Genomic DNA, 57,671 nt, shown 5'->3' on the forward strand with positions numbered 1-57,671 from the left:
CGAGGCCGTGCGGGTCGAGCGTGCCGTCGGGCGCGACTACCGGGTCGCCGCCGGTGACCAGCACCGGCCCGGTGGGCAGCACGGTCGCCTGATGACCCCGGCGTGCCCGGAGAAGGGACCCGGTCGGGGTCCACTCGTCCTTGGCCGGGTCGTAGAGCTCGCAGTACGTCAGGGCTTCTTCGCGGCCGTTGCCCGTCGGGACGGCGCCGCCGGCGACCAGGACCCGGCCGTCGCCGAGGACGACCGCCTGGTGCCCGGTGCGCGCGTCGCCCATCGGGGCCGCCGCGGTCCACGTCCCGGTGGCCGGGTGGAACAGCTCCGCGGACGCGAGCGCGCCGTCCTCCTGCCCGGGCCGGACCCCGCTGCCGCCGGTGACGAGGACCCGCCCGTCGGGCAGCGCGGTCGCCGCGTGGCCGTGGCGGACCGTGCCCATCGCGGCGGCGGGAGTCCAGACGTCGGCGGCGAAGATCTCGGCCGAAGCCAGCACGCCGGTGCCGGACCGCCCGCCGACGACGAGCACGCGGCCGTCGCCGAGCCGGGTCGTGGTGTGGCGACGGCGTGCGGCCGTCAGGGGCGGCCCGGCCGTCCACGCGTCGGCGGTGGGGTCGAACAAGGCCGTGGCGGCGAGCGGCGTCCCGCTCGGGCCGGTGCCGCCGGCCAGCAGGACCCGGCCGTCGGCGAGCGGCACCAGGTCGGTCTCGGCCGCGGGCACCGGCAGCGCCCCGGCGCCGGCCCACGTTCCGGACGCGGCCGGGGACGCCGCCGCCTCCGCCACCGGGATCACGTGCAGCAGCCCGTCCAGGCCGTGGTCGGCGGTGACGAACTCGGCGAGCGCGTCCTCGGCCGTGGTCCGGCTGCGGAAGGTCGTCACGCTCGTCCGGCCGAGCGGGAACGCCTGCCGGTTGCTCTTGCGGTAGGCGACGACGAACCGCTGTTCGGTGACGCGGACGGTGTCCTCGGTGACGAACGGCTGTTTCTGGGTGGCTTGCCGGGCCGACAGGGTGGCACGGCTGGTGCTGCTGCCTTTGGTGAGTTCGTCGAAGACCGGACCGCTGACGCTGTGGAACCGTTTCTGCGGCGCGGCCAACGCGGTCGCGCGCGGGGTGGCTGCGCTGTCGATGACGTGCAGTTCGTAGCGGGCGCTGCGGCGGACGACGCGCGCCGTGGCGAGGGCGGTGTCGGCGGTCAGTTCGAGTCCGGCGTCCTGGGTTTCGTAGGACGGCCGGGACAGGGCGTCGGCGTCGGAGAGGGTCTGGAACTGGCCCATCGCGAACCGGTCGCCGGTGTCCGAGACGCGCTTGAGGCCGGTTCCGTCGACGGGGTTGACGGTGAACCGCTTGCCGTCCCCGGCTTTCTGCCCGCCGATGCGGTCGATCCGGACGTTCAGCGGCAGTGCACGCTGCCGGACGAAGAGGGTGCCGAGCGGGTGCAGGACGATCTCGCCCGTGTCGGGCAGCTCCCGGAGGGTGACCAGCGCGCGGTTCCCGCCCGCGGGCAGCCGCGTCTCCCAGCCTTCGGTCTTGCCGATTTCGTTGGCCAGCAGGGGAAGTACGGCCACCGGGGGAAGGGTGGTGTCGCGGTCTTCGCCCCAGGTGATGTCGAAGTTGGCCGAAATCGAGAAGAAGAGGAATCCGATCGAGCCGCGGCCGTGTGCTCGCCAGGGTGCGGGCCCTTCGAGTTGGAAGTCGAGGTCGATGCCGAACGCGCCGACGCCGAAGGCCTTCAGCGACACGTGGGCGTTGATGTGGATGGCGAACCGGAACGGCGAGAGCTGGAAGAGCGCGTCGAAGCCGAGGTGGCCTTCGACGCGGAAGGCGCTGAATCCGAGCCGTAGTTCGGCTTGCGCTCCGAATTGGACGGTGTTGCTGGTGACGGCGAAGTAGCCGGCGACGCGGATGAGCTGGTTGCTGCGGTTGAGGATGTCGACGGAAAGCCGGTCGGGGACGGGGAAGGGGAGGGGTGGTGGCCGGTAGGCGGGGTGGAAGCCGCCGACGGTGAGGACGAGGTCGGGGTTGTCGCCCCAGGCGACGAGGACGCCCATGCCGCCGTCGATGGTCATGGTGAGAATGCGGGAGTCGAAGAGTTTCGCGAAGAACCACAGCCGGGACTTGTCGAGTTCGAGTGCGCCGACGAACTGGGCCTGCACGACGAGGAGCGGCTGGTCGGCGTTGGGGAGCGCGGCCTTGAGGACGCCGACGACGGCGATGTTGCCCGGGATTTCGATGATCACGCCGAGCGAGACGGTCACCAGGGTGGGTGTGCCCCAGCCGATCTTCGCCATCGGCCCGACGAGGAACGTGCCCTGTTCGGGCGGGAAGTACTTGGCCAGGTCCGACAGGATCCGCGGTGCGTTGGCGATGACGTCCTTCGGGAACGCGACGGACTCGATCGAGCCGGTGCGGACGCCTTCGACCAGCGCCTGCAGGTTCAGGCCGCGGTTGAGCCCGACGAGCCCGCCGACGGCCAGCAGCGTGAAACCCGCTCCCAGCTGCAGCCCGGTGCCGAACTCGGCGGTCAGCACGATCAGCAGCGAGAACCCCCGCGACCCGTCGGCCTGGCGGGTGGAGATCAGCCCGATCGCCTTGACCGCCACGAAGTCCGCCAGTTCCAGCTCCAGCGCGCCGGCGTACTCGCCGCGTTCGGCGTCGAAGGCGAGGAACCCGCCGCCGGAGACCACCCCCGCGTCCACGGCGAGCCCGACCCCGGCCGGCGGCGTCACGCGCAGCCCGACGTCGAACGGCCCGGCGTTGCCGTCGGCGAAGGTGACCGGTACCTCGACGCCGAACCCGTCGACGACGTAGGAAAACGGGCCGAACTTGCCGGAGAACGCGGCCTGCGCGCGGGTGGCCAGGGCCGTCGAGCCGGCTCTCACGGCCAGGGTCACCCGGTCGACGTGCGTGAACCCGAGGTCCACGTCCGGGGTGGCGGTGACTTCCAGCCCGGCCTGGGTGGCGAACCGCAGCCCTGAGCGGCTCGACCAGGCGAGCTCGGCGGGAATCGCCACCCGCAGTTCGGTGTCGCCCAGCAGGGCGGCCAGGAACCCGTCCGCCCCGGCCGCGGAGAGGACCAGCGCGAGGCCGTCGACGGCGGCGCGGAACCCCAGCTCGGGTTCGCCGGCCCGCACGTCGACAGCCGCTTCGAGGGTCGCCCCGGTCAGTTCGAGGCGGGTCTGCCCGGGCTGGCCGAACAACCGGACGGCGGTGTCCGGGGCGAACACGAGCGACACCCCGAAGCCGGCACTCGGCAGCGGCCGGCCGGGCGCACCCGGGTAGCGCACGCCGACGTCGCCCGGCCGTGCGAACACGGCGAGCTGCCGGCTCAAGTCCGTGCCGGCGCGCACGACGAGCGTCCAGTCGCGGCCGAGCGGCACGGCCGCGTCGGCGCCGTCCGGCACCCGCGGCAGCAGGATCATGCCCGGCGGCCCGGCACCGTCGGCCGGCAGCCCGGTCAGCTGCAGCCCGATCGGCGCCACCGTCCCGCCGGGCAGGGCGACCTCGCCGAGGAGCAAGGTCAGGCCCTGCGCGGCGATTTCGCCCAGTGGCTGCGACGCCTCCGCGTGCAGGGGAGCGACTTCGTCGTCGGACAGCTGGTCGAGCGTCACCGCCAGGCCGAGGCCCGCGACGAGCCCGGCGAGCAGTTCGGCGAGCTTGCCGAACGCCAGGTTCGGCGTGCCCCAGCCGTAAACCGCCGCGGGCACGAGCGACGGGTTCGTCAGGAGCGCGGGAATCCGGTCCCAGTCGAAGCGGACGCGCACGTGGTCGGCGCGGCCCGCCGCGGCCGGCTGGAACTCCGGCGCGATGATCCCGAGCGCCTCGAGCCCGGCGTACCAGCCGGGCGCCTCGGCCAGCAGCTGCCTGCCCAGCAGGTATTCGAAGAGCCGGCGGGCCAGCCCCGGGAGGAACACGCCGGGGTCGATCCCGGCCGGGGCCTCGGTCAACGCCGAGATCGCCCGGTAGACGTCCCCGGCTTTGCCCACGACGGCGAGGATTTCTTCGGCTCCTGCGCCGTCGGCGAGCAGTTCGAGCGCGTTGACGGCCTGGGTGACCGCGGTCGCGACGGCGGGGTAGGACGGCGGCAGGCCGGGTACCTGCCAGCCGATCTGCCGCATCAGCGTCGTGAAGGCCGCCGCGTCGGAGAAGGCGTCTTCGAGGGGCCGGACGGCTTCGACGAGGTGGTGGGCGATCAGGCCCAGGGTGCCGCGATCGCCGGTGGGCTCGGTCATCGCGCGCCCCGCTTCCCGTAGCGATCGCGGAAGTCCGCCTCCACCTCGCCGTGCAGGGTCGGGTCGGCGTTGTCGACGAAGGCGTAGCGGCAGACGATGCAGAAGTCCGACAGGTTCACGGTTTTCGTCCGCGGCTCCACGAAGAACTGGCGGTTCATGATGCAGTTGCCGGTCGGGCGGAAGATGCCGCAGTTGTGCTCGCTGCCGTTCTCGTACAGCCCGACGATCCGGAACGAGTCGCTCGGCGGCGTCGGCGCCCTGCGGTGCGGGAAGTTGGTCGCGAACGTCGGCCTCGGCAGCTGGACGTTGCCGCAGGGGCGGCCGCGATCGTCGGTCGGCCCGTCGGCTTCGCCCGCCAGCGGGTTGGCGTTCAACGGGTTCTGCGTGTCGGTGATGCGCTGCAGCACGTCCGGGTCGGCGAGGGTCAGCAGACCACCGAACTGGTTCGCCTTGAAGTCCGGGTCGGGCTTGCGGACGTAGGCCAGCAGGATGCTCCCGGCCGGGAACGCGGCGGGGTCGATGACCGCGCCGAACAGCGGCTCGACGAACACCCGGTCGGCTGCCTGGTCCACCGCGACGACCTTGCCGATCGAGGACGGCGCCCCGGCCGTGGCCAGCGGGCGGCGGCGGAACATCACGATGTCGTCGGTCCGCAGGCCGCTCGCCCTGGCGTTGACGAGGTCGACGGTGAGGCGGCCGCCGACCGCGGGCGTGAGCCCGTTCTTCAGCAGGCCGGCCCGGGCGATCCGCGGCCACTCGGCCCACTTGATCTTCCCGACGTCGATCGGCCCGTCCGGCGTCCCGTCGGCCGAGAGCGACGCCCGGTCCTGGACGTTCGGGCCGGCCCGCACCTGGCGGATCTTGAGCGGCGTCGGCGCGGAGGTCCGGCCGCCGTACTCGTCGGCGAGACCGCCGAAGGCGTGCCCCAGCTCGTGGGCGAGGGTCAGCCACACCGCGTAGAAGACGTCCGTGGGGATGTCGTCCGGCTTCAGGTCGAACCCGTTGCCCCGGTCGTTCGGCCGCACCTGGTGGAACGGGCGGTCGGCCAGGCTGACCCCGACGGTGATGCCGGTCGAGGTGTCGCTCACCTTGCGGCGGGCGGAAAGCCCGGCGCGCCGGGAAGACCGGCAGAGCACGATCACCCGGTCCCGGTCCTTGCCGGTCGACCAGAGCCCGGCGGGCAGGACCTCGTCGTTCTCGCCTCTGAGGGCGTCGAGGAACTTGTTGAAGTCGTTGTCGGAGATCCGGCGCGGGTTCGTCGAGACGTACTGCTCGAGCAGGTTCGCGTCGGCCGAAGGGCGCTCGCTGAAGGCCATGTGGAACGCGGTGTCGCGCTCGTTGAGGAGCAGCCGGTCGTTGAGCGCGACCCACGCGGCGAAGTTCGGCCGCAGCAGGTCCGCGGTGATCGAGTCGCCGTAGACGCCCTGCAGGAAGCCGATCTTGCTCTCGACGGTGGTGCCGGCCGGGTAGTCGGCGGGGTTCGGCAGGCCGATGGCGTTGACGACGTCGGCGAGCGACCAGCCGGCCGCCGGGCGGGACACGCTCGGCAGGGGCAGCGGCAGCGCCGTCGCCGGCAGTTGCCCGGGGGCCGGGCTCGGGTCGAGCTCGTCGAGCACCGTGACACCCGCGTCGGGCGAGGGCACCCAGCCCCGCCAGTAGTTGACCCGGCCGGTGAAGGCGGCGAACGGCCGGGCGTGGGCCCGGGTTTCCAGCCGGTCCTTGAGGATCCCGACGATCCGGTTGTACTGCGCCCGGTCGGTTTCGGTGTCCTGGAAGCCGTCGGGCAGGAAGAGGAAGTTCGGCACGGTGTCGACCTGCTTCACGCCGGGGCCGCCGAGGTGCGCGAGCTTCACGTGGGTGGACCAGGACGGGCCGCTGACGGCGGTACCGTCGGCGTGCAGCGCGCCGGTCGTGGCCGTCACCCTGGTGTCCGGGCCGGACTCGGCCGGCGCGGTGAGCACCCCGGTCCGGGCGTCGACGGTGATCGGGCCGCCGGTCGCCGTCCAGGCGAGCGCGGCGGTCGTCGTGTGCGCGAGGTGGACGTAGGTGAGCTCGTTCGCGGCCGGCGTCCGGAACGGCGACCAGTTGGTGATGTCGCCGATGACGCCGTCGCTGACCACCACGTTCCCGTCGAGGACCTGGTCGAACAGGGCGAGCACGGACAACCGCGCCTGGCCGGACCCCTGCCGCACGGTCAGGCGCGCCGGGGTGAGCCACAGGGAGGAGAGCTTCTCGTGCACGTGGATCCGGATCCGGGTGGTGATCGCCGGGTCCTGGTCCAGCGAGACCTTGAGGAGGAACGAATGCCCGCGCAGCGCGGCCGCCTTCACGGTGACCTCGCCGGCGGCCGTCAGCTCGAGACCGTGGTCGTCGCCGACCTTCAGCTGTGGCGTGAAGGTCACCGAGGCACTCGCCGGCAAGGGCTGGTCCGGCGTGAGCGTCTCCCCGGTGAGGTCGTCGACGCGCAGCAGCCGCACCAGTTCCGGCGACGCGAGGCCGGGCACGAGGTGCAGATCGGTGCCGGCGCTGTCCGCCCACTTCAACCGGACGATGCTCATGCGGTGTCCCCCCAGCGTTCGCTCCCGGGACCGAGGGTCGCAGCGACCGTCGACAGTTCGTCGACAATCCGTCGACACCTTGAGGACTGCGGGCGTGCGAGCCCGGTTTGCCGGGATCGGGCGGTTCGCCGGCCAGGCGGTTTCGACCACGGTCGAAACCGTTGTCGTCCGGGGGCGGGGCTCTCAGAATTCAGCGCGCCGGATGCTCGGCGATCGTTGTTTCCTGATCCGGCGGGTTACGTCGCCGGCGAGCCTTGGGGGGATCCGGGTGGCGAAAGCCGGGCGTGGTTTCAAGCTGAGATCGAAGGTCATCACCGTGCTCGTCGCGTCCGCGATGGCGCTCGGCGTTGCCGAAGGGCCGGCCGTCGCGGCGCCCGCGGCCGTGCCTTCCGCCGTGCCGGATGCCGCTCCGGACGAGGCGACCGCGCTGAAGTTCGCGCAGCAGGGGCACAAGACCGTCAAGGTCGACAACGACACCACCGAGGCCGCCGAGACCGTGGCCAACCGGGACGGCACCCTCACCCGGACCCAGCACACCAAGCCCGTGCGCGTCCACGGCCCCGGGGGCGCGTGGGTCCCGCCGGACCCGACGCTCGCCGCCAAGGGAACCGTCCTCGCTCCGAAGGCCGCCGCGACCGGGATCACCCTGTCGAACGGCGGCGACCAGCCGCTGCTGAAGCTCGCCGCGAACGGGGTCACGACCGGCCTGAGCTGGCCGGGGCCGCTGCCCGAGCCCGTCGTCACCGGCAGCACCGCGACCTACCCCGAAGTGCGGCCCGGGATCGACCTGAAGGTCGAGGTCGACGCGGAGGTCGCGCACGAGGTCCTCGTCGTCAAGACGCCGGAAGCGGCCCGGGACGCGGCCACCTTCAAGCTCGGTGTGCCCGTCACCGGCGGAAAGCTGAGCATGGACGCCGACGGCACCCTGCACGTGCGGGACGCCAAGGGCGCCGACGTCTACACCGCCCCGCCCGCGACCATGTGGGACTCCTCGGGCTACACGCCCGGCGACCGGGACTTCGTCATGGGTGCCGACCCGGGCGGCCGGACGGCGAAGGTCGGGGAGCGGCTCGACGGCACCACGCTCACGCTGACTCCCGACGCCGCGTTGCTCCACGACAACAAGGCCAGCTTCCCGCTCTACGTCGACCCGCAGTGGACCCCGCCGAACTGCGTCTGCACCCGGGACCACTACCTCGTGCAGTACGCGTGCGGGCCGGGCAAGACGCCGGGCGACACCAAGTGGGACAGCGACGACTTCCTGCGCACCGGGTTCATCGTCGACAGCACGTCTTCGTGCTCGGGGCACCAGGTGACGACCCGGTCGTACGTGCAGCTGAGCATGGCCGGGCTGGCCGGGAAGCAGATCTACGGCGCCGAGGTGGACCTCGGCGTGGTCAGCGCGATCAACTGCGCCACCAAGGACGTCCTGCTCATGTCCGGCGCCATCAACGGGCCGACGTCGTTCGGCAACGGGCCGCCGTCGATCTCCAACATCGCCGAGATCAACCAGTGCGGCGCCGTCGGCTACAACGTCACCGGCGTGATCGACGACCTGGCGCACAACGGCTTCCACCCGACGTTCACCTTCGGCCTGCTCTCACCCAACGAGAACGACCAGAACACCTGGAAGCGCTTCTCGCGCGACGTCGGTTTCAGCGTCACCTACAACTCCGTGCCGAACACGCCGCAGAACCTCCAGCTGTGGAACGGCACCCACGCCTACCCGTGCGTGCAGGGGCCGGACCGGCCCGCCGTCGGCCCGACCAGCACCGGCTACACCCTGCGTGCCAACGTGTCCGACCCCGACGGCGGCCAGCTGTACGCGGGGTTCCGGATCTACGACAGCCCGGGCACGCCGCCGGTCGTCTGGGACGGCAACGAGACCGGCGTCGACAACGTCCTCAGCGACGGCGATCCCAGCCACCTCAACGCCGTGGTCACCGCGCCGCCGACCGAGCTGAACCAGGACGGTCACGTCTACTCCTACGACGTCCACGTCTTCGACGGCAAGGAAACGACGTGGGTGCCGCCGTGCGAGGTCGAGCTCGAACTGACCCCGCCGAACGCGCCGGGCGTGACGTCGCAGGTCTACCCGGCGGGCACGTTCGGCGGCGGTCCCGGCCGCGCCGGCGACTTCACGTTCACCGCGGCCCCGGCCACCTCGAAGGTGGACCACTACGTGTGGCGGATGGACAACACGGCGCTCCCGTCGTGCGACGGCAAGGAGCCGGGCACCGTGAAACCGGCCGCGCCGGACGGTCCGGCGACCACCGCGATCGCACCGGCCACCAAGGGCCCGCACGTGGTGAGCACGTGGACCTGCAACCGGGCGGGCACCCCGTCCGCCCGGACCGACTACCAGTTCGACGTCAAGGACGCCTCGCCGCCGGCCGCCGCCTGGCAGCTCGAAGGGGACGGTGCTTCGCAGAACCCGAGCCTGCGCTACGTGGGCCAGGGCGCCGGAAACTACACCGCGGGCAAGCTCGGCCAGGCCGTCACCCTGACCGGCCAGGCCGGCGACCTCTTCGCCACCGAAGGTCACGTCTTCGACACCGGCGCGTCCTACACCGTGTCCGGGTGGGCCGATCTGTCCACTTCGGATGGCACGAGCGTCATCGCGTCCCAGGACGGCAGCCAGAACAGCGCGTTCGGCCTGCTCGCCGAGGGCGGCCACTGGAAGTTCGCGCTGACCGGCGGGGACGGCGCCGACCCGGCCATCGCCGCGGCGGTGTCCACCAGCGCGGCGGTCAGCGGCACGTGGACGTACCTGACCGGCGTCTACGACGGCACCGCGAAGACCGCGACGCTGTACGTCAACGGCAAGGCGGAGGCGACCGTCCCGGCGACCGGCTGGAGCAGCACCGGCCAGTTCGTCCTCGGCGGCGCGAAGAACGCGGGCCAGCGGATCTCCCTGTTCCGCGGCGCGATCGACGAGGTGGCGGTCTACGACCACCACGCGCTCACCGCGGCCGAAGTGTCCACTTTGTACGCGAACCAGGGGGTCCCGTCCGGCGCGACCCGCGAGTACAAGCTGGACGGCGACCCCACCGACGCGACCGGCAACGACAGCAAGCTGGTGCTCCCGCCGACGGGCGTCTCCTTCGGCCCCGGCTACAGCGACTCGGCCGGCCAGTCCGCCACCGACTCGTCCACCGGCCACGGCGAAGGCCAGGGCCTGGTGCTCACCGGTTCCGGCATGGCCGAGACGGCGAACCCGGTCGTCGACACCACGCAGAGCTTCACCGTGTCGGCGTGGGCGAAGCTGTCGGACAAGAACGCGTTCTACGCGGTCGCCGGTCAGTCCGGGAGCAACGAAACCGCGTTCCAGCTCCGCTACGACAAGAACGTCGACCGCTGGATCATGGGCCTGTCCGCCGCCGACCACGGCGACGACGGCTACACCTGGGCCATCGGGAAGACGGTGCCGGCGGCCGGGATCTGGACGCACCTCACCGGCGTCTACGACCGGGCGTCGGGACAGATCTCCTTGTACGTCAACGGTGTCCTGGACGGCCAGGTGGCGGTCACGGCGGACCGGACGTGGAACGCGCCGGGCGGGTTCAGCGTCGGCGGGGTCCGCGCGCTCGGCGGGAACGCGTACTTCTTCAAGGGCAGCATCGACCAGGTCCAGGTGTGGTCGCGGGCGCTGCCGGCGGCCGAGGTGACCGGGCTGGCCAACACCGCGGTGCTCCGGGCGGACTACCAGCTCGCCGGGGACACCAAGGACGGTGTCACCGGCGCCACGGCGACCCCGTCCGGCGGCGTGAGCCTGGCCACCGGTGTGGCCCGGTTCGACAACTCCTCGACCGGCCAGATCGAAGGGCCGCGGCCGCAGGACTTCCGCGGTGACCGCAGTTTCAGCGTCGAAGCCTGGGTCAAGCACGCGTGGACGGCCGCCGACGTCGCGGCGGCCAAGGCGAACGATCCGAAGAACACCACCGGCGCCGACCCGTACGCCCGGGCGGCCGTCGGCCTGAACGGTCCCCAGTTCTCGCCGTTCCTGCTCGGCTACCGGGGCGAGCAGGACGGCCAAGGCGGCTGGCACGGGCAGTGGAGCTGGCTGCTCACCAACTCCTCGAGCAACTCCACGCAGCAGGCCGGCTGGACCGCGCTGACCCCGGGCACGGCCGACGACAACACCTGGACCCATCTCACCGGCACCTACGACGCGACCACCGGGAAGACCTGTCTGCACGCCGCCACCGACACCCGGGTGCTCCAGGACGCGTGCCTGGACGGGGCCGTCGGCTGGAACGGTGCCGACGCCCTGGCCGACCTGTTCGTCGGCCGCGGCGTCTGGACCGGCGTCCGCAGCGACCCGTGGTACGGCGACCTGCGCGGCGTGCGCGTCTACAGCGGCGTGCTGGACACGCAGCAGATCAACGTCGACGCCATCCTCGACCACCCCTGAGCACCCCCATCGAATCCCGGGCAGGCCACTGATGAACGCTGGTGTCGGATCCGGCCGGATCCGCAGAGCCCTCTCGCTGTCGGTCGTCGCGACGTTGTTCTTCTCCGGAACGACCGCGACCGCCGCACCGCCGAAGAACACCTGGAAGCTGACCGGCGAGCAGAAGGTCGCGAGCGCCCCGGTGCGCCCGGCGCCGCCCGCCGCGGCCCCGGCTCCGGTCAAGCACGAGCCGACGCCGCTGCCGACGCCCGTGTGGCCCGCCGCGTCCGAGTCGGACGTGACGATGTCCGCCGCGCCGGCGCAGGCGAACCGGCCGGACGGGCCGGCGGTGCAGGCCGCGGCGGGCGGCGGCCCGGTCCACATCGGATTCGCGCACGCCGCGTCGGCCAGGGCGGCGACGGCCAGCGTGGTGCCCCAGGCCGACGTCCGGGTCGCGGACCGGACCGTGCCGGACGCACTCGGCCTGCACGGCGTGGTGTTCTCGGTGACCGGCGGCCCGGCCGGGACCCTCCACATCGGACTCGACTACGGCGGCTTCGGCAGCGCGTTCGGCGGCGGCTGGGCCGACCGGCTGCACCTGGTCGAGCTGCCGGCATGTGCGCTGACGACGCCGGCCAAGGCCGAGTGCCGCAAGCAGGCGCCCGTCGCGGCGCCGGCCAACGACGTGAAGGCCCGGCAAGTCACGGGGGACACGGCGTTCACCGCGAACAGCACGCACGTGTTCGCCGCGACCGGCTCGGGCTCGGGCTCCGGCGGCGACACGACGGCGCAGCCGCTGTCGCCCGCGGGGTCGTGGCAGGGTGGCGACGGTTCGGGCGGCTTCGCGTACAGCTACCCGATCACGGTGCCCAAGGCACCCGGTGGCGCCGCGCCGAACCTCTCGCTGGCGTACTCGTCCGCGGGCCTGGACGGCATGACGTCGGGGACGAACAACCAGGGCTCGCAGGTCGGTGACGGCTGGGACTTCACCCCCGGCGGGTACGTCGAGCGGCACTACTGGACCTGCTCCGAGGACCCGGCGACCGCGACCAGCAACGCCAAGGAGAAGACCGGCGACCAGTGCTGGGGCCCGGACAACGCCACGCTCGTGCTGGGCGGTCATTCGACCGAGCTGATCCAGGTCGACGCCACGCACTGGAAGCCGGCGAACGACGACGGGTCCACCGTCGAACGGCTCGTCGCCGACCCGAAGAACCCGTACACCAGTGAATACTGGAAGGTCACCGCCGCCGACGGCACCCAGTACTACCTCGGGCTGAACCACCTGCCGGGCTGGACTCCGGGCCAGCCGGAGACGCAGTCCACGTGGACCGTGCCGGTCTTCGGGAACAACCCCGAGGACCCGTGCTACAAGGCCGGGGACTTCGCGGGCTCGATGTGCGTGCAGCCGTGGCGGTGGAACCTCGACTACGTCGTCGACCCGCACGGCAACGCCGGCTCGTACTACTACCAGCCGGAGTTCAACTACTACGGGCTGAACAAGAACATCACCACGCCCGGCGTGCAGTACACCGCCGGCGGCTACGCGCTGCGCATGGAATACGGCCTCCGCCTGACCGAGGACACCGCGGGCAACCCGACGGTCTACGGTTCCGCGCCGACCAACCGCGTCGTCTTCACCGCCGACTTCCGGTGCACCGCGACGGCCGGCTACGACTGCAAGAACCCGCCGACGTCGGACCTGGGCCACGCCGGGAACTGGCCGGACACCCCGGTCGACGAGATCTGCACCGCGGACAAGGCGTGCCTCTACGGGTCGCCGTCCTTCTTCACGACTCACAAGCTGGCGTCGATCGAAGCCCAGTACAACAACGGCGGCAAGTTCACCGACCTGGACAAGTGGGACCTCACGCAGTCCTTCCGGCCCACGGGTGACGCGCTCGCCGAACCGATGTGGCTCGACGGCGTCCAGCACACCGGCTACGGCACCGACGGCTCGGCCATCACCCTGCCGCCCACGACGTTCCAGCCGCAGTCCTACGCCAACCGCGTCGACACCGTGGGCGACAAGTACGCCCCGCTCAAGCGCAACCGGCTCGTCGAGATCGACAACGAGACCGGCGGCAAGACCGGCATCGCCTACACCAGCGAAGTCGACACGCAGCCGGGCGGCTGTGTCGTGGGCACCGTGCCGAAGTCGCCGGACACCGACACACAGCGCTGCTTCGCGGCGTGGTGGACCCCGAGCGGCGCCACCGACCCGATCCTGGACTGGTTCCGCAAGTACCTGGTCACCGACGTGACCGAGTACGACAACACGGGTGGCTCGGCCCCGGTCGTCACCCACTACGACTACCTCGGGGACGCGGCCTGGCACCACGACGAAGGCCAGTTCACCCCGCCGAAGCGCCAGACGTGGGGTCAGTGGCGCGGCTACAACGTCGTCCGGACGACGGTCGGCGACCCGAAGCTGGCCACGACGGTCACCGAGTCCCTGTTCATGCGCGGTATGGACGGCGACGTACTGCCGGGCAACGGCGTGCGGCACGCGTCCGTCACCGACTCCGACGGCACGGCCCTGACCGACCAGGACGCCCTTGCCGGGTTCACCAGGGAGACCCGGGAGTACCTGCCGGGAACGACCACTGTGGACACTTCGTCGATCAGTGACCCGTGGCTGAAGGGCCCCAACGCGACCAGTGCCGACGGCACGCTGAAGGCCTACCAGGTCGACGTCGCGGCGACCAAGGGCAAGGCGCTCCTGGCCGACGGCAGGACCTACCGCCGCACCCAGGTGAACAAGACCTACGACGACAACGGTCACGTCACCCGGCTCGAAGACCTCGGCGACCTCGCGGACGCGACCGACGACAGCTGCACCAAGACGACGTACGCACCGGGAACGAACGGCATCACCAGCCTGGCCCAGGAGACGGTGATGTTCACCGGCACCTGCGCGGGCGAGCAGACGGCCGGGAACAGCGTCACCGACGTCCAGGTGTCCTACGACCACCACGCCTTCGGGGACGCGCCGACCGCGGGGGACATCACCGAGCAGGACACGCTCGACACGTGGGACGGCACGGGTAAGCACTTCGTCCCCACGTCCAAAGTGGACTATGACGCGCTCGGCAGGCAGACGAAGTCGACCGACGTCTACGGGCACGAGTCGGCGACCGGGTTCGCGGCGTCGGCGAGCGGGGTGGTCACCGGCACCACGCAGAAGAACCCCAAGGGCTGGGTGACCGGCACGACGGTGGACCCGCGCGGGAACCCGACGGCCGAGGTCGACCCCAACGGCGTCCACACGGACATCACGTACGACGCGCTGGGCCGCAAGACCGCGGTGTGGAACCCGGGCCGCAGCAAGGCCGCGGGCGACTCGCCCACCGCCAAGTTCGGGTACACCGAAAGCCAGACCACGCCGACCACGGTCGTGACGAGCACCCTGCGGGACGACGGCTCGTACACCGACAGCTACGCCCTGTTCGACGGCCTCGGCCGCGCCCGGCAGACCCAGACACCCGCCGAGGGCGGCGGCCGGGTCGTCGCGGACACCCTGTACGACGCCCGCGGCCTCGCCTTCAAGACGAACAACAGCTACTTCAACGCGGACTCCGGCCCGTCCGGCACGCTGGTCACGATCGCCGACGCGAACGTGCCGAACCAGACCGTCGTCCAGTTCGACTGGCGGTCCCGGCCGACGGCGTCGATCGTGTACTCGAAGAGCGCCGAGCAGTACCGCACGACGACGCTGTACGAAGGCGCCGACCGGACCACGACGATCCCGCCGCCGGGCGGCAGCCCGGAGACGGTGATCACCGACGTCGCCGGCCAGACCAAGCAGCTGCTGCAGTACAGCAACGGCTACACCCCCGGCGGCGCCAACCCGGCCGACACCACCACCTACACCTACAACGGGGCCGGCGCCGAGACGTCCCGCACGGACTCGGCGGGCAACGTCTGGACCACCGGCTACGACCTGCGCGGCCGCAGGACCAGCCAGTCCGACCCGGACAACGGGACCTCCACCTTCGGCTACGACCAGGGCAACCAGGTCACGTCCACGACGGACGCCCGGGGCCGCAAGCTGTTCTCCTCCTACGACGAACTGGGCCGCCGGACGCAGGAGAACGCGGACGCACCGGCGCCGGGCGGGACCAAGCTGGCGACGTGGACGTTCGACACCCTCCCGAACGGCCTCGGCCTGCCGGCCGGCTCGACCCGCTGGGTCGGCGCGGACGCCTACACCGAGCGGGTCGCGGCCTACGACGGGTTCGGCCGGCCGACGTCGCTGGCCGTCGACGTCCCGGCGGCCGAGGGCAAGCTGGCGGGGACCTACCAGTTCACCACCAAGTACAACCCGACCGGTTCCGTCGCCTCGACGACGAGCCCGGCCGCGGGCAACGTCGACGCCGAGACGATCATCCACACCTACGACGGCCTCGGCCTGCCCGCGACCACGTACGCGATCGACAACAAGCTCGGCACGACGACGCCCCTGGCGTCCAAAACGGACTACGACTCGTTCAACGCGCTGTCCGGGCTGCAGCTGGACGGGGAGAAGTCCGCGACGAACGTCGGCATGGTCCAGACCTACGACCAGGTGACCCGCCGGCCGCAGACGACCACGGTCACCCGCGCCACGCAGGTGAACGCGGAGCTGACCAAGCGGACCTACAGCTACGACCCGGCCGGCAACGTCACGAAGATCGCCGACACCCCGTCCGGCGGTGCCTCGGACGTCCAGTGCTTCGCCTACGACTACCTGCAGCGGACGACCGACGCATGGACGCCGGCATCGGACGGCCAGGGCTGCACGGTGCCGCGGTCGACGGGCGAGCTCGGCGGCGCCGCGCCGTACTGGCAGACCTACTCCTACGACAAGACGGGCAACCGGAAGCAGGAGGTCGACCACCAGCCGGGCGGGCCGGTCACCAGCGACTACACCTACCCGGACCCGGGGGCCGGTGCGGTGCGCCCGCACGCGGTCCGGAAGGTGGACGTCAGCGGACCGACCGGGACGTCGTCGAACACCTACGGGTACTTCCCGGACGGTTCCACGCAGACCCGCGACGTCGGCGGGAACGCCCAAGCCTTCGAGTACGACTACGAAGGCCACGCGATCTCGGCGACGGACAAGTCCGGCACCAGCACGTACGTCTACGACGCCGGGGGCAACCGCCTCGTCACGCACGACCCGACCGGAGCCACCCTGACGGTCGGCGACCTCCAGCTGTTCCAGGCGGCGGGCACCAGCGGCGTCACCGCGACCCGGTTCTACGAGCACGGCGGCACCAAGATCGCGGAACGGGTGGGGTCGACCGGCATCAAGTGGATGCTGAGCGACCTGCACGGCACCGACACGCTGTCGATCACGCAAGGCACGCTGAGCGCCACCACGCGGTACAGCGACCCGTTCGGCAACCCGCGCGGGCAGACCCCGGGGAGCTGGCCGGACAAGCACGGCTTCGTCGGCGGCCAGCAGCAGACGACCGGGCTGACCCAGCTCGGCGCCCGCGACTACGACCCGGCGATCGGCAAGTTCACCACGACGGACCCGGTGATCGAGAAGGGCGAGCCCCAGCAGTGGAACGCGTACTCGTACGCGAACAACGCCCCGGCGACCGAGTCGGACCCGGCCGGCACCGACTACTGCTACAACTTCGGCAGCGACGGCAGGCACTGCAGAAAGGACGCGCCCAAGGGCCCGTCGGGCGGCGCGTCCCCACCCGACAACAAGACGAGCTCCGCCGGGCAGAAGGCACGCGACAACTACGAAGCGGCACACGGTCTCGACAAGGCGTCCCTGGAGAAGGCGTACTCGCTCAAGAACGAGTCGATGTGGCAGGTCTTCATCGGCGCGGCGGGCGAGGTGGTCAAGAGCCTGATCGGCTGGGACGACATCCAGGCGTGCGTGACCGAAGGCAACATCGGCTCCTGCGCGATGACGGTCGCCACGCTGATCCCCTGGGGCAAGGTCCTCAAAGCGGGCGAGATCATCGAGTCCTTCTGGAAGGGCGCCCGAGCCCTGATCACGTTCGGCAAGGACGTGGAGAAGGCGGAGAAGGTCATCGCCGACTCCGAACGCATCATGGTGGACGCGGAGAAGGCGGCCAAGGAAGCAGAAGACGCGGTCGCGGCGGAGGAGAGACAGGCGGCGTCGGAGGCCGAGCACGCCGCTGAGGACGCGAAGTCCAGCGGTACCTCGGAAAGCAGCGAGGCCGGCACGTCTCCCGGGTGCAACAGCTTCCCCGCGGGAACCCTGGTGCGGCTTTCGAACGGCACGTCGAAGCCGATCGACCAGCTCCAGAACGGCGACACCGTGCTTTCGACCGACACGGAGTCGGGCACGACGCAGCCCCACGCGGTGGTCGGCACGATCGTCCACACCGACGAAGACCAGCGCACGCAGGTGACAACGCCGTCCGGCTCGTTGACGGCGACGGACTGGCACCTCGTCTGGGTGGACGAGGTCGGCGGCTGGGTGCAGATCCGGTCGGTCGTGCCGGGGGAGCACCTACACTCGCCGGATGGTCACGAGGTGGTGGTCACCGGAGTCCGGCACTTCAGCCAGGCCAACCCGGTGTACGACATCACGGTCGACGCGGTCCACACCTTCTACGTGCTGGCGGGGTCGGCTCCGGTTCTGGTCCACAACTGCAACGTCGCGAGCGGTGACCACCTTCAGCCGACACCCGCCGAGGCGCAAGAGATCGTTCAGAACGCACCTCGCGGAAGCACTGCGGCGGTCAAGCTCGACCCCTACCATCGCGCCGCGGCGTGGATGCAGGACCAGATCGCCGAGCACGGCACCGTCTGGCGTGAGGTGGGTCGGGATCGGCGGAAGCCGTTCAACGCACTGCACGTTACGGTCCCGGGGGAGGTGAATGACCGGGCAGGAGTATTTCATTGGATCGTCGACTACACGGGAACCCTGGTTCACGAGGCGTTCGAGTTGCGCAAATAGCGGTCAAGGGACAGTCGATGCGAGAGGTCTGGGAGAAGCTCGCCCCGGAGGTGTTTTTTGAGTTCGGTTTCCCGTACCCGGGGGAGCTGTCCTATGGGTGGCGTACTGGCTTGGTGAACACCGGCGAGCTCATGCGAGTTGTCGACGGTATGGCGCGGCGACGTCTGCCGTTGGTGCCCGAGGAGTCCGAGATTTCGTTGCTGCTCTCCGCAGATGTCGATTCCGCCAGGCACTTTGCCGACGAACTGCGGGCGTACGAGAACGCCGGGTCGGCCGGTGTTTGGCAGTACTACGTCACGGCCGTCATCCGGGATGCGGTGACGGATTTGCCGACACGGTTCGATCTTTTGGACTCTGTGTGGGCGGATCTCGGGTATCCGGAGGAAATGCGGAGGGTGGTCTACCCGGAAGACGGTGTGCCGTCGCACCTGGACGTGAGTGCGGGTAATGAGGCACTTGCCCAGTTCATGGATTCATGGCAGAAGAAGTTGAGCAAGAGAATCGCGGACCATCGAACGTTTCGTCCGCCGGATCGCGAAGGTTGATCCGGTCGGCGGCGACCTGGCCCTCAAGTCGGGCCAACGCCGCGCGCTCGGCGAAACGCGAGTGGGTCACATCGCCGAGGTCCGCGACTCGCGGGGCGGCCTGCTGAGCCTGGAGCCTCGAGTTCGAGCGAGCGCTTCGGCCAAGAGGGGAAGATCCTGGCGCCGTCAAGTCCGTGATGGCCGGGCTTCCCCTCGAACACCTCTTCGTATACATTGCATACAAGCGAGGAGGCAGCCAGGTGAACCCGGTGTACGACGAGGTTCGCGGCCTGATCGTGCTGGGGACCTACCCGGCCGGGCAGCCCGTGACCGAGCAGGAACTCTGCGACCGGCTGGGCGTCAGCCGCACTCCTGTGCGCGAGGCGCTGCGCCGGCTCGAGAGCGACGGTCTCGTCCAACCGGCCCGGCGTGGCGTCACAGTGGTCGAACTGGGCTCGAAAGCCTTACGAGACGCCTATCTCGTGCGCGCAGCACTGGAGGCGCTGACCGCCGAACTGGCCGCGGCCAGGCAGAGGGCGGGCGAACTGGCCCCGGCCGACCTGGCGCGGCTCGAGGGGCTCGCCGTCGAAGCGGACCGGGCGACCCGGAGCGGCGACCTCGCCGAAGGCGTCCGGCACAACAGAGCGTTCCACGGCCACATCGCGACACTCGCCGACAACCCGGCCGCCGCCGAGGCGCTCGACCGGCTCTGGGACCGGATCACCGTCTCCACCCGGGCGTCGCTGGCCGAGCCCGTGCGGACCGGCCAGGTCGATGACGAACACCGGCAGCTGCTGGCCGCCATCACCGAAGGACGGGCCGAAGACGCCGCCGCTCTCGCTCGGGCCCACGTCCTGGCCACGATGACCGCACTGGGAGGAACCGCGTCATGAGCAGGGAACACCACTACGCCGTGACCGTGCGCTGGACCGGCGAGACCACCGGCTACCGCACCTACGGCCGTGAGCACGACGTCGAGGCCGCCGGCAAGCCGACGCTCGCCGCGAGCGCCGATCCGGCGTTCCTCGGGGCGGCCGGCCGCTGGAACCCGGAAGACCTGCTGGTCGCCTCGCTTTCGCAGTGTCACATGCTGACTTACCTGTCGGTGTGCGCGCGGACGGGCGTGGTCGTGACCGGCTACGTCGACCACGCGAGCGGCGTCATGCGGGAAGACAGCGCCCACGGTGGCCGCTTCGCCGAAGTCGTCCTGCGGCTGGAGGTCACGGTCGCCGAGGCGGGCATGGTCGAGAAGGCGACCGCCCTGCACCGCGACGCCCATGAGCAGTGCTTCGTCGCGAACTCGGTGAACTTCCCGGTGCGGCACGTCCCGGTGGTGCGCTGACCCACCGATCGTGTACGCCGCTGTACACCACACCTACTGGCTGGTAGGTTACGGCGATCCGCGTGATCCACTTCATGATTCAAAGGGGAGTCATGATCCGTAACCACGTGCGCTTCACCGCGCTCGCCGCCGCACTCGCGCTGACCCTCGCCGCCGCGCCGGCGAGCCCGGCTGCCGCGTCGCCCGATTCCTTCTACTCCTACGACGGCAGCGCTCCGCTGTCGTCGTACGCACCCGGGACGGTCCTGAAGACCCGCACCCTGAGCTACCACGTCGTCGGCCTCTCGACGCCCGTGCAGGCCGTCCAGCTGCTCTACCGCACCACCGACGCGCAGGGCCGGCCGTCGGCCAACGTCACCTCGGTCGTCCGCAGCATCACCGGCGACCACACGAAAGCCGTGTCGTACCAGTCGGCCTACGACTCGCTCGACCCCGCCGACGCGCCGTCGCGGGCGATCGCCGGGGACGTCACCCTCGGCGGGCTGCTGCCCAACGGCGAATCGCTGCTGCTGCTCCCGTCGCTTTTGCTGGGCTACAACGTCGTCGTGCCCGACACCGAAGGGCAGACCGCGGACTTCGCCGCGGGCCCGGAGTACGGCACGACCACGCTCGACTCGATCCGGGCCGCGACGAGCTCGGCCGCGACGGGCATGACCGGCCACACCAAGTTCGGGCTCCTCGGCTACTCGGGCGGGGCCATCGCCACCGGCTGGGCGGCCGCGCTGGCGCCGAGCTACGCCCCGGACGTCAACGACGACCTCGTCGGCTTCACCGAAGGCGGCGTTCTCGTCGACCCCGCGCACAACCTGAAGTACGTCAGCGGCAGCCCGGTCTGGTCCGGCGTGATCCCGATGGCGCTGATCGGCGTCGCGCGCGGCTTCGGCATCGACCTGCGGCCGTACGCGAGCGAGTACGGGCTGAAGGTGCTCGACGAGCTGGAGCACGCGTCGATCGCCAACGCGCTCGGCCGCTACCCGGGGCTGACGTGGCAGAAGATCGCCAAGCCCGAGTACGCGAACCCGAACTCGGTGCCGCCGTTCGTCGAAGCGGTGAACAAGGTCAACATCGGGTCCGCGCCGACGCCGTCGGCGCCCGGGTTCATCGCCCAGGGCAACGCCGGGTTCCTCGAAGGCACCACGAGCAATCTGCCCGGTATCGGCACGGGCGACGGCGTGATGGTGGCCGGTGACGTGCGCGCGCTGGCCCGCCAGTACTGCGCCACCGGCAACGACTCGATCAAGTACACGCAGTACGACGCGCTCAGCCACGTCGGCGGCGCGGCGGCGTGGGCGCCCACCGCGATCGCCTGGCTGGCCGACCGGTTCGCGGGCAAGCCGGCGCCGTCGAGCTGCGGGCACATCCCGGCCGGGAACTCCCTCGCCCCGGAGCAGCCGGCCTGACCTCCCCGGCGGACCGGTCGTCCCGGCCGGTCCGCCGGGTACGGTGCCCCGGATGAGAACCCAGGACCGGCTGCCCAAGGGGCCGCACGGCCTCAGCCGGGAAGAGGTGGCCGGCGCGCAGCGCGCCCGGCTGGTCGACGCGGTGCTGGCCAACGTCGGCGAACGCGGCTACGCGGCCACGACGGTCGGCCACGTCACGGCGTCGGCGGGCGTGTCACGCACGTCGTTCTACGAGGAGTTCTCCGGCAAGGAGGACGCGTTCCTGGCCGCCTACCGCACGGTGACGGGGCGGTTCCTCGCCCAGGGCGTCGCGATCTCGGCCGAGGCGCCGACCCCGCTCGCCGCGGTCACCGCGTGCGGCGACTTCGTCGTCGGCTACGTGCGCCGACGTCCGGCAGCCGCCCGCGCGGTCCTGCTGGAGATCTACGCGGTGGGCGACGCGGGGCTGGAGGCACGCGAAGAGGTGTTGCGCGCCGGCGAAGCGGTGTTCGACCGGACGGCGGCGTGGCTGCGCACCACCGACCCGGAGGTGCCGCTTCCGCCGCCGTTCACCGCCCGCACCGTCGTCGCCGCGACGATCGAGCTGCTCACCCAGGCGATCTGGGCCGCCACCGACGAGGCGTACGACCGGGCCCGCGAAGCCATCCGGCACACCTGGCTGCTCGGCCTCTTCGGGCACCGGACCATCCCCGGCTGACGGTCAGCTGTACGCCTCGAACCGGGCGAGCTGCCCCGCCGGCCAGCCCGTGTTGCCCGTGCACGTGACGCGCAGGAACCGGCGGCTCGCCCCGGAAAGCGTGATGGTGACGCTGTTCCCGCGCGCCGGGTCGAAGACGTAGCCGGTCGAGGGGACCAGCGTGTCGAACGTCGTGCCGTCGGTGGAGCCGGACACGGTCAGCGTCTGCGTACGGGTGCCCCACGCGCTCGACGGCGGGACGGCCAGCACGATCCGCGACACCGCGGCCGCCGCGCCGAGGTCCACCTGGAGCCACTGCGGGAACGCGTTGTTCGCGCTTTCCCAGTAGCTGTCCGGGTTTCCGTCGACGGCGTTGGCCGCGCCGTAGTTCTGCGTGTGGCTGCTTTCGCCGACCGGACGGCCGCGTGCCAGGTCGGTCGAGCCGCCCGTGGTGAGCGTCGGCGAGGTCGGGCGGACCGCCGTCAGCGGGATCTGGCCCTTCAGCATGCGGCCGCCGTCCGCGGTGAGGCGGAGGTAGTAGTCGGACGAGCAGGCGACGCCGTCTTCGTCCAGCGCGAGCAGACCCGAGCCCACCGGGGTCATCGACGCGTTCTCCGCCGTCTTCGCGATCTGGTTGCCTTCGCCGTATTCGTCGAACATCGAGATGTAGATGCCCTGCGCGCCGACGCGGACCATGTTGTAGAACTGGCGCCACATGAAGTCGCCGTGGGCGCGCTGGCGGCCGGAGACGTCGCCCGGCAGGACGCACGGCTGGTAGTCGATGCCGTGGGCGGTGCAGTCCGCCTGGTCGGGGACGTTCAGGTTCTGGTACATCCAGTCCGAGCCCGCCACATCGCCGACGGCACCGACCATCCACGGCGAAATCATGTTGAACGAGCGGTAGACGTCGCCGAAGCCCGGCCGCGAGCCGCCGTCGCTCGTGCGCCATTCGCGGGGGACGCCGCCGATGACGTAGCAGCCCTGGCCCTTGAACCAGTTCACGACGTCGAGACACGTGTTCGCGTCCCACGGGTGGTTGCCGTCGTTGTAGCCGAAGCCCCAGATGCAGACGACCGGTTTGCCGTTCTGGCGCGCGTAGGCGGACGACGCCGTGTGCGCGGACATCTTCGCGGTCCAGTCGGCCTTCATCTCCGACTGCATGTTCGCCCAGCCCGTGGCGTCGTACATGATGTAGAACTTGCGGCCGTGCGCCTCGGCGGCGCTGCGGACCTTGGCCGCCATCGCGTCACGCGTCGGGCCTTCGCTGCTGTTGGGGTTGAAGCGCTGCAACGCGGCGGTGTCGCAGCCGTTCTGCTGCATCCACAGGAAGTGCGTGTCGACGGTCTGCTGGTCGTAGGACGAGAAGAGCGTCGCCGGCTGGCCGTTGCCGAAGTTGGCGTAGGCGGTCGGGTACGTGTGCGTGTACTCGCGCATGTCCGGCCAGGCCTTGATGACGTTGTTGGCCGGCGACGGCGTCCGGCCCCAGTCCTGGCTCCAGTGCCACCAGCCGTTGATCGGGGCGCCGTCGCCGGCGCAGGCGAACCAGCCCTGGTAGCCGACGGTGATCTTGCCGACGACGTCCCCGGGTGGACTGGCCGCGGCGGCCACCCGCGCGCCGGCGAGGGAAAGCGCTCCCCACGCCGAAGCGGCGGCGGCCGAACCGATGAACGTCCTGCGGGAGATTCCCATGCCGGGACTGTAGGCTCCGCGGCAAGAGGTGGCAAGAGTCGAACGACTTTCAGAAATTTACGTACAGAGTCGAGCAAGAATTGCCCGTCATGCGCGGTCGAAGTCGACGGCCTAAGCGGGCATGTCGTGGGTCGAGCAGTGGATCCCGCCACCGCCGGCGGCGATCCCGTCGATCGGGACCAGGACGACCTCGCGGCCCGGGAAGTGCTCGGCCAGGATGCCGCGGGCGCGGTCGTCGGCGGCCTCGTCGCCGAACTTGGGCAGGAACACGGCGCCGTTGGCGACGTAGAAGTTGGCGTAGGACGACACGAACGCCTCACCCCGGCCGGTGATCCGGTCCGGGTCCGGCTGCGGCAGGTCGACGACCTCGAGGCGCTGCCCGCCCGCGTCCGTCGCGGCGGCCAGCACGCCGCGGGCCTGGGCCGAGGCGCGTGACCAGACGTCTTCGGGTGCGCCCGGGAAAGGCTTGTCCAGCAGGACGACCCCGGGCGCGGTGTAGCGGACGAGGCAGTCGACGTGGGCGTCGGTGATGTCCTCGCCCTTGACGCCGGCGAGCCAGATCACCGTCGTGACGCCCAGCGTCTGCTTCAGCTCGGCTTCGACCCGCGCGCGGTCCTTGCCGGGGTTGCGGTTTTCGTTGACCAGCGAGCTTTCCGTGACCAGGAGGGTGCCCTGGCCGTCGGTTTCGAGCGCGCCGCCTTCGGCCACGAGCGGGGCGGCCAGCCGGGGCAGCCCGTACTTCTCCAGCACGGCCCGGGCGACCGCGCCGTCGCGGCGGTGCTGCTGCTTGCCGCCCCAGCCGTTGAAACCGAAGTCGACACCCGCGGGCTTCCCGGCGTCCCGGACGAAGACCGGGGCGGTGTCGCGGACCCACAGGTCGTCGACCGCGATCTCGGCCACTTCGACGTCCGGGCCGGCGGCTTCCTGGGCGGCGTCCCGGTTTTCGGGCCCGGCGAGGAGGACGACGTGTTCGTGCCCGGCGATCGCCCGGGCGAGCCGGGCGATGTCGGCCTGCACCGCGGGCAGGTCCGGACCCCAGATGCCGTCGGACGCCGGCCAGGCCATTAGCGTGCGGGCGTGGTTTTCCCACTCGGCACCGAAACTCCGCCCGGCGGCCGCGGTTTTGCCGCCGGCCACGGCGGTCTCGGGCGGTGTCTCCGTGCCGCACGCGGCGACGGTGAGCGCGGTGGCGCCGAGCCCGAGCGCGGCGGCGAGCGCGGTGCGGCGGGAAAGGGGTGCGTGCGTCATCGGGCGGACTCCTGCTTCGGCCGGGGTGCGGTGGACCCAGCCTGACACTGACTGAAAGTTCAGTCAAATCGGAACTGACGGAATTTTCAGTGAGGTGGGTGACAGGGTCAGCCGCCGAGTTCGGCGGTGACTGCGCCGAGGACCAGGCCACGGGCCCGGTGCAGGTCGAGGGTGCCGGAGAGCCAGCGTTCGGACAGGCCTTCGACCAGCGCGGTCAGCCGCTCGGCGACGTCGGCCGCGGGGCTGGGTGGACGGGCGGGGGTTGGTGCAGCGAGGCGGGAAGGGTGCGCGGTCTCACCCGTGGCGGCGGGGCCGGAGGCGTGTGCGGCGTTGCCTGGGGCGGCGGCGGTGGGGCTGGAGGGGCGCGCGGCCTCGCCTGGTGCGGCGGTGGGGTTGGAGGCGTGTGCGGCATTGCCCGGGGCGGTGGCCGTGGGGTGGGAAGGGTGCGCGGTCTCGCCCGGCGCGGCGGCAGGGCTGGAGGCGTGTGCGGCTTCGCCCGGTGCACCAACCGCCGCGGCAGCGCGCGCGGCCTCCACCAGCTCCGCGATCTCCTCCACCCAGATCCGGGTGGCTTCGGCGAGCCGCTCCCGCAAACCGTCCTCGAAGATCGCGCTGGCCCGCAGCTCGCCCCACGCCGTGCTGTTCTCGCGGATCTCCGGCAGGTCCTGCAACTCCAGCAACAGCCGCTGTTCCAGTGCGGTTCGCGCGTCCGGGGCCGTCGGCACGGTGTAGTTCCCGGCCCGGTCGTTGACGTGGTCCAGCGTCGCGCGCAGCAACCCGGCGCGGTCCTTGAAGTGGTAGTAGATCAGCCCGGTGGAGACGCCCGCCGCCGCCGCGACTTCCTCGACGCGCAGCCCCCGGACGCCACTGTGGGCGACCATGGTGACCGCGGCCCGGAGAATGCTCTCTCGCTTGCCCGCCACCTCGAACCCCCTTGACCGAAGCTTCAGTCAACACGGTAGCCGAGCGAGGAATGTCGTGCCCTGCCGGGCGTTCTCGCGGCGATCGTAGGGTGCGCGGCGCCTCGGGCCGGGGGCTGGCGGGCCTCCCGGGGCCAATGGACATCCGTTGCTCCCGGTCCCGCCGGATCGCGACAGCTGTCGGGCGACGGCGGGCCGCGGGCGCCGCACACTGGGATGCCGGGAGCACAGGGAGGACGAAGGCGATGAGCTCGGAAGTCAGCGCGGACGCCGTGGTGGTCGGCGCGGGCGTGATCGGATCGGCGATCGCGCTCGAACTGGCCAGGACGGCCCGCCGGGTGGTGGTCGTGGATCGCGCTAGCGGCGCCGGGCAGGGCTCGACGAGCGCGTCGAGTGCCGTGGTGCGGTACAACTTCTCGACACTGCCGGGGGTGGCCGCCGCCTGGGAGGCGCACTTCTGCTGGTCGGCGTGGGCCGACCACCTCGGCCACGACGTCGGGGACCTGGCCCGGTTCGAACGCAGCGGCCTGGTCATGCTCGACGTCGAGGCCGCGCCGCGGGCCGGCTGGCTGCCGCTGTTCGACGAAGTCGGCGTGCCGTACGAGGAGTGGGACAGCGCCACGCTCGCCGAGCGGGTGCCCGGCATCGATCCCGGCCGGTTCTGGCCGCCCCGGCGCATCGACGACGACGCGTTCTGGGCGGACGCCGCGGGCACCCTCGGCGGGGTCCACACCCCCGACGCGGGGTACGTCACCGACCCGCAGCTCGCGGCGCGGAACCTCGCGGACGCGGCGGCCGAGGAAGGCGCGTGGTTCCGGTTCCGCAGCACGGTGTCCGGTGTGGACGTTTCGGGCGGCCGGGTGACCGGTGTCGTGCTGGCCGACGGCACGAGGATCTTCGCGCCGGTCGTGGTCAACGCGGCGGGGCCGTGGTCGGGCAGGCTCAACGCGCTGGCCGGGGTCGGGGCGGACTTCACGATCGGCGTGCGGCCGCTGCGCCAGGAGGTCGCCCACGTGCTCGCGCCCGAGGGCTACCACCCGGCGGGCGGGGTCGGCCCGGCCGTGGCCGACATGGACCTGGGCACCTACTTCCGCGGCGAGGTCGGCGGCGGCCTGCTCGTCGGGGGCACCGAGCCGCCCTGCGACCCGCTGCACTGGCTCGACGACCCCGACGACGCCGGCGAGCACCCGACCATGGCCGTGTTCGAAGCCCAGGTCACCCGCGCCGCGCGGCGCCTGCCCGGGCTGCGGGTGCCGAACCGGGCGCGCGGGGTGGTCGGCGTGTACGACGCGGCCGACGACTGGACGCCGATCTACGACCGCACCGAGCTGCCGGGCTTCTACGTCGCGATGGGCACCAGCGGCAACCAGTTCAAGAACGCCCCGGTCGTCGGCAGGCTCATGACGACGCTGATCGAGCAGGTCGAAGCGGGCGTGGACCACGACGCCGACCCGGTGCGGTACAAGGGCGTCCACACCGGGCTGGAGATCGACCTCGGCGCGTTCTCCCGCAAACGCGAGCGCAACACCGGCAGCTCCGGCACGGTGATGGGCTGAGCGGTGCCCCCGGACGCGGGCTACGGTGGACGGCAGCCGCCGAGCGGAAGGGGTGCCGTGGCCGACCGCGACCTCCAGTCCATCGTGGACGAACTCGCCGAGCGCCTGCAGCGGTCGGTCGCGATCGACGACCCGGCCATCCGGCTGCTCGCGGCGAGCCGCCACTTCGGCGACGAGGACGCGTTGCGCGTCAGCTCGGTCCTCAACCGGGCCGTGGAGCCGGAGATCGTCGACCACATCCTCGCCCAGGGCATCAGCCGCTGGGTGACGCCCGGCGTGGTCGGCGTCGAGGGCGCGTGGTCGCGGCTGTGCGCGCCGGTGCGCTGCAACGGCATGCTGCTCGGCTACCTGTGGCTGATCGACAAGGACGGCGCGTTCACCGAAGCCGAGACGGCCGCCGCGGGCGAGGCGGCCGCCACCGCCGGCGCGATGCTGCTGCGCCGGCTGCTGCTGCACGAGCGGTCGAAGGCCCGGCAGGAAGGCATCCTGCGGGAGCTCGTCTCCGGCGACGCGGCGGTGCGCGCGCAGGCGATCGAAGACCTGCGCGCCGAGCAGCTCTTCGGGGACGAGAGCACGCACTTCACCGTGCTGGCCGTGCAGTGCCGGGCGGCCGCCGCACCGCAGGAGGTCGCGTTCGAGGCGGCGGTCGAGGACGGCGTCCGCGCGGTCGCCGACGACGTCGCCCTGATGGCGGCGAACCGGTCGCGCGCCTGGATCCTGCTCGTGCAACGGATCCCGCCGACCCGGGCCCTGGTCGACGCCGTCGCCGAGCGGATCACCGCCCGCTTCCGGCGCCTCGGGGACGAGAGCGCGCGGCCGGTGTTCGGGCTCGGTGGCACCGTGACCGCCCTCGGCGACGTCGTGGCGTCCTACCGGGAGGCGCTGCTGGCCGCCCGCGCGGCCCTGCTGCTGCCCGGCATCGGGTCGCTGGCCCGTTGGGGTGAGCTGGGGCCGTACGAACTCCTGCTGAAGCTGCCGCCGGAGGACCTGCTCACCGCCTCCCCGGTGCCGGCGCTCGCGGCGGTCGAGCAGGAGGACACCCACCACGTCCTGATCGGCACGCTCACGAGCTTCTTCGATCACGGCGGGAACATCCAGCGCACGGCCGACGCCCTGAGTGTCCACCGCGCCACGCTTTACCAGCGGCTCAAGCGGATCGAGCAGATCACCGGGTGCAGCCTCGACTCCGGCGACGACCGGCTCGTGCTGCACCTCGGGCTCAAGTTGCGGGTCCTCGCCGCCGCCTACCGCGACCACCTCGGCGGCTGAGCCGCGCGACGAACGTCGCCCCGGGCATCCGACCGGACACTCGCCACGACGCTGCCGAGCACCACCGCCGGAGACGAAGGGCGCGAGCCCGCGCCGGTGATCAGAGCGTCCCGGTGAGGGCCTGCAGGCCGAGGCTCGTCGCGGTGACGGCGATCCACAGCAGGCCGCCGAGCAGCAGCGGGCGGGCGCCGGCGCGGCGCATGTCGGCCAGGCGCAGGGAAAGCCCGATGCCGGCCAGGGCCGTCGTGATCAGGAAGGTGCCCAGCGCCGAGAGGACGGGGTGCCACGAGGCCGGGAAGAAGCCGAGGCTGTTGAGCGTCGCGGCGGCGAGGAAGCCGAGGAGGAAGAGCGGGACGACCCGGCGCCACGGCATCGCCGCGACGCTGAACCCGGCGCCGGTCTCGCGGCGGGCCTTCAGGAAGCCGAGCACGACGACGACCGGGATCAGGGTGAGCGTGCGGGTGAGCTTGACGACCAGGCCGTAGGAGCCGGCGTCGCCGCCGTAGGCGAAGGAGGCGGCGACGACCGACGAGGTGTCGTTGATCGCGGTGCCCGCCCACAGGCCGAAGGCGTGCGGGCTCATCCCGAGCAGGTGCCCGAGCGGCGGGAACAGCAGCACGGCGGCGATGTTGAAGGTGAAGATCGTGCCGATGGCGTAGGCGACTTCGGCCTGCTTCGGCCGGATGACCGCGGTGGTGGCGGCGATCGCGGACGCGCCGCAGATCCCGGTGCCGACGCCGATGAGCGTCTGCGTGTCGCCGCGGACGCCGAGCCACCGGCCGAGCAGCCACGCGCCGCCGAGCGCGACGGCGAGCGTGCCGAGCATGACCGGCAGCGAGCCGCCGCCGACGGCCAGCACCTGCCGCAGCGACAGGCCGGTGCCGAGCACCACGATCGAGGCCTGCAGCACGGGCTTCGCGGCCACGGCGTAGCCGGGCGCCCAGCGCTCGGCGCGCAGCCCCGGCACGACGGCCGCGGCCAGCGCGCCGAGCAGCGCCGCGAGGACCGGCCCGCCGACGACCGGGGCCAGCTCGCCCAGCGCGGTCGCGACCGCGGCGACGCCGACGGCGACCAGCAGGCCCGGCACCACGCCGCGGGGGCGCGGCGCGGGCGACGGCCGGTCGACGGGCGCGTTCTGGGTCGTGGTCACCGAAGCAGCCTCCGCGAAGAAATGTACGTACATTCAACTTAGAGGATGTCCGGACATTTGGCCATGGGTAGGGTCGGGCCGACACCCGGGAGGGACGCCATGCCACCGCGGACGCTCAGCCGGTCCGGCTCCGAGCCGCTCTGGCGCCAGCTGCAGCACGAGCTGCTGACCAGGCTCGACGCCGGCGAGTTCGCCGACCAGTTCCCGGGCGAGCTCGCGCTGGTCGAGGAGTACGGCGTGAGCCGGAGCACAGTGCGCCAGGCGCTGCGGCAGCTGCGCGCGGACGGCGTGATCGTCGCCGAGCGCGGCCGCCAGCCCCGCGTCGCGCCCCCGGCCGAAATCGCCCAGCCGATGGGCGCCCTGTACAGCCTGTTCGCGTCGGTGGAGGCGGCCGGCCTGACCCAGCGCAGCGTCGTCCGCGCGTTCGACGTCCGGGCCGACGCGCTGGTCGCCGAGCGGCTCGAGCTGGAGGCGTCGACGCCGCTGGTCTACCTCGAACGCCTGCGCCTGGCCGGCGACGAGCCCCTGGCCCTCGACCGCGTCTGGCTCCCGGCGGAAGTGGCGAAACCGGTGCTGCAAGCCGACTTCACGCACACCGGTCTGTACGCCGAGCTGGCCGCGCGCACCGGCGTCCGGCTGGACCACGGCCGGGAAGAGGTCCACGCGGTGATCCCGACGGCGGCCGAGCGCAGCCAGCTCGCCTGCGCGCACGACGTCGCGGCGTTCGCGATCAACCGCCTCAGCCACGCGCGCGGCCGCCCGGTGGAGTGGCGCCACACCTTGGTCCGCGGCGACCGCTACGCGCTGACGGCCGAGTTCTCGGCGTCGGGGTACCGGCTCATCGGCCGCGCCTGACCGTCAGCCCCGGGGACGATCGAGGGGCCGCTTGACGACGCCCAGCCCGCGCGCCATCGCCTCGGCCATCGAACCGGCGAGCGCTTCAGGCAGCACGTCGCGGCTCCACACCAGCCGGCACCGCCGTACCCCGTCGGCGAAGACCTGCATGACGGCGTGGTCGTGCTCCGGCCGCACACTCCCGCCGACGACCGAGTAGGCGATCCGGCGGAGGTCGTGGTCGACGCCGATCCGCCGTTCCCGCACGACGGTGCCGTCGGCGAAGGTGACCACCCGGCAATCGCCTTCGGCCCGCGTGCCCACCACGAACCCGGGCGCCATCCGGGAGGGTCCCGCGGCGAAGTCGCCGATCACCTCCCACACGTCCCCGGCAGCGGCTTCGATCACGGTTTCCCGGCTGATGAACGTCATCCGCACAGCCTGCCCGGACGCGGCGCCGGGGTCTTGAAGATCCTTGCGGTGGCTCAGCCGGGCTCGACCGCGAGGTCTCCGGGCGGGGCCCACAGCGGTGCCGCGTCCGCGCGGGCGGGGTGCAGCCACCGGTGCCGGCCCGCGGTTTCGCGGGCGGTCCGCAGGAACTCGCGGACCGTCTCCGGCTGCTCGCCCTCGCGCCAGGCCAGTGACCACGGGTAGACCGGCTGCAGCTCGCGTGGCCGGTGGACCGGGAGGCCGTGGTCGGCGAAGCGGCGTGCGTAGCTGTCGAACTCGAGCAGGTACGCGCTCTCGGGCGCGCGGGTCAGGGCCGCGTGGCAGTGGTCGAACGTGCCGGGGTTGCCCAGCCAGCGCAGGGCGAGGCCGGTGTGCTGCTCCAGCGAACTCAGGTAGTGGCCGTGCACGTTGTACAGGGCCGTGCCGGGCGCGTCCGCGAAGACCTCGAGGGGCCGTTCGTGGACCGACGCGGTCGGCCGGCGCGGGTCGCCGGGGCGGCCGACGAGCCAGAACGGCTCCAGCCGCAGCAGCTCGTGGTGCCAGCCGGCCGGGTGTTCGGCCCGCAACGCCGTGGTGACGCGCAGGATCGCGACGTCGAGGTGGTCCTCCAGCAGCGCGGCGAGCTGGCGGGCGCTGTCCATCTGGCTCTGCACCACCGGGACGCCGGGGTGCGCGGCGAGGAACGCGTCGGTGACGACGCGGCTGGTGTCCAGCTCGAAGATGTGGGCCACCCGCAGGCGGTTCGGCGCGGGTTCGCGCAGCATCTGGTCGGCGGTGGCCAGCAGCTGCCGCGCGAGGGCCAGGAACCGTTCGCCGCGCGGGGTGAGGGTCACGTGGCGGCTGTCGCGCACCAGCAGCGGCGCCCCGACGTCGGCTTCGAGCCGGCGGATCTGCTTGGACAGCGCCGGCTGGCTGATGAAGAGCTTCGCGGCGGCCCGCCCGAAGTGCAGCTCGTCGGCGACCGTGACGAAGTACCGCACCAGCCTGAGATCGAGGTCCATGCGGGCCTTCCGCGCGCGACGAAGGAACGGACGCCAACGATGCCACCCCGGCTATCGATTCGCACGCGACAGGCCCTGGACTTCCTTGCCGCGCATCGTGTTGGCTTAGCTGAGAACCCCGAGCGAGGCGGAGGAACCGATGACAGACGTGCGCACCCCGGTCGTGTTCGTCCACGGTCTGTGGCTGCACGCCACCTCGTGGACCCCGTGGGCCGAGCACTTCCGGGCGGCCGGGTACGAGCCCGTCGCGCCCGGCTGGCCGCACGAGCCCGAAACCGTCGAACAGGCGCGGGAGCACCCCGAGGCCGTCGCGGACATCGGGATCGACGACGCCACCGAGCACTTCGCGTCGATCATCGCCGGCCTCCCGCGGCCGCCGGTGATCATCGGCCACTCCTTCGGCGGCCTGATCACCGAAAAGCTGCTCGGCCAGGGCATCGGCGCGGCCGGCGTCGCCATCGATCCCGCCCAGATCAAGGGCGTCCTGCCGCTCCCGCTGGCGCAGCTGCGCGCGGGCCTGCCGGCGCTGGGGAACCCGGCGAACCTGCACCGGGCGGTGTCGCTCACCGAGAAGGAGTTCCGGTTCGGCTTCGGCAACGCGCTGACCGACGAGGAGTCGGCCGCGCTGTACGAGCGCTGGACGATCCCGTCGCCGGCGCGGCCGCTGTTCCAGGCCGCCGCGGCGAACTTCGTGCTGCACTCCCAGGCGAAGGTCGACACCCACCGCGCGGACCGCGGCCCGCTGCTGCTGATCTCGGGCACCGCGGACCACACGGTCCCGGACGTGGTCACCCGCTCCACGCTCAAGCAGTACCGCGACTCGGCCGCCGTCACCGAGCTGAAGCAGTTCGAAGGGCGCGGCCACTCGCTGACCATCGACAGCGGCTGGCGGGACGTCGCCGACGCCGTGCTCGGCTGGCTGCGCGAGCACGGGCTCTAGGCCGGTGGACCTGGGACTGCGGGACACGGTCGCCGTCGTCACCGGCGCCAGCCGGGGCATCGGCCTGGCCGTCACCGAAGCGCTCGTCGCCGAGGGTGCCCACGTCGTGGCCGGCGCCCGCGACCCCGGGAAGGGCCTGGACGCCCTGGTCCGGGCCGGGAAAGCGCACGCGCTGGCCGTGGACCTCGGCACCGCCGACGGCCCGGGCCGGCTCGCGGAGCTGGCGCTGAACGAGTTCGGCCGCGTCGACGTGCTGGTCAACAACGTCGGCGCGGTGACGCCCCGGCCGAACGGGTTCCTGCTGGTGACCGACGACGAGTGGACGCGGTCGGTCACCCTCAACCTGCTCAGCGCGGTCCGCGCCACGCGCGCGGTGCTGCCGGCGATGGTGACGGCCGGCCGGGGGAGCATCGTCACGATCGCTTCGATCAACGCGTACCTGCCCGACCCGGCGGTCATCGACTACAGCGCCGCGAAGGCCGCGCTGGTCAACTTCACGAAGTCGGTGTCGAAGGAGTTCGGCTCCCACGGCATCCGCGCGAACGCGATCAACCCGGGCCCGGTGGCGACGGACCTGTGGCTGGGCGCCGGCGGCGTCGCGGAGACGGTCGCCGGCGCCACGGGCGCGAACCCCGAAGCCGTCGCCGGCGAGGCCGCGGCGCACGCGGTCACCGGCCGTTTCACCCAGCCGGCGGAGATCGCGAACCTGGCGGCGTTCCTGGCGAGCGACCGGGTGGCCGGCAACATCACGGGCGCCACCTTCACCCTCGACGGCGGCTACAGCACCGAGACCCACTGAAGCCGGGCCTCAGCCGAGCGCGGCGTCCAGGGTCACCGCCGCGTCGATCAACGCCAGGTGGGTGAAGGCCTGCGGGAAGTTGCCGAGCTGCTCGCCCGTCGGGGCGATCTCCTCGGCGTACAGGCCGACGTGGTTGGCGTACGTCAGCATCTTCTCGAACGCCGTGCGGGCCTCCTCCAGGCGGCCCGCGCGGGCCAGCGCGTCGACGTAAGCGAAGCTGCACAACGAAAACGTGCCTTCGGTGCCGGCCAGGCCGTCCGGGGACGCCGCCGGGTCGTAGCGCTGGACCAGGCTGTCGGTCACCAGGCCGGCGCGGATCGCGTCGAGCGTCGAGAGCCACAGCGGGTCGCGGGACGGGAGGAAACCCGTGCGGGGCATGCGCAGGAGGGACGCGTCCAGCTCGTCGCCCGTGTAGTGCTGGACGAACGCCTGCCGCGCGCGGTGCCAGCCCCGGTTCAGGATCTGGTCGTAGATGCTGTCGCGCTGCCACGTCCAGTCCTCGACCGGCGCCGGGCGGCCGTGGGTGGCCGCCATCCGGATGCCGCGGTCGAACGCCACCCAGCTCATCAGCCGGCCGTAGGTGAAGCACTGGCGGCCCGCCCGGGTTTCCCAGATGCCCTCCTCGGGCTGGTCCCAGTGCTCGCCGAGCCAGTCGAGCGCCGCGCGGACGGCCGTCCAGCCGCGGTGGGGGAGCCCGAACCCCGCGCGGTCGGCGGTGAAGACGCTGTCCAGCGCCTCGCCGTAGATGTCGAGCTGCAGCTGCCCGGCCGCGTCGTTGCCGATCCGGACCGGGCTCGACCCGCGGTGCCCGGCCCAGTGCGCCAGGCTCTCCTCGCGCAGGTCGGTCGTCCCGTCGACGCGGTAGAGGACGGCGAGCGGGCCCGACGCGCCGCCGCGGCCTTCGCGGATCCGCTCGCCCAGCCACTCCCCGAATCGGGCCGCCTCTTCGACGAACCCCAGGCCCAGCAACGCCGAGACCGAGAACGACGCGTCCCGGACCCAGGTGTAGCGGTAGTCCCAGTTGCGCTCGCCGCCGAGTTGTTCGGGCAGCCCGAGCGTCGGCGCCGCGACCAGGCCGCCGGTCGGCGCGTAGGTGAGCAGCTTGAGCGTGATCGCGGAGCGGGTCACCATCTCCCGCCAGCGGCCGCGGTAGGTGGACCCCGCCAGCCACGACCGCCACCAGTCCACAGTGGACTGCAGCAGGTCGGTGAACTCGCCGGGCCGGATCTCGTGCGGGGGCTCGGCCGCGTCCGTCTCGAGCACGACGCCGCGGACCTGGCCCGTGGTCAGCGTGAGCCGCAGGTGGACGTCGCCGCCTTCGACGCGCGCCTCGGCGAAGTGCTCGTCGTCGCGCTCGCGCACCGGGTGCAGCACGAGCGACGACTCGCGCGCGACGAACACCGCCCCGTTCTTGGCGAGCATCGCCTGGTGCGTACGGCGGCCGTAGTCGAAGCGGGGCGCGACGAGCACGTCGAACGTCATCCGGCCGCGGACGCAGCGCACCAGCCGGGCGATCCGGTGCCCGGTGGTCGCGACGCCGTCGCACGGCGGCATGAAGTCGACCACCTCGCCGATGCCGTCCGGCCCGGAGAACCGGGTGATCAGCACCGCGGTGTCCGGGTAGTACATCTGCGACCCCGCGCAGGCGCCGGCCGGGCGGATGCGGAACCGGCCGCCGCGCTCGTCGTCGAGCAGGGCGCCGAAGACCGACGGCGAGTCGAAGCGCGGGCTGCAGAACCAGTCGATCGACCCGTCGGTGGTCACCAGCGCGGCGGTCTGCAGGTCGCCGATGAGCCCGTGCTCGGCGATCGCGGTCTCGGTCATCTTTCCTCCTCGGGACGCCGTAAGCGGTCGAGAGCACCGTCTCGGGCCCGGCCGGGGGCTGCCTCATCCGCGTGGGGTGAGGTGGCCCGGCCCCGGGCGCGCCACCGTGTGCGGACCCGACCGGAAGGCCCGCCGATGACCGTGCTGCCCCTGGCCCTCGCCCAGTTCGTCGCGAGCTACGCCGCGACCACCATGACCGTGGCCGTCAGCGTGATCGCCGCGGACCTCGGCACGACCGTGATCGGCGTGCAGACCGCGATCACCCTGTTCACCCTCACCATGGCCTCGCTGATGGTGCCCGGCAGCAAGCTGACCGACGTCCTGGGCCGCAAGCGGTGCTTCCTCGCGGGCCTGGCCGTCTACGGCGCCGGGGCGCTGCTGGCCTCCGTCGCGCCCGGGCCCGGGCTGCTGCTCACCGGGTATTCGCTGCTGGAGGGGATCGGGTCGGCGCTGATGATCCCGCCGATCTACATCCTGGTCACCGTCACCTGTCCCGACGTCGCGACCCGTGCCCGCGCCTTCGGCCTCGTCAGCGGCGCGGGCGCGCTCGGCGCCGCGGCCGGCCCGCTCGTCGGCGGCCTGGTCACGACGTGGCTCGGGTGGCGGGCTTCCTTTCTCCTGCAGGTGCTTCTGGTCGTCCTGATCATCCTGCTCACGGCCCGGGCCACCGAGCCGCCCGCGCCGCCGCGGGAGGCGCGGTTCGACGTCGCCGGCGCGGTCCTCTCCGCGGCCGGCCTGTTCTTCGTCGTGGCCGGCGTCCTGCAGGCGGGCACCTACGGCTGGTTCGTCTCCCGCGCGGACTTCGCCGTCGGCGGGGTGGTGCTGCTCCCGGCCGGCGGGCTCTCGCCGGTGTGGGTGTTCGCCGCGCTCGGGGGAGTGATCCTGGTGTGGTTCTTCGCGCACGTCCGGGCGCGGGAGCGGGCGGGGCTGGCGCCGCTGGTGCCGTCGGGGCTCTTCCGCGACCGCGTCACCCGGCTGGGGCTGGCAACCCAGCACGTGCAGTGGCTCGTGCTCCAGGGCTCGTTCTTCGTGATCGCCGTGTTCCTGCAACAGGTCCGCGGCTACGACGCGATCGAGACGGGCCTGATGCTGACCCCCGCGACGATCGGGATCCTCGGCGCCTCGGCGGCCGCCGGGCGGATGGCGCGGCGGCGCTCCCAGCGCGGCCTGGTCCGCGGTGGCTTCGTCCTCTCCGTCGCCGGGCTGGTGCTCGTGCTGCTGCTGGTGCGGGCGGACTCGGGGGTGGCGAGCGCGGTGCCCGGGCTGTTCCTGCTCGGCGCCGGGGTCGGGATCATGCTGACGGCGTCGGTGAACCTGGTGCAGTCCCGCTTCCCGGACGCCGACCAGGGCGACATCTCGGGGGTGTCGCGCAGCGTGTCCAACCTCGGCTCGTCGGTGGGGACCGCCCTGGCCGGCTCCGTCCTCGCCGGGACGCCGCACCTCGGCGGGCGGTCCTTCGCGCTGGCCCTCACGACCCTGGTCGTCGCGGCCCTGGCCGGCCTGGCGGCGGCGCTGCGGCTCCCGCCGCCGGACTGAAGCGTCCGATGTGGACGATCGCACCGCCGTCACGATCACGCGCAGCACGACGCTCAGCACCACCAGGTCCGCGACCATCTGCGCCGTCACCAGCACCCGGGCGGCGGCCGACACCGGGGTGATGTCGCCGAAGCCGACCGTGGCGAAGACGGTGACCGTGAAGTAGAGCGCGTCGGTCCGGGTCAGGCCCGCGCTGAACGCGTCGGCGCGGTCGTGGGCCAGCACGTAGTAGACGTCCGCGAACAGCAGCAGGAACAGCGGGAGGATCAGGGCGAGCGCCTGGATCCCCTGCCAGGCGGGGAACGGCGACCGCAGGATCAGCCGCACCTCGCCGACGACGAGCAGGACCACGACGGCGAGCCCGCCGGCGAAGACGGCCACCGTCCACGGCCGCAGGGCCTGGTCGACCGGGAGCAGGTAGTAGAGGCAGAGCAGCGCCGTGACCGTGAGCAGGGGCCGCAGCACCGCGAAGTGGACGAACCGCCACCGCCGCGCGATCACCGGGCGAGGGCCTTCTGCTTGAGCGCGTGGTACTCCCGGTCGTCGATGATCCCTTCTTCCAGCAGCCGCCGGGCTTCGGCGATCTGCGCCGCGCCACTCGTGTCCGCTGTGGACACCGACCGCACGTACTCCTCGAAATGCCGCCGCGAAGCCACTTCACGCGCTTGCTGCCGCTCGGCCAGGTGCCGGCCCTGGGTGGCCAGGTAGAGCAGGACCCCCAGCAGGGGCAGCACGATCACCAGCACGGTCCAGCCCGCCTTGCCCCAGCCGGACACGTCCGAGCGGCGGTACAGGTCGCCGAGGGCGACGAACAGCAGCCAGAACCAGGCCACCCAGCAGAAGAACACCAGCATCGTCCACATCAGATCGAGGAACGGGTACTCCGCGCTCGCCAGTGCCATGACTCCTCCTCACGGATACGGATCGGGCCGGGCACACTCGACCCGATCCCGCGCCCGCCCGCCTCACCCGCGACGGGTGGGGCGAGCGGCGTCAGACCGTGAAGTCGGCGACCTCGGTGTCGAGCAGGCCGCGTTCCAGCGCGATCGCCACCGCTTCGCGCCGGCTGCGGACGTCGAGCTTCGCGTAGATGCCGCGGACGTGGGTCTTGACGGTGTTCGGCGAGACGGTCAGGTCCTGGGCGATCTCCTCGATCGACCGCTGCGTCGGCAGCAGGCGCAGCACGCCGCGTTCGCGCTCGGTCAGCGGGGCCGGCATCGGCGGGGTGCGCAGCCGGCGGCGCAGCGCGAGCACCTCCCCGGCGAACCGTTCGCCCGCGCCGAGGCCACCGAGCCGGCTGGTGAGGAACCCGACGACTTCGGGCGGGGCGAACACGAGGGGGAACCGGACGCCGGTGGGTTCGGCCGCGCGCAGCGCGTCGTCGAGCAGGCGGGCCGCCCGCTCCCGCGCCCCGGCGGCCAGCGCGGCCTGCACACCGACCAGCGACGCCTCGATCGCGCCCCACGGCAGCACCATCGGCGCCACGTCGTCCGCGAGGGACCGCAGCACCGAACTCGCCGCGCCCTGCCGGCCGAGCCGCAGCTGCGTCCGGGCCCGCATCAGGAGCAGTTCCGCCGAACCGGCGAGCACCGGCTGGGCCCAGCGGACGGTTTCCCGGGCCTGGCCCGCCGCGCCCAGCCGCAGCGCCGCACGGTGCTCCAGCACCGCGCACAGGGCCGCGTGCCCGGCTGGGCACCCGCGTCCGGTGCCCAGCCGGGTGCGGGCCCGGCGCATCCGCCGCAGCCCCGCGTGCCACGCGCCGAGCTCGAACTCCGCGGCACCGCGCAGGGTTTCCGCGACCAGGCGCAGGTCGCCGGCCGCGCGGGCGGGGGCGTCCCCGAGCAGCTGCCCGATCCGCTTGGCCTGCTCGAGGCACTCGGCGGGTTCGCCGCGGAGCAGCCCGCCGTAGGCCAGCATCGCGGACACGCGGGCGCCCTGCAGCGACCGCCGGGGATCCCGGTGGGGCCGGCGGTCTTCGGCCCGGCGGGCCAGCGTGTCCATCACCCGGTAGTCGCCGTCGTGGCAGGCCAGCGCGCCCAGCGTGGTGAGGCACTGGGCGACGGTGAAGTCCTGGCCGCGCTCCTCCGCGGCGGCGAGCACCGGCACCAGCGACGCCCGCGCCGCGTCGTGGTCGTGGCGGGCGATCAGGACGGCGGCCCGGTGCAGGGCCGCGAGCCCGCCGAGACCGGCCTCGGCGGCCAGGTCTTCGTCGACCTCCCCGGCCGCGCGGACGGCCTGGGCCGGGGTGCGGTCGAGCTGGGCCAGCCGGGAGTACGCCAGCTGGCGCAGCACGGTCTGCTCCGCCGTCGGCGAGTCCGGCCACGCCGCCTCCGCGCGGGCCAGCCGCAGCCCGGCCGCCGACGTCTCGCCCGCCTCCAGGCTCAGCGAGGCCGAGATCAGGGTCGGCAGCGGATCGGCCGTGATCCGCCCGTCTTCGAGCACGGCGAGCGCCGGCCGGAGCACGTCGTGTTCCCCCGCGAGGAACAACGTCACGGCGTGCTCGCGCAGCAGTTCCGCGACGCGGGCGGGGTTCCCGGCGCTGACGCTGTGCCGCAGCGCCGCCGCGGGACTGCCGTGTTCGGCGAACCAGCGGGCGGCCGCCGCGTGCAGGGTGCGGCACCGGTCCGGGGCCCGCCGCCGCAGCTCGGCCCGCAGGTAGGTGCGCAGCAACGGCGTCACCCGGTGCCGGGGCGGCGTGCCGCCGGTTTCGACGACCCGGGTGACCGGCTCGCCCAGCTCCCGCAGCACCGCCTCCGCGTCGGCCCGCCCGCTGAGCACCGGGGCGAGCCCGGCCGGGACGTCGTCGCCGAGCCTGAGCACCCGCAGCAGCTCGCGCCGGTCCGGCGGCAGCGGGGCGAGCACCTCGTCGGTCAGGTAGTCGAGCACGGCCGGGTCGCGGCCGGCGAGGAAGTCGCGCAGGCTGCCGTGCCGGGCCGCGGACGCCGCGGCCAGGCGCAGCCCGGCCGGCCAGCCGCCGGTCCGGGTGACGAGCGGGCCGACCTGGTCGCGCGGGATGTTCGCGTCGCCGGTGGCCACCAGGGCTTCGGCCTCCTCGTCGGAGAACCGCAGCTGCGCGGCGCCGATTTCGACGAGCCGGTCCGCGAGCCGGGCCCGGCCCAGCGGCAGCGGTGGTTCCCGGCGGCTCGAGACGGCCAGGCGCAGGCCCGCCGGCTGGTGCCGCAACAGGGTCTGCAGTCCGTGCCACGGGGCCGGGGCGGTGATCTCCTGCGCGCTGTCGAGGACGAGCAGGACCGGCTCGGGCAGGGTGTCCAGCGCGTCGGCGAGCCGGGCCAGGAAAGCGAGATCGGCGCTCGGCGCGGCGGGCACGGCCAGCCGCCGCACCGGGTTGCCGTCCGGGATCCGGCCGCAGCCGCCGAGTGCCTCCAGGACCGCGGACCAGAAGAGCCGGTCGTCGTTGTCGTCGGGGTCGGCCGAGAGCCAGGCGACCGCTCCGCCGTCGTGGCCGCGGGCCCAGTCGGCGAGCAGCACGGTCTTGCCGAACCCGGCCGGCGCGCCCACGAACACCATGGCCGCGTCGCCCGCTCCGTCGAGGACGGTGCGCAACCGCGGCCGCGACACGAGGTCCGCCGGCGGCCCGGGGACGGTGATCTTCGTCCTCGGTACCCGTCTTCGGGGCGAGTCATCGCAGCACTGGCGCATGCGCAATTCTCCTTCGCGATCGGTTCCGGAACGTCCCGGCGGATCCTGCCACGCAATTCGTCCGGCTCACCCGCTGCGGGCGAGGAAAACGCCGGGCGCGCGCAGAATCGTGTGGCGCGTGAAAAGCCGTGGAGATTCCGGGAAAAGCCGCCGTGGCCGCGGGCCGCGCGGATTCGCCGCCGCGCGGTTCCTCTGGCTGGGGCCGGGGGAGCTCGTGGTGCTCGACGTGGTGCGCACGGGCCGCGTCGGCGTCGCGACCCTGCTGCTCTGGCTGGCCGTCGCGCTCGCCGCGCTCAGCCCGGCGGCCGAGGTGCGCATCGGCGTCCGCGCCGCCGCGGACCTGGTCGCCCGCCTGTTCTTCCTGCCGCCGCGCGGCTGGTCGGCCGCCGTGGTGGCGCTTGACGCGGTCCTGGTCGCCGGCGCCTGGTACGCGGCGGGCCGGGCCCGCCGGGGCGGGGGCACCCGGTGACCCGGCCGGCGCTGCTCGGCCGCCGGACGGGCGTGAATTACGTCTTCCGGGGCCACGGCGCAATTCCGGATCGGGCGGGGGAAGGCGTCGAGGATTTCCGGGGTGTGCTCGTGGTTCCCGTTCCTCCGGAAACGATCGTCTTCGGGACGGTGGCCGATCCCGGCAGCCTTCCGCGAATCCTGTGCCGGCTCGAGGTGCTCGGGATGCGCGTCGAGTCCGTGCACCGGGTCCGGGAGCTCCCGAGCGAGGAGTACCGCGGATTCCCCTGACGGACCGGCACTTCACCACCCGGGCACCGCCGTGACGTGACCGAGGCGGATCGCCTGGCGCAGGGCGGCGTGGTCGCGTTCGTTCTGGTCGGCGCAGGCCACCGCGAACTCGCGGACGGCTTCGGCGAACACCGGGCCGGAGCCGAGGTAGGCGGCGATGGCGAGCGCGTCGCCGGTGCGGGCGTGCGCCCGGGCCACGGTCCACCCGCACAGCCGGCCGTAGGCGCGCAGCACGGCCGGGGTCATCGCCGTGACGTCGGCGCCGCCCTGGCCGCCGCGCAGCCGGCGGACGTGGAAGTCGCACGCGCGCCCGTCGAACCGCGTCACGTGGGCCCAGCCGAGGAAGACGTCGCCGGTGACCTGGATCAGCCGCTGCCCGGTGACGACCCGCCGGCCGGCCCCGCCGCGGACGGCGGCGCCGGTGTAGTCCTGCAGCACCGACGGCCGGGCTTCCTTCAGCTGCAGGAAGAGCGGGTCCCGGGTGCCCGACCCCGCCAGCAGCGCCACCCAGCACCGGGTGCCCACGCCGCTCGCTCCGGCGGCCGTGCGGGCGACGTCGACCAGCTGGTGGCGGTCGAGCAGCGCGCGCCGCGCGGGCCCGAGGGTGCGCCGGTAGCGCGAAAGCACGTCCCGGAGGCGGTCCGCGAGCGTCGCCGGGTCGCCGTCACCGGCGAGCCGGCCGGCCGGGACGACCAGCGGCGGCCGGGCGGTCAGCCGCAGCTGCCCGTCGCGGACCTCGGTGAACCGGCGCACCGTGGCGTCCCGGCCGGGCGCGCGCCGCCTCGCCGGCCCGAGGCGGTGGGCCGCGACCGTGCGGAGCGTCGCGGTGTCGGCGTGGGCGGCGAAGATCTCGAGGGCCGTCCGGCGGGCGAAGTCGTGCATCGCCAGGCGGTAGGCCTCGACCACCGCGAGCACCGTGCGCCGGCGCTGGATCGAGGGGTGCGCGTTCTCCCGCGCGGCGACCTCGAAGCTCGCGGCGAGGCGCTTGACGTCCCATTCCCAGGGCGCGGGCAGGGTTTCGTCGAAGTCGGCGAAGTCGAACACGAGCCGCCGGCCCTGGGAGGTGAACAGGCCGAAGTTGCCGAGGTGGGCGTCGCCGCACGCCTGGACCGTGAACCCGGTCCGCGGCGTCGCGGCGAGGTCGGCCGCCGCGGGCAGCGTGGCCCCGCGGAAGTAGGCCAGCGGCGACGCGGCCATCCGGCCGTAGCGCAGCGGCAGCAGTTCGGGGACGCGGTCGGCGTCCTGGCGGGCGAGCAGGGCGAGCGGGTCGGCCCGCCGGCCGGGGGCGGGGAACTCGGCGTGGTCCGCGCGCGGTACGGCGATCCCGGCGGCGTGGGCCCTGGCGACGCGGTCGTCGCGGGTCGCGGTGTCCTGGTTCGGTGACATGGACGGGATCGTCGGCCGCGCGCCCGGCCGGGGCGTCGCCCGCCGGGGGTGAAGCGGGAGTCATCCACCACGGGTGACGACTCGGGCCCGCCCGCGCCGCAGGGTGGGCCGCGGAGGTGCGGTGATGGCGGAGCGGGCGGACGGACGGCCGTCGGCGACCCGGCGGGTGTGCGCGGGGATCTCCGTGACGGCGCTGTTCGCGGCGTTCGCCGTGGTGTCCGGTGCCCTGCTCCGCCAGCCCGTCCAGCTCGTGCTCGCGGTGCTCCTGCTCGGGGGTGCGCTCGCGGCCGGCGGGGCGGCGCTGGTGCGCCGCGGCCTGGCTCCAGCGGCCGCGGGGGCGCCGGGGTGCGCCGCCGCGGTGCTGCTCGTGCTGCTGCCCGGGATCCACCCCTACGCCCTGCTCGCGGCCGCCGCCGGGCTCGCCGCGACGTCGCTGGCGACCGCCCGGACCGCGCTCGGCCCGGACCTGCCCGCCGCGCCGCCCACTCGCCGCGTCGCCCCGGCATCGGCGGGCGTCCTGCTGTTGAAGGCGTTGTCCGGCAACGGTTCGGCGACGGCGTCGCGACTCGGCGAACGGGCCCGCGCGCTCGGGATCCGGCCCCTCGAACCAGAACTCGGCGGCGACCTGCGCGAGCTCGCGGAACGGGCGGTGGCCGAGGGCGCGGACGTGCTCGGGATGGCGGGCGGCGACGGCTGCCAGGCCGTCGTCGCCGACGTCGCCCGCCGGCACGGCCTGCCGTTCGTCTGCGTCCCCGCGGGCACCCGCAACCACTTCGCGCGCGACCTCGGGCTGGACCGGGATGACCCGGCGGCGGCGCTGGCGGCCTTCGGCGAGGCCGTCGAGCGGCGCGTCGACCTGGGGCTCCTCGGGAGCCGGGTGTTCGTCAACAACGTTTCGCTGGGCGTCTACGCCGACCTCGTCCGCGCGCCCGGCTACCGCGACGCGCGGGTCGCCACGATCGCCCGGTGCCTGCCCGGCCTGCTCGGCCCGGCCGCCCGGCGGCCGCTGGCCTTCCCCGGGCCGGACGGGCGGCCGATGCCGCCGGTGGACGTCCTGCTCGTCGCCAACGGCCCGTACCGCCTCGATCGGCTCAGCGGGTTCGGTGGCCGCGACCGGCTCGACCGGGGGACGCTCGGGATCGTCACGGTCGCCGTCGACCACGCGCGGGACGTGCCGGAGCTGGTCGCCGCCGAACTGCGCGGCGACCTGACCCGGTTTCCGGGGTACCGCGCGTGGCGCACGCGGGAGTTCACGGTCGAGTCCGCGGCCGCGCTCGTCGACGCCGCCGTGGACGGCGAACCCGCGCGCTGCGCGCCGCCGCTGCGGTTCGGCGTGCTGCCCGCGGTGCTGCGGGTCCGCCTGCCGCCGGACGCGCCCGGTGCGTCGGCGGCGGTCCCGGGCGGCCTCCGGCGAGCGGTCGCCGCGCTGCTGCGCGTGCTCGCCGGGCGGCCTTCGTGCGGATGACGCCGTCGGTCACAGGGGCGCCGGTTCGGGGGATTCGCCGAAGGCGTCGCGCAGCCGGGTCTCCTCCTCCGCGGAAAGATTGGTACTCACCAATGCGGCCCCCGTTTCCTTGAAGGGTTCCACCACCCGGTCCAGCACGGTGTCGTCCGACATGACGAACAGCGCGGACGTCCCGGGGGTGACCTGGTTCCGGACGGTACCGATGAACTCCTCGTCGATCCCGACGTGGGCCATCGACCCGGTCAGCGCCCCGATCGCCGCGCCGACGGCCGCGCCCAGCAACGGGACGAGGAAGATCAGGCCGAACAGCAGGCCCCAGAACGCGCCGCCGAGCGTGCCGGCCCCGGTCAGGGAACCGAGGTCCTTGGTCTTCGGCTTCTTCCGCCCTTCGGGCCAGCTCACGAAAGCCGCGTCGGCGATCGAGATCAGCTGCTGCTTCTGCAACTGCCGTAACAGGTCCAGTGCGTTTTCGGCGCCTTCGACGGTGGGGAACCGCCAGACGGTCAACGCGGCCATGACATTCCTCCTCGGTCCGGTTTCGGTGGTCTTCGCCGCACTGTGCTGCGGATGCCGCCGTGCCGGCATCGCCCGCGCCGTGTGAGCCACGGGCGGGCCGGGTGATCTCACCTGGGGTGGGCGAGGCCCGCCGGACGGGGAACCGGCCACGATCGCCCGGGTCCGCAGCCCCCGAAGGAAAGAGGGACCATGTCCGAACACACGCAATCCCGGACCGGGCCGACGAGCGCCCGCACGCCACCGCCCGCCGTGGCCCGGTCGCGGCGGGTCGGCTGGCTCTGGTTCGCCGGCGCGATCACCATCCTGGCCGGGTTGTTCAACGCGGTTGAGGGCCTGGTCGCGCTGTTCGACCGGGACTACTACGTGCTCGGCCCGTCGGGCCTGCTCGTGTTCTCGCTGGCCGGCTGGGGCTGGATCCACCTGATCGTCGGCGTCCTCGCCGTGCTGACCGGCATCGCGCTGTTCACCGGTGCGCAGTGGGCCCGGGTCGTCACGGTCGCGCTCGCCGGCTTCAACGCGCTGGCGCAGCTGGCTTTCCTGTCCGCGTACCCGTTCTGGGGCCTCGTCGTGATCGCCCTCGACGTCCTGGTGATCTGGGCCGTCATCGTGCACGGCGACGAAGCCACCTACGAAATCTGGTGAGCCGGGGAACGCGGCCGCCGGCCGCGTTCCGGTGATCAGTAAAGTCGTGGCCTCCGCCCGGCGTCGACCGCGGAACCGGGGCCCGTTTCTCCCGACAGCCGAGAGGTTGACGTGCCCGTTCGAACGACGTCCCGGTACCGGCGGATCCCCGGCGTGAAGGTCACGGTGCCGCGGCTGCCGAGGATCTTCGTGCCCCGGCCCCGGCTCGGGGCCCTGTTCGACCGCGCGACGGCCCGGCCCGTCACGGTGGTCCGGGCCCCGGCCGGGGCCGGCAAGACCACCGCGCTGGCGGGCTGGGCCGGGGACGGCCACGACGTCGCCTGGGTGTCGCTGGACGACGACGACAACGACGAGTGCCGGCTGTGGGCGGCGATCCTCGGCGCGCTCCGCCGCTGTCCGGCCGTGCCCGCCGACCGCGCGCTGCACCGGCTTTCCCCGCCGCCGCCCGGGCAGCGGCAGGAGTTCCTGGCCGACCTCGACGACGCTCTCCGCGGGCTGGGTCCGGTGCGGCTGGTGCTCGACGACCTCCAGGAGATCGCCCGCCCGGAGCCGATGGAAGCGCTCGCGGCGCTGGCCCGGCACCTGCCCTCGGCGCTGCGGCTGGTGCTCGCCACCCGGGTCGAGCCGCGGCTGCGGCTGGCCCGCCTGCACGTGGAAGCGGCCCTGTCCCGGGTGGGCGCGGCCGAACTCCGCTTCACCGTGCGGGAAACGGCGTGCCTGCTGCGGGCGACCGGCGCCGCGGTGGGCGACGACCGCGTCCGCGAGCTCACCGAACGCACGGCCGGCTGGGCCGCGGCGCTCGGCTGGGCCGCGGTCTCGGTGCGGGAAGCCGAAGACGCCGACGGGCTCGTCGCCTCGGTCACCGGCGACGAGCGTGCCGTGGCGCGGTTCTTCGCCGACGAAGTGCTCTCGCGGCTGCCGGCGTCGACGTCGGACCTGTTGCTGTGCATCAGTGTCTGCGACGCGGTGAGCGCGACGCTCGCCGTGCGGCTGTCGGGCCGCCCGGACGCTGGGGCGACGCTGGACGAGCTCGAGCGCGCGATGGGGCTCGTGACACGCACCCCGGCCGAGACTTACCGGCTTCCGCCGCTGCTGCGTGGTTTCCTGCGGGCGGAGCTGGCCCGCCGCGGCCCGGAGCGGGTGCTGCGGCTGCACGGGATCGCCGCGCGCTGGTACACCGGCGAAGGCCGGTTCGGGGAGGCGCTCGGGCACGCGGTGTCGGGCCGCGACCGGCAGCGCGTGCTGACCCTGGCCTGCGACCACGCGGTACGGCAGGTGCTGGCCGGCGACGGCGACCCGGTGCGCGTCGCGCTGACCCACCTGGGCGCGGAGACGGTGGCGCTGAACCCCCGGCTGCGGCTGGCGTCGGCGCTGGAGCACATCCAGCGCGGGCAGCTCGCCGAAGCCGCGGCCGACCTGGGGGAGCCGGGGGCGGCGCACCCGCTGCCCGGGGCCGACGCTGATGACGCGTTGTGGACCCTCGCCGTCCGGCACCTGGCCCTCGTGACGGGGAAGCGGCCGCCGGAGGCCGAGATCTCCGTGCCCGTGCGGTCTCCGGAGCTCGACGCCTGGACGAAGCTCGACCTCGCGTGGCGCTCGCTGCACCGCGGGGCCCGCCGGCACGCCGTCACCCGCGCCGAGGAGGCCCTGCGCCTCGCCCACGGCGAGCGGCTCGACCACCTCGCGCTCCACAGCAGACTGGCGCTGGCCGTCGCCACCGCCTTCCACGGCGACCACCCGGCGATGCGGCGCGCCTGCACGGGTGCGCTCGCCGTCGCGCGCCGCCGCGGCCGGCGCCGGTCGCCGGGCGTGGCCGAGTGCCACCTGCTGCTGGCGTACGACGACCTGATGCGGGCCGAGCCCGTCGCCGCGGCCCGCGAGCTCGCCCAGGCGACGGCCGCGGAGGTCCCCGGGGGTGCGCCGCTGCTCGGGCCGCTGCGCGAGTTCTTCGAAGGTGTCGTGCGCTTCGACGACGGCGACCGCGCGGGCGGCTCGCAGGCCATGCGGGCCGCGCGGCACCGGCTCACCGGGATCGAGCTGCCCCGCGAGATCGCCGGCGTCTGCGCGGTCGCGGAGCACCACGCGGCGCTCGCCCTCGGCGAAGGACTGCACGCGGCCGAAGTGCACGCCTGGGCCCAGGAACGGCTGCCCGGCAGCGGCGAGCTCACGCTCCTGCACCTGCGGGCCCACCTCGCCGCCGACGAAACCGAAGCGGCGGAAGCGATCCTGCGAGACGCCCCCGTGGGGCCCGCGTCGCTGCCCGCGACCCCGGTCGACCTCTGCCTCGTCGAAACCGCGCTCGCGCTGCGTTCGCACCGGCGCACCAAGGCCCTGCACGCCCTCGACCGCGCGCTCGCCCTCGCCCGGCCGAACGGGCTCGTGCGGCCGTTCGCGCTCGCCGAGCCGCGCGTCGCGGACCTGCTGATCGACCACTCGGGCGGGTTCGGCTCCCTGGACCGCTTCGCGCAGTCGGTGCGCGGCCGGCTCGTCCCGCACGACCCGTCCAGCGACCTGACCGACCGGGAGCAGGTGGTGCTGCGGCGCCTGCCCTCCCAGCGGTCGCTGGACGAGATCGCGTCGGACCTCACGGTCTCGGTCAACACCGTGAAGACCCACGTGCGGGCCATCTACGGCAAGCTGGGCGTGAACAACCGGCGCTCCGCCGTCGTGGTCGCGCGCCAGCACGGCCTGACCTGAGCCGTCAGCCGTCGTCGCGGCGGGGCGCGGACAGCAGCGCCTCGGCCCAGCGGGCGCGCGGGTCGACGTCCACGAGCAGCGCCTTGGCCAGCAGGGTGGCGGGCACGGCCAGGATCGCGCCGAGCGGGCCCAGCAGCCAGGTCCAGAACACCAGGGCCAGCACGGTGACCAAAGTGGACAGTCCGACCGAGCCGGCGACGAACCGGGGCTGGATCAGCGACTGCACCACGAAGTTCAGCCCGGCGTACACGATGAGCACCACGAGCAGGGCGCTCCAGCCGCCGTCGAGCAGCGCGATGACCGCCGGCGGGGCCACGCCGATCAGGAAGCCGATGTTGGGGACGTAGTTGGTGACGAAGGCGAGCAGCCCCCACAGCACCGCGCCCGGGATGCCGAGCAGGGCGAGCGCGCCGGTGTCGAGCGCGGCCACGATGCCGCCGAACACCGTCGTCACGAGCAGGTACCGGCGGGTTCCGTAGGCGAAACCCCGCAGTGACGCGGAAATCCACGGCCGGTCACCCGAGATCCGGCCGAGGCGCTGCCCGGCCCACGCCGACTCGGCGCTCAGGAACAGCAGCAGGGCCAGCAGGAACGCCAGGTTGGTGACCAGCCCGCCGACCGACGCGAGCAGGGAACCGGCCAGGCCGACGAGTTTCCCGGCGTCGACCGACGACAGCATGGAGCGCAGCTCGGACCGGCCGACGCCGAACCGGCCGAGCACGGTCAGCCCGTCGTGCAGGAGTTCGTCGACCCGCCCGGTGTAGCGGGGGAGCAGGGCCGACAGCTGCGCGACCGACACCACGACGACGAGGAAGAACGAGAGCAGGGCCGCGTAGACGGTCACCACCAGCACCGTCACGGTCAGCCAGCGGGGCAGTCCCTTGTCCCGCAACCAGGTCCGCACCGGGTCGAGGGTGATCACGACGACCAGGGCGAGGAACACCGGGCCGGCGAGCCAGGCGACCGCGCGCACCCCGGCGAGCACGACGACCGTCGCGGCGGCGCCGAGCAGCACGACGAGCGCGCGGGGCAGGACGGGGCCGCCGGAGCCGGGGCCGGTCTCGGGCGGCCACGGCACCGGCGGCGGCTCACGGCGGCGGCCCGCCGTGCCCGACCGGCCCCGCCACGCGAAGGTGAACCGGTAGGCGGGGAAATCGACGATCGACACTCGCACCATGCGGAACCTCCCGGGACAGGCGGCCGACGCCCGTACGGTGCCAGGCGCCGGCCGCCCGGACGTCACCCCGCGGAGGCGAAACCGGTCACGGGCGTCGTGCACGGCACACCGGTTGAGCCGAAGCTCAGCGTGATCGGGAAGATCCGCCGGCGCATGTGCGTGTTCAGGTGCTCTTCGTGACGCCGCGAGCCACGGCCGTCAGCAACGTCGTCAGCTGCTCCCGGAACCGCAGTGCGCTGTGCGCCCACCGCGGCTCCTCGTCGTACAGCTGCCGCAGCGTCGGTGACGGCCGCGAGAGCTGGAACAGGTACGCCGCGCAGCTCATCGCCGCCGTCAGCACCGTCCGGGCGCCGTCCAGGCTCAGGCCGGCGACCGTCTCAACCAGTGCGTCCGTCATGTCGTCGAACGCCGCGGACGCCGCGGTCTTGTACTGGCGGGCCCGCTCCAGCCGGACCGCGCCTTCCAGGCTGAGCCCCACGTGGGTCTGCAGGTCGCAGAACAGCGGCAGAGCGTCCAGGGACCGCGCGACGACCTCGGCCAGGGTGTCCGCGGTCAGCTGACGGCCGCCCAGGTCGGCCAGCAGCCGCGAGCGCCAGTCGGCCCACCCCTGCTCCGCCAGTTCGAGCAGCAGCTCCTCGCGGGACTCGAAGTACCGCCGCAGCGCGGACGGGTGCAGGCCGACCCGGGTGGTCACCTCCGTCAGCGTGACCTCACGCACACCGCGCTCGGCCGCGAGCTCGCGCGCGGCCGCCAGCAGGGCGGTCTTGCGGACCTCTTTGTCCTGGTCGGAGCGGGCGCGCTGGCGGGGCTGGGGCACCCGTCCACGATAACGCAACCGCTTTGACTTAACTCGGCGGCCGGCGTAACTTCGGAGTTAACGCAAAGGTATTGCGTTAACTGAGGAGCTTCCCATGAGTTCAGTGTTCTTCGTGACCGGCTCGTCGCGCGGCCTCGGCCGCCGGGTCGTCGAGCAGGCCCTCGCCGCCGGGCACCGCGTCGTCGCCACCGCGCGGGACCCGCGTGCGCTCGACGACCTCGTGGCCCGGTACGGCGAGCAGGTCCACGTCGAAGCGCTCGACGTCACCGACCCGGCGGCCGCCGAAGCCGCGGTGGCCGCGGGGGTCGCCGCCTTCGGCCGGCTCGACGTCGTGGTCAACAACGCCGGCCAGGGCGACCGCGTGTCCCTCGAGGACACGACGCTCGAGGTCTTCCGGCGCCAGATCGAGACGAACTTCTTCGGCACGGTCTACGTCACGAAGGCCGTGGTTCCGGTGCTGCGTGAGCAAGGCGGCGGCCGGATCATCCAGGTCTCGTCCGTGGGCGGCCGCGTCGGAAGCCCCGGGATGACCGCGTACCAGTCGGCGAAGTGGGCCGTCGGCGGGTTCACCGAGGCCCTCGCCGCCGAGGTCGCGCCCCTGGGCATCAAGCTCACCGTCCTCGAGCCGGGCGGGATGCGCACCGACTGGGGCGGCGCCTCGATGACGACGCCGCCGATCAGCGCGCCCTACGAGGCGACGGTCGGCGCGTCCGCCCGCGCGATGGCCGGCTTCGAGCAGCACGCCACCGGCGACCCGCGCAAGGTCGCCGACCTCGTGCTCACGGTCGCGGGCCTCGACGAGCCGCCGCTGCGCCTGCTCGCCGGCAGCGACGCCTACGAGTTCGGGCGCGAAGCGTGGCAGCACCGCGTCGACACCGACGCGAAGTGGGCCCACCTGAGCGCCTCCACCGACCACGACGAATCGGGTGACGCGTGGCGCCGGCAGCGCGGCACGAGCCTGCCCGACGTGCGTGCCTGACCGACTCCAACGGGTGGTCCGAGGTTCCGGACGGCCGTTCGGTGGGTAGCCCACAGGTGTGAGGCTGAGCAGGCCCTGCCTGCCGGACTAGTGAGAGGTGGTCACAATGAGCCAGGGCGATGCTCCGGTCGGACGATCGGTGAAGACGGCTGCGGCCGGCGTCCGGGACCTCGCCGCGGAAGCGGCGCGAGTGGGAGCGGCCGCGGCGGCGCGGGCGGTGGAGATCACCGATCGCAAGCTGACCGAAGGCGCCGACGAGCTCGCGAAGGTCGGCCGCTCGGCGAGCAAGGACTTCGACAAGAGCACGCGGTCCTCGCGCCGGAAGCTGCGGAAGCACTCGGTCGCCGCCCGCGACGAAGTGGTGTCCCGCGCGGTCAAGCTGCGCGACCCGGGTCGCAAGGCGGCCCAGGCGATCGCGACGGTGGCGGGCTCGGCGGGCGAGTCGAACCGCAAGCGCCGCAAGGCCGTCGCGACGGCCAAGAGCGACCTCGCCGTCGCGCTCGAAGAAGCGAAGAGCGTGGCCCGCGGTGAACGCGGCCGTCGCGCCCGCTGGCCGTGGCTGCTGGCCCTCGCCGGGGTCGCTGCCGCGGTCGCGGCGGTCCTGCAGGTCCGGCGCTCGAATCCCCTGGTCGAGGCGGACCAAGCCGAGAAGCCGGTGACCGAGCCGGCCGAGACCGCGAAGCCCGTGGCGGAGAAGCCGGCGGCCGAGCCGGCCGCGAAGCCGGCGCCCCCGAAGGCCAAGCCGGCCGACAGCGGGACCAACGGGCACGCCCCCGCCGGGAGCGCGCAGCGCAAGACGAAGTAACCGGCGAACGGCCCCGGGGCGCTGCCCCGGGGCCGTTGTCGTGCGCGATGAGGCTCAGTCCGGCACCACGCCACCGCACTCGCGGACCAGGTCGGCCATGATCGCCCGGTCGGCCGGTGCGACGTGGTCGGCGTAGTAGGCGTAGAGGCTTTCGCGCGCCAGGCGGGACGCGCGCAGCCCGTCCTGTTCGGAGATCGCCGCGAAGACCGCGCGGTGGTGGCGGATGGACTGCAGCATCAGCGCGGTCTCGTCGTCGGCGCCGAGGATGGTCTGCTGGATCAGCTTGAGGACCGCCTCGCGGGTGACGTCGCCGTAGACCTGCACGAGCTTGTTGCCGCCCGCCTCGGCGATGATCTCGTGGAACTCCATGTCCGCCCGGCCGAACTCGGTGTAGCCGACGTTCATGCACTCGCGCATGCGCGCCATGTTCCGTTCGAGCCGCAGCAGCTGTTCGTCGGTGCGCCGGGCCGCGGCGAGCAGGTTCGCCGACGCGTCCGCGATCATCCGGAACTGCACCAGCTCGGCGAGCGGCAGCTGACCGGTGGAAGCGAGCAGCGCGATCGTCCGGCGCACCGGCTCGACCGACATCGGCAGCACGAGCGGGCCGCGCGGGTCACGGGGCTGCGAGCGGACCAGGTCCATGTTCTCCAGGACCCGCAGCGCCTCGCGGACCGACGCCCGCCCGATGCCGAACTTCTCGACCAGCTCGCGCTCGCTCGGCAGCCGGTCGCCGGGCTTGAGCTCGCCGCCCGCGATGGCGGTCTGGACGTAGTCGACCACGCGCTGGAAGACCCGCCCGTTCGCCGTCGCAGGCTGGTTCGGCACCGCGCCCCCTTCCGTCAGCGATCGAGGATACCGGCCGCCTGCCGCGCCAAGGCGCTCATCAGCGACCGCGCCGGGTCGCCGATCTTCGCCGGGTCGACGCCGGCGACGCGCGTGGCGATGCGCTCGCCGAGCTCGGCGGTGCTGCCGCCCATCTCCGGGCCGGCGAAGGCGGGCATCTCGGCGAGCACGGACGCGGCCGCCGCTTCGAGGGCCAGCGCCGCGTCCCGCTCGCCCAGCCCGGCCAGGCACAGGGCCGCGGACAGCACCGCGGCCGCCGGGTTGGCCCAGCCCTTGCCCGCGATGTCGGGCGCCGAGCCGTGGACCGGTTCGTACATGCTCGGCGCGCTGCCCGCCGGGTTGTAGTCGGCGCTGGCGGCGAGGCCGAGGCCGCCCTGCACGGTGGCGCCGAGGTCGCTGATGATGTCGCCGAACAGGTTGTCGGTGACGACCACGTCGAACCGGCCCGGGTCCAGCGGCAGGTGCTGGCACATCGCGTCGGCGTGCACGTAGTCGTGCTCGACGCCGGGGTAGCGCGTGCCGACGTCGTCGACGATGTCCTGCCACAGCCCGCCCGCGTGGAGGAGCACGTTCTTCTTGTGGCACAACGTGAGCCGACCGCGCCGCGACGCCGCGAGCCGGAACGCGAAGTCGACGGCTTCGGTCGTCGCCGCGACCGTGGTGACCGAGTTCTGGAGCGCCACCGCGTGCGGCGTGCCGGGGTGGGAGAGCCCGCCGCCGCCCGTGTAGAGGCCCTCGGTGTTCTCGCGGATGATCACCAGGTCGCAGTTGTCCGGCGTGACCCCGGCGACCGGGCTGGTGACGCCGGGGTAGAGCCGGACGGGCCGGATGTTCACCGACTGCCGGAACGCCACCCGCAGCGCGACGATGAAGCCGCGTTCGAGGACGCCCGGCGCGACCCGGGGATCGCCCATCGCGCCGAGCAGGATCGCGTCGTGCTCCCGCAGCCGCGCGGTGGTCTCGTCGTCGATGGCGACGCCGGTGCGCAGGTACGCCTCGGCGCCGAGGTCGAACTCGGTGGTCGTGACGGCGAAGCCGAACCGGCCGGCGGCCGCCCGCACGCCGGCCAGCGCCGCGGCGGTGACGTCGGGGCCGATGCCGTCGCCGCCGATGACGGCCAGGTGATGGGTGCGCATGCGGTTCCGGTCTCCTCGAAGGGTGGCGGGTCAGGACTGCAGGGCGAAGTCCCGCCAGGTCTTCCCGGCCGCCGGCTCGACGTCCACCCACAGCGAAGTCACGCAGTGCGGGCAGACGTAGGCGACCGCCGAGAGGTCCGGGTGCACCTCGACGCGGGCGCCGAGGTCGTCGGCGCCGAGCGGGACGCGGCCGGCGATGGCTTCCCAGCCGCCGGCCAGCTCGCCGAGGACGGTCCCGCAGTGGCGGCAGGACGCGACCTCGCCGTGGATGGTGAGGGCGGCGCCCCAGATGCCCGTCGGCTCGCCCGCGCTCAGCGTCGACGCCGGGGGAGCGGTCATCCGGCCGCGCCGCGACTCGCGGATGCGCGTCCGCAGCCGGCCGGTCTCCGCCGCGTCGACCTCGCCGTCGCGGTGGGCGACGCCGTAGAGCCGGGCCGCGGCTTCCGCGCTGACCGTGCGGGCGGCGACGTCCGCGGCGACCTTGGCGGGGTCGCGCAGCAGCGGATCGCCGTAGCCGCCGCCGTTCTGCACGGTGCATTCGAAGACGTCGCCGTGCGCGATCCGCGCGGCGGGCGCGACGCCCGGCAGGACCTGGTGGTCGCCGTCCAGCTCCGGCAAGGCACTGACGGACTTCCCGGCGCCGAGGTGGGCGAGCGGATCGGCGCCGGTGACGCGTTCGAACCGGGCGCACGAGCCGGGGAGGCCGCCGAAGAGCCCGGTCCGGTTCGGCAGCGCGACGCCGTGGGTGCCGAGCACGCCGGTGACCTCGGTGGTGTCGATCGGGGTCAGCGCGAACTGGATGCCGTTGCCGCCGCGGTAGGTGCCCGCGCCGCCGGAGTCGGCGACCGTGCGCCGCCACAGGTACAGCAGCGGGTGCCGCATCTCCTGCTGTTCGACGTCGGTGGCGCCGCCGGCGAGGATCACCATCGCGCCCCCGGCGTCGACCCCGTCGCGGAAGGAGAACGCCGGACCGCCCCACAGCAGGGAGTCCATGTACATCGACGCGAACGGCTCGCCGTGCTGGTCGATGCCGCCGAACTGGTTGAGCTGCCACGACCCGTCGGAGGGCCCGAAGGCGTGTCCTTCGTACTTCTCGGAGAACGACAGCATCTTCGCGATCGCGCCGCCCGCCGAGCAGGTCGCCGTCCAGTTCGCGCCGGCCGCGCCGCCGGAGACCGGCATCGGTTCGACCGCGGTGACGCACAGCCCGTCGGGCGCGGTCACCTCGACCGGGCGCATCAGCCCGTGGTTCCACGGGATGTCGGACCCGAACGTGCACAGCATGAGCGTCGCGACCGCGCCCAGCAGCCCGCCGCGCGTGGTCATGCCGTAGGCCGGGGACTGCGGGCTGGCTGCGGAGAAGTCGAACACGATCCGGTCGCCGGTCTTCTCCAGCCGGCAGGGCACCTGCAGCAGTTCGATGCCCTCGGCGCCGTCGGGCCGGTCCAAATAGGACGTGTGCTCGTACACCCCGTCCGGCAGTTCGCGCAGCATCGCCCGCAGGTCCGCTTCGGAGTTGTCGAGGGTCTTCTCCATCGTCGCGCGGACGGCGCCGGCGCCGTAGCGGGCGCACAGCTCGTGGAAGCGCTGCTCGGCCACGCGCAGCCCGGCGAGGAACGCGCGGAAGTCGTTGGCGACGGTGTCGTGCATCCGCGAGTTGAGGACGATGGTGTCCCACAGCTCCTGGTTGAGCACGTCCTTGCGGACGATCCGGCCCGGCGGGATCCGGATGCCCTCCTGGAAGACGTCGGTGGCGGTGGTGCACCAGCTGCCGGGGTCCATGCCGCCGAGGTCGACCTGGTGGGCCATGCAGCCGAGCCAGGCGACGATCTCGCCGTCGCGGAACACCGGCTTGCAGAACTGGACGTCGTTCTGGTGCATCGCGGCCAGGTAGGGGTCGTTGATGATGAAGACGTCCCCGGGCTCGATGTCGTCGTAGCGGCCGAGGAACACCTCGATCGCCATCGCGCCGGTGTAGATGGGCGTGAGCAGGTAGGTGCCGATGATCGCCATCTCGCCGGCCGCGGTGTAGATGCCGAAGTTGTAGTCGGTGGCGTGCACGACCGGCGAGCCCGAGACGTGCTCGACGGTGGTGGCGCCCTCGGAGTTGATCGACCAGAGCTTGTGCCGGATGACCTCGTAGGTGACCGGATCGACGGTGGTGGTCATGCGCTTGTCCCTTCCGCCTCAGCGGTTCTGGATGACGATGTCGCCGAACGCGTCGACTTCGGCGTCCTGGCCCGGGCCGACGACGACGGTCGTGTCCCGCAGCTCGACGATCGCGAGCCCTTCGATGCGGAGGCCGTCACGCAGGTGCTCGGTGCGGAGAACCGTGGCGTCACGCCATTCGCCGCCGGAGAAGACCGGGCGGGTGCCCGGCTCGGGGGCGTCCTGGGCGGCGAGCGCGCCGGTGTCGAACTCCGCGCGGGGCACCGGGCTCGTGGCGACGACGCGGAACGTCGTGATCTCGACGCCGCCTTCGAGGAACGCGGCGCCCTTGCCGAAGCGGCCTTCGTAGACCTCGACGAACCGGTCCACCATCGCGTTGACGTCGGCGGCGGTGATCCGCTCGGCGTCGATCGGCACGGTGAGCACGTGGATCTGGGCGCGGAACCGGATCTCCACGAACTTGCCGTAGGAGATCCCGCTCTCGGCGGCGCCCGCGGCCACGAGGTCGCGGCGGGCGCGCGCGGCGAGCTCGTCGAACGTGGCGTTCAGCTCGTCCGGCGGCAGCGCCGAGGCGTGGTCGGTCGTGCCGGGCGGGGTCTGCATCGGCTTGGACAGCTCTTCGACCATGGTCAGGTCCGAGCAGCCGATCCCGAAGGCCGAGTGCACCGACGCGGTGATCGGGACGACGATCTGCGGGCAGCCGAGCTCGGCGCCGTAGGAGAACGCGTGCAGCGGCCCGGCGCCGCCGTAGGCGAACACCGCGAAGTCGGTGGGGTCGTAGCCCTGCTCGACGGTGACCTGCCGGACGAGGTCAGCCATCCGCGCGTCGACGATCGTCTTGATGCCTTCGGCCGCCTCCTCGACGCTCAGCCCGCTCGGCGTGGCGACGTGCTCGTCGATGGCCGCGCGGGCCTTCTCGACGTCGAGGGTCAGCCGGCCGCCGAGGAAGTTGCCCGGGTTGAGGTAGCCGAGCACGAGGTCGGCGTCGGCGACGGTGGGCCGGGTGCCGCCGCGGCCGTAGCACGCCGGGCCGGGCCGCGCGCCGGCCGACGCGGGCCCGACCTGCAGGACGCCGCCCCGCACGGACGCGATGGATCCGGCGCCCGCGCCGATCGCGCGGACGGCGACCGAGGGCAGGGCCAGCTCGTCGCGGCCGATGAGGGTCTTGTTCGACATCACGGGCCGGCCGTCGAGGACCAGGCCGACGTCGAAGCTGGTGCCACCCATGTCGGTGGTGACGATGGTGCGGTACCCGTTGCGGGCGCCCAGGAACTGCGACGCGACGACACCGCCGACCGGGCCGGACAGGACCGTGGCCGCGGCGCGCTTCTCGACCTCGGCGAAGGTGGCCAGCCCGCCGTTGGACTGCATCAGCAGCG

At 73.1% G+C, this 57,671-nt stretch carries 39 protein-coding genes and 1 pseudogene (1 of these 40 running past the window's edge); 20 read left to right on the plus strand and 20 right to left on the minus strand.

The annotated features are described in order from the left end of the window. The coding region (locus ACYVLJ_RS43570) for a DUF6603 domain-containing protein (protein WP_460443098.1) at positions 1-4,222 on the minus strand (4,222 nt) is incomplete at its 3' end. Beyond that, positions 4,219-6,780, minus strand: coding sequence for a hypothetical protein (locus ACYVLJ_RS43575; protein WP_460443099.1), 2,562 nt, complete (start codon positions 6,778-6,780; stop codon positions 4,219-4,221). The genes ACYVLJ_RS43570 and ACYVLJ_RS43575, both read right to left, overlap by 4 nt. Before the next feature lie 316 nt (positions 6,781-7,096). Here ACYVLJ_RS43575 and ACYVLJ_RS43580 point away from each other — a divergent pair, with 316 nt between their 5' ends. The 7 genes from ACYVLJ_RS43580 (at position 7,097) to ACYVLJ_RS43610 (ending at position 22,067) form a co-directional block, all read left to right on the plus strand. After that, positions 7,097-11,194, plus strand: coding sequence for a LamG domain-containing protein (locus ACYVLJ_RS43580; RefSeq protein ID WP_460443100.1), 4,098 nt, complete (start codon positions 7,097-7,099; stop codon positions 11,192-11,194). A 31-nt stretch (positions 11,195-11,225) separates the two neighbouring features. Next, positions 11,226-18,104, plus strand: coding sequence for an RHS repeat-associated core domain-containing protein (locus ACYVLJ_RS43585; protein ID WP_460443101.1), 6,879 nt, complete (start codon positions 11,226-11,228; stop codon positions 18,102-18,104). Between the two features lie 17 nt (positions 18,105-18,121). Further along, positions 18,122-18,649, plus strand: coding sequence for a hypothetical protein (locus ACYVLJ_RS43590; RefSeq protein WP_460443102.1), 528 nt, complete (start codon positions 18,122-18,124; stop codon positions 18,647-18,649). Between the two features lie 248 nt (positions 18,650-18,897). Continuing rightward, positions 18,898-19,521, plus strand: coding sequence for a GntR family transcriptional regulator (locus tag ACYVLJ_RS43595; RefSeq protein WP_460443103.1), 624 nt, complete (start codon positions 18,898-18,900; stop codon positions 19,519-19,521). Next, positions 19,518-19,970 carry an OsmC family protein gene (locus tag ACYVLJ_RS43600; RefSeq protein ID WP_460443104.1) on the plus strand — a complete coding sequence of 151 codons (453 nt, stop codon included), beginning with the start codon at positions 19,518-19,520 and terminating at the stop codon, positions 19,968-19,970. The genes ACYVLJ_RS43595 and ACYVLJ_RS43600 overlap by 4 nt, the downstream gene beginning before the upstream one ends. A 92-nt stretch (positions 19,971-20,062) precedes the next feature. Continuing rightward, on the plus strand, positions 20,063-21,370 hold the full coding sequence (locus ACYVLJ_RS43605; RefSeq protein ID WP_460443105.1) for an alpha/beta hydrolase family protein: 1,308 nt from the start codon (positions 20,063-20,065) through the stop codon (positions 21,368-21,370). 52 nt (positions 21,371-21,422) lie between these two features. After that, positions 21,423-22,067, plus strand: coding sequence for a TetR/AcrR family transcriptional regulator (locus ACYVLJ_RS43610; protein WP_460443106.1), 645 nt, complete (start codon positions 21,423-21,425; stop codon positions 22,065-22,067). A 3-nt stretch (positions 22,068-22,070) separates the two neighbouring features. Here ACYVLJ_RS43610 and ACYVLJ_RS43615 read toward each other — a convergent pair whose 3' ends face one another. The 3 genes from ACYVLJ_RS43615 to ACYVLJ_RS43625 form a co-directional block, all read right to left on the minus strand. Further along, the gene (locus ACYVLJ_RS43615) at positions 22,071-23,735 is read right to left on the minus strand and encodes a discoidin domain-containing protein (RefSeq protein WP_460443107.1); all 1,665 of its coding nucleotides are present in this window, start codon (positions 23,733-23,735) and stop codon (positions 22,071-22,073) included. 111 nt (positions 23,736-23,846) lie between these two features. Continuing rightward, complete coding sequence (locus tag ACYVLJ_RS43620; protein ID WP_460443108.1) at positions 23,847-24,983, minus strand: agmatine deiminase family protein; 1,137 nt, start codon at positions 24,981-24,983, stop codon at positions 23,847-23,849. 107 nt (positions 24,984-25,090) lie between these two features. Next, positions 25,091-25,906: a TetR/AcrR family transcriptional regulator gene (locus ACYVLJ_RS43625; protein WP_460443109.1), complete on the minus strand. Its 816-nt coding sequence runs from the start codon at positions 25,904-25,906 to the stop codon at positions 25,091-25,093. Between the two features lie 242 nt (positions 25,907-26,148). On the opposite strand from ACYVLJ_RS43625, the gene ACYVLJ_RS43630 reads away from it, so the two are divergent. Then, entirely contained in the window at positions 26,149-27,459 is a 1,311-nt protein-coding gene (locus ACYVLJ_RS43630; RefSeq protein ID WP_460443110.1) for an NAD(P)/FAD-dependent oxidoreductase, read from the plus strand. A 57-nt stretch (positions 27,460-27,516) separates the two neighbouring features. Further along, complete coding sequence (locus ACYVLJ_RS43635; protein ID WP_460443111.1) at positions 27,517-28,728, plus strand: PucR family transcriptional regulator; 1,212 nt, start codon at positions 27,517-27,519, stop codon at positions 28,726-28,728. A gap of 100 nt (positions 28,729-28,828) precedes the next feature. On the opposite strand, the gene ACYVLJ_RS43640 is transcribed toward ACYVLJ_RS43635, so the two are convergent. Beyond that, the gene (locus ACYVLJ_RS43640; protein ID WP_460443112.1) at positions 28,829-29,878 is read right to left on the minus strand and encodes a YeiH family protein; all 1,050 of its coding nucleotides are present in this window, start codon (positions 29,876-29,878) and stop codon (positions 28,829-28,831) included. Positions 29,879-29,977: 99 nt separating this feature from the next. Between ACYVLJ_RS43640 and ACYVLJ_RS43645 the strand changes: the two genes are divergently transcribed. Next, a complete protein-coding gene (locus tag ACYVLJ_RS43645; RefSeq protein ID WP_451975880.1) occupies positions 29,978-30,733 on the plus strand; it encodes a GntR family transcriptional regulator in 756 nt (251 codons plus the stop codon). A gap of 3 nt (positions 30,734-30,736) precedes the next feature. Here ACYVLJ_RS43645 and ACYVLJ_RS43650 read toward each other — a convergent pair whose 3' ends face one another. Further along, positions 30,737-31,144: an SRPBCC family protein gene (locus tag ACYVLJ_RS43650; protein ID WP_460443113.1), complete on the minus strand. Its 408-nt coding sequence runs from the start codon at positions 31,142-31,144 to the stop codon at positions 30,737-30,739. A 53-nt stretch (positions 31,145-31,197) separates the two neighbouring features. Then, positions 31,198-32,163 carry a LysR family transcriptional regulator gene (locus ACYVLJ_RS43655; protein ID WP_460443114.1) on the minus strand — a complete coding sequence of 322 codons (966 nt, stop codon included), beginning with the start codon at positions 32,161-32,163 and terminating at the stop codon, positions 31,198-31,200. 139 nt (positions 32,164-32,302) lie between these two features. Here ACYVLJ_RS43655 and ACYVLJ_RS43660 point away from each other — a divergent pair, with 139 nt between their 5' ends. Both ACYVLJ_RS43660 and ACYVLJ_RS43665 read left to right on the plus strand, forming a co-directional pair. Next, positions 32,303-33,103, plus strand: a complete 801-nt coding sequence (locus tag ACYVLJ_RS43660; protein ID WP_451975892.1) for an alpha/beta hydrolase — start codon at positions 32,303-32,305, stop codon at positions 33,101-33,103. Positions 33,104-33,107: 4 nt separating this feature from the next. Further along, positions 33,108-33,902 (plus strand): SDR family NAD(P)-dependent oxidoreductase, encoded by a 795-nt coding sequence (locus tag ACYVLJ_RS43665; RefSeq protein WP_451975895.1) that lies wholly within the window; start codon positions 33,108-33,110, stop codon positions 33,900-33,902. Positions 33,903-33,911: 9 nt separating this feature from the next. On the opposite strand, the gene ACYVLJ_RS43670 is transcribed toward ACYVLJ_RS43665, so the two are convergent. Continuing rightward, the gene (locus ACYVLJ_RS43670; protein WP_460443115.1) at positions 33,912-35,726 is read right to left on the minus strand and encodes a glycoside hydrolase family 15 protein; all 1,815 of its coding nucleotides are present in this window, start codon (positions 35,724-35,726) and stop codon (positions 33,912-33,914) included. 135 nt (positions 35,727-35,861) lie between these two features. Here ACYVLJ_RS43670 and ACYVLJ_RS43675 point away from each other — a divergent pair, with 135 nt between their 5' ends. Further along, positions 35,862-37,262 carry an MFS transporter gene (locus ACYVLJ_RS43675; protein WP_460443116.1) on the plus strand — a complete coding sequence of 467 codons (1,401 nt, stop codon included), beginning with the start codon at positions 35,862-35,864 and terminating at the stop codon, positions 37,260-37,262. An 81-nt stretch (positions 37,263-37,343) separates the two neighbouring features. Here ACYVLJ_RS43675 and ACYVLJ_RS43680 read toward each other — a convergent pair. From ACYVLJ_RS43680 to ACYVLJ_RS43690, 3 genes and pseudogenes are all read right to left on the minus strand, one after another. Next, positions 37,344-37,763 (minus strand): annotated as a pseudogene (locus ACYVLJ_RS43680) (ion channel); the annotation flags it as partial. Continuing rightward, entirely contained in the window at positions 37,760-38,164 is a 405-nt protein-coding gene (locus tag ACYVLJ_RS43685; RefSeq protein WP_460443117.1) for a PLDc N-terminal domain-containing protein, read from the minus strand. The pseudogene ACYVLJ_RS43680 and the gene ACYVLJ_RS43685, both read right to left, overlap by 4 nt. A gap of 91 nt (positions 38,165-38,255) precedes the next feature. Beyond that, positions 38,256-40,922 (minus strand): MalT transcriptional regulator family protein, encoded by a 2,667-nt coding sequence (locus tag ACYVLJ_RS43690; RefSeq protein ID WP_460443118.1) that lies wholly within the window; start codon positions 40,920-40,922, stop codon positions 38,256-38,258. A 118-nt stretch (positions 40,923-41,040) separates the two neighbouring features. Here ACYVLJ_RS43690 and ACYVLJ_RS43695 point away from each other — a divergent pair, with 118 nt between their 5' ends. Both ACYVLJ_RS43695 and ACYVLJ_RS43700 read left to right on the plus strand, forming a co-directional pair. Further along, on the plus strand, positions 41,041-41,391 hold the full coding sequence (locus ACYVLJ_RS43695; protein ID WP_451975908.1) for a hypothetical protein: 351 nt from the start codon (positions 41,041-41,043) through the stop codon (positions 41,389-41,391). Continuing rightward, positions 41,388-41,660, plus strand: a complete 273-nt coding sequence (locus ACYVLJ_RS43700; RefSeq protein ID WP_451975911.1) for a hypothetical protein — start codon at positions 41,388-41,390, stop codon at positions 41,658-41,660. Before ACYVLJ_RS43695 ends, ACYVLJ_RS43700 begins: the two co-directional genes overlap by 4 nt. Positions 41,661-41,672: 12 nt before the next feature. Here ACYVLJ_RS43700 and ACYVLJ_RS43705 read toward each other — a convergent pair whose 3' ends face one another. Next, positions 41,673-43,046, minus strand: coding sequence for a DUF2252 domain-containing protein (locus tag ACYVLJ_RS43705; protein ID WP_451975914.1), 1,374 nt, complete (start codon positions 43,044-43,046; stop codon positions 41,673-41,675). Between the two features lie 124 nt (positions 43,047-43,170). Here ACYVLJ_RS43705 and ACYVLJ_RS43710 point away from each other — a divergent pair, with 124 nt between their 5' ends. Further along, entirely contained in the window at positions 43,171-44,511 is a 1,341-nt protein-coding gene (locus tag ACYVLJ_RS43710; RefSeq protein ID WP_460443119.1) for a diacylglycerol/lipid kinase family protein, read from the plus strand. A 9-nt stretch (positions 44,512-44,520) separates the two neighbouring features. On the opposite strand, the gene ACYVLJ_RS43715 is transcribed toward ACYVLJ_RS43710, so the two are convergent. Then, positions 44,521-45,027: a DUF1269 domain-containing protein gene (locus ACYVLJ_RS43715; protein ID WP_460443120.1), complete on the minus strand. Its 507-nt coding sequence runs from the start codon at positions 45,025-45,027 to the stop codon at positions 44,521-44,523. Between the two features lie 189 nt (positions 45,028-45,216). Here ACYVLJ_RS43715 and ACYVLJ_RS43720 point away from each other — a divergent pair, with 189 nt between their 5' ends. Further along, complete coding sequence (locus ACYVLJ_RS43720; protein ID WP_451975920.1) at positions 45,217-45,669, plus strand: DUF7144 family membrane protein; 453 nt, start codon at positions 45,217-45,219, stop codon at positions 45,667-45,669. A gap of 111 nt (positions 45,670-45,780) precedes the next feature. Continuing rightward, entirely contained in the window at positions 45,781-48,366 is a 2,586-nt protein-coding gene (locus ACYVLJ_RS43725; RefSeq protein ID WP_460443121.1) for a MalT transcriptional regulator family protein, read from the plus strand. Positions 48,367-48,370: 4 nt separating this feature from the next. Here the strand turns inward: ACYVLJ_RS43725 and ACYVLJ_RS43730 are convergent, their stop codons facing one another. Together ACYVLJ_RS43730 and ACYVLJ_RS43735 are read right to left on the minus strand one after the other, a co-directional pair. Then, a complete protein-coding gene (locus tag ACYVLJ_RS43730) occupies positions 48,371-49,543 on the minus strand; it encodes an AI-2E family transporter (RefSeq protein ID WP_460443122.1) in 1,173 nt (390 codons plus the stop codon). 163 nt (positions 49,544-49,706) lie between these two features. After that, positions 49,707-50,360 carry a TetR family transcriptional regulator gene (locus tag ACYVLJ_RS43735; protein WP_460443123.1) on the minus strand — a complete coding sequence of 218 codons (654 nt, stop codon included), beginning with the start codon at positions 50,358-50,360 and terminating at the stop codon, positions 49,707-49,709. Positions 50,361-50,454: 94 nt separating this feature from the next. On the opposite strand from ACYVLJ_RS43735, the gene ACYVLJ_RS43740 reads away from it, so the two are divergent. Together ACYVLJ_RS43740 and ACYVLJ_RS43745 are read left to right on the plus strand one after the other, a co-directional pair. Beyond that, positions 50,455-51,339 carry an SDR family NAD(P)-dependent oxidoreductase gene (locus ACYVLJ_RS43740; RefSeq protein ID WP_460443124.1) on the plus strand — a complete coding sequence of 295 codons (885 nt, stop codon included), beginning with the start codon at positions 50,455-50,457 and terminating at the stop codon, positions 51,337-51,339. A 139-nt stretch (positions 51,340-51,478) separates the two neighbouring features. Next, the gene (locus tag ACYVLJ_RS43745; RefSeq protein WP_460443125.1) at positions 51,479-52,144 is read left to right on the plus strand and encodes a hypothetical protein; all 666 of its coding nucleotides are present in this window, start codon (positions 51,479-51,481) and stop codon (positions 52,142-52,144) included. Between the two features lie 54 nt (positions 52,145-52,198). On the opposite strand, the gene ACYVLJ_RS43750 is transcribed toward ACYVLJ_RS43745, so the two are convergent. The 4 genes in view from ACYVLJ_RS43750 to ACYVLJ_RS43765 are tightly spaced (at most 30 nt apart) and all read right to left on the minus strand, a layout consistent with a single transcriptional unit that may run on beyond the window. Continuing rightward, positions 52,199-52,969, minus strand: coding sequence for a FadR/GntR family transcriptional regulator (locus ACYVLJ_RS43750; protein WP_460443126.1), 771 nt, complete (start codon positions 52,967-52,969; stop codon positions 52,199-52,201). A gap of 14 nt (positions 52,970-52,983) precedes the next feature. Continuing rightward, entirely contained in the window at positions 52,984-54,123 is a 1,140-nt protein-coding gene (locus tag ACYVLJ_RS43755; protein WP_460443127.1) for an isocitrate/isopropylmalate dehydrogenase family protein, read from the minus strand. A gap of 30 nt (positions 54,124-54,153) precedes the next feature. Continuing rightward, positions 54,154-56,292, minus strand: a complete 2,139-nt coding sequence (locus tag ACYVLJ_RS43760) for a hydantoinase B/oxoprolinase family protein (protein ID WP_460443128.1) — start codon at positions 56,290-56,292, stop codon at positions 54,154-54,156. Between the two features lie 18 nt (positions 56,293-56,310). Further along, on the minus strand, positions 56,311-57,671 hold the 3' portion of the coding sequence (locus tag ACYVLJ_RS43765) for a hydantoinase/oxoprolinase family protein (RefSeq protein WP_451975942.1). The gene runs 742 nt beyond the window's last position; only the last 1,361 of its 2,103 coding nucleotides appear in the window; the start codon falls outside the window, past its right edge — the gene reads right to left on this strand; its stop codon occupies positions 56,311-56,313.

The organism is Amycolatopsis stemonae, assembly GCF_054781455.1.

Excerpts from the sequence above, each read along its gene's own strand:
- ACYVLJ_RS43605 (WP_460443105.1), top strand. The coding sequence starts at position 20,063 with ATGATCCGTAACCACGTGCGCTTCACCGCGCTCGCCGCCGCACTCGCG.
- ACYVLJ_RS43690 (WP_460443118.1), bottom strand. The coding sequence starts at position 40,922 with ATGCGCCAGTGCTGCGATGACTCGCCCCGAAGACGGGTACCGAGGACG.
- ACYVLJ_RS43760 (WP_460443128.1), bottom strand. The coding sequence starts at position 56,292 with ATGACCACCACCGTCGATCCGGTCACCTACGAGGTCATCCGGCACAAG.
- ACYVLJ_RS43755 (WP_460443127.1), bottom strand. The coding sequence starts at position 54,123 with ATGCGCACCCATCACCTGGCCGTCATCGGCGGCGACGGCATCGGCCCC.
- ACYVLJ_RS43655 (WP_460443114.1), bottom strand. The coding sequence starts at position 32,163 with ATGGACCTCGATCTCAGGCTGGTGCGGTACTTCGTCACGGTCGCCGAC.
- ACYVLJ_RS43660 (WP_451975892.1), top strand. The coding sequence starts at position 32,303 with ATGACAGACGTGCGCACCCCGGTCGTGTTCGTCCACGGTCTGTGGCTG.
- ACYVLJ_RS43675 (WP_460443116.1), top strand. The coding sequence starts at position 35,862 with ATGACCGTGCTGCCCCTGGCCCTCGCCCAGTTCGTCGCGAGCTACGCC.
- ACYVLJ_RS43715 (WP_460443120.1), bottom strand. The coding sequence starts at position 45,027 with ATGGCCGCGTTGACCGTCTGGCGGTTCCCCACCGTCGAAGGCGCCGAA.
- ACYVLJ_RS43720 (WP_451975920.1), top strand. The coding sequence starts at position 45,217 with ATGTCCGAACACACGCAATCCCGGACCGGGCCGACGAGCGCCCGCACG.
- ACYVLJ_RS43610 (WP_460443106.1), top strand. The coding sequence starts at position 21,423 with ATGAGAACCCAGGACCGGCTGCCCAAGGGGCCGCACGGCCTCAGCCGG.
- ACYVLJ_RS43685 (WP_460443117.1), bottom strand. The coding sequence starts at position 38,164 with ATGGCACTGGCGAGCGCGGAGTACCCGTTCCTCGATCTGATGTGGACG.
- ACYVLJ_RS43645 (WP_451975880.1), top strand. The coding sequence starts at position 29,978 with ATGCCACCGCGGACGCTCAGCCGGTCCGGCTCCGAGCCGCTCTGGCGC.
- ACYVLJ_RS43730 (WP_460443122.1), bottom strand. The coding sequence starts at position 49,543 with ATGGTGCGAGTGTCGATCGTCGATTTCCCCGCCTACCGGTTCACCTTC.
- ACYVLJ_RS43590 (WP_460443102.1), top strand. The coding sequence starts at position 18,122 with ATGCGAGAGGTCTGGGAGAAGCTCGCCCCGGAGGTGTTTTTTGAGTTC.
- ACYVLJ_RS43705 (WP_451975914.1), bottom strand. The coding sequence starts at position 43,046 with ATGTCACCGAACCAGGACACCGCGACCCGCGACGACCGCGTCGCCAGG.
- ACYVLJ_RS43740 (WP_460443124.1), top strand. The coding sequence starts at position 50,455 with ATGAGTTCAGTGTTCTTCGTGACCGGCTCGTCGCGCGGCCTCGGCCGC.
- ACYVLJ_RS43575 (WP_460443099.1), bottom strand. The coding sequence starts at position 6,780 with ATGAGCATCGTCCGGTTGAAGTGGGCGGACAGCGCCGGCACCGATCTG.
- ACYVLJ_RS43585 (WP_460443101.1), top strand. The coding sequence starts at position 11,226 with ATGAACGCTGGTGTCGGATCCGGCCGGATCCGCAGAGCCCTCTCGCTG.
- ACYVLJ_RS43620 (WP_460443108.1), bottom strand. The coding sequence starts at position 24,983 with ATGACGCACGCACCCCTTTCCCGCCGCACCGCGCTCGCCGCCGCGCTC.
- ACYVLJ_RS43615 (WP_460443107.1), bottom strand. The coding sequence starts at position 23,735 with ATGGGAATCTCCCGCAGGACGTTCATCGGTTCGGCCGCCGCCGCTTCG.
- ACYVLJ_RS43670 (WP_460443115.1), bottom strand. The coding sequence starts at position 35,726 with ATGACCGAGACCGCGATCGCCGAGCACGGGCTCATCGGCGACCTGCAG.
- ACYVLJ_RS43710 (WP_460443119.1), top strand. The coding sequence starts at position 43,171 with ATGGCGGAGCGGGCGGACGGACGGCCGTCGGCGACCCGGCGGGTGTGC.
- ACYVLJ_RS43630 (WP_460443110.1), top strand. The coding sequence starts at position 26,149 with ATGAGCTCGGAAGTCAGCGCGGACGCCGTGGTGGTCGGCGCGGGCGTG.
- ACYVLJ_RS43650 (WP_460443113.1), bottom strand. The coding sequence starts at position 31,144 with ATGACGTTCATCAGCCGGGAAACCGTGATCGAAGCCGCTGCCGGGGAC.
- ACYVLJ_RS43600 (WP_460443104.1), top strand. The coding sequence starts at position 19,518 with ATGAGCAGGGAACACCACTACGCCGTGACCGTGCGCTGGACCGGCGAG.